The sequence below is a fragment of the Mycolicibacillus koreensis genome (assembly GCF_002104795.1).
Lineage (GTDB): Bacteria > Actinomycetota > Actinomycetes > Mycobacteriales > Mycobacteriaceae > Mycobacterium > Mycobacterium koreense.
In genome coordinates, this window is the sequence record NZ_NCXO01000004.1 from 55,985 (window position 1) to 110,693 (window position 54,709).

Here is a 54,709-nt window from a genome sequence, read left to right on the forward strand (position 1 = left end):
GGGCGCGGCGTTCGAGCAGTTCTTGGCTCAGGAGGCTCGCAAGTCACGCGGGCCCGAAGACCCGGCCTGAACGCCGCCGGACCCACCCGGACGGGAGCGACATGGCTATCGACGTCACCGTGGCGCGGGTGTTCACCGACGCCCGGGGCGATTACGGGAATCGGCTGGGCATCGTTGACGCGGCGGCCCTGCAGCCCGAGGATCGACCGCGGCTGGCCGCCCACTTGGGGTACAGCGAAACGATTTTCGTCGCGCTGCCCGAGCCCGGGGCCACCACCGCCCGCGCGCGCATCTACACCCCCGCCGCGGAGTTGCCGTTCGCCGGGCATCCGGCGATCGGGCTCAGCTGGTGGCTCCGCGAGATCGGGCGCCCGATCCGCACGCTCCAGCTTCCGGCCGGCGTGGTCCCGGTGTCCTACCACGGCGCGCGCACCACGGTCAGTGCCCGCGCCGAGTGGTCCCCGGAGTTCGCCATGCACCAGGTGGGCTCACCGGCTGAGGTGATGGCCGCCGAACCCAGCGACTTCCCCGACACCGTCGCCCACTACCTGTGGGCGTGGCACGACGAGGCCGCCGCGGTGGTGCGCGCGCGGATGTTCGCACCGCCGCTCGGCGTCCTCGAAGATGAGGCGACCGGATCGGCCGCGGTGCGGCTGACCGACACGCTGCAGCGCGACCTGTCGATCATCCAGGGCCGTGGCTCGCGCATCGAGACCGTGTGGGGCGCCGACGGATGGATCCACCTCAGCGGACTGGTCGTCGGCGAGGGCCCGATGAGCGTGGTCTGAACAGACCTCTAGCCGACCGACGTGGCCGCGTGCAGCGCCGGATCAGCGCTGCCGGTGCAGCACCGCCCGCAGGTGATTCTGCTCGGGCTGGCCCACGGCACCCATGCCCACCGTGTAGCTGAGCACGTCGCCGTCGATGCGCAGCGAGCGGTTCAACTCCCGGACCTCCTTGGCGCTGGGGCTCAACCCGATCGCGGTGGCCTGCAATGCCATGGTGATCACCGCGTCGGCCACGGCGTAGTCGCCGGCCTCGATCTCGGTGATCCCGGTGGGATGGGCCACGATCCATTCCACCGTGCCCGGACGGGGGACCCGAAGGTAGCCGACCTCGGCATGGAGCGGGCGATCGTCGACGACCGCTCGGGTGGTCTGCCGGTAGGTGAAAAACGGCTTCCCGACATGGCCGAACACGACGGTCTCGTGGTAGTCGAACGCCGTGATTGTCGGATACACCCCGCGTCCCTGACCGGACCAGGTCCCCAGCAGCGGCGCCAACTCGACCAGGTTCGGGTGCAGGTCGGGCTCGGGTGTGCTCACAGTGGGCGAGCCTAGTCGCTGCGCCGCTCAGGGCGTGTTGGCCACGCGCCGGTGCTCGCGCAGGGTCTCGATCTCGCGTTCGAAATCCTCCGCGGAGGTGAACGACCGGTACACCGAGGCGAACCGCAGGTAGGCGACCTCATCGAGGTCGCGCAGCGGCGCCAGGATCGCCAGCCCGACCTCGTTGCTGGGGATCTCGGCGGACCCACTGGCGCGCACCACGTCCTCGACCTTCTGGGCCAGCAGGTTCAGGGCGTCGTCGTCGACCGCCCGGCCCTGGCAGGCGCGGCGCACGCCGCTGACGACCTTCTCGCGGCTGAACGGTTCGGTCACCCCGCTGCGTTTGACCACCGCCAGCACCGCGGTCTCCACCGTGGTGAACCGTCGGCCGCACTCCGGGCAGGAGCGTCGGCGCCGGATGGCCTGGCCCTCGTCGGTCTCCCGGGAATCGACCACACGGGAGTCGGGGTGCCGGCAGAACGGACAGTGCATCACCGCTCCTTCGCCGCGCCGGGGGCCGGGGTTGTCGATCGCCCCCGAGAATACCTGCGCGAGCGTCGGCGGAACGAGCGTACCCGCCGCACGACCGCACTCACCACCGTCACCGCCACCCCCGCCGCGGGCTCGACGCAGGCTTGCCACCGCACGCACTGCTTAACCCACCGGGGCGATCAGGGTTTGACCGGCCTCGACCACGGTGGAGTCCAGGTCGTTGAGGTCCCGGATCGCGGCGACCACCGGACCGGCCGGCGACCCGGGCGCGACACGACGGGCCAACTGCGCCAACGTCTCCCCGGTCTGCACCCGCACCACCGCCAACTCGGTGGGCACCGACGTGGGAGCGCCCGCGGTGACCGCGGCGCCGAACTGGGCCACGATCCCCAGCCAGACGGTGATCAGCGCGGCCACCAGCGCCAACATGACCGTGGTCACCGGGGTCACGCCGCGGCGGCGGTGCGGGGCGCGCGAGACCAGCACGCCGGTGCCGCGGTAGCGCACCGGGCGCCCACCCGGGCGGGTCGGCTGCGGCGCGCGGCGCCGGGCCGTGCAGGTGCGCCGTTGGCCGGCGGGGCCGACCTGCACCGGCTGAGCCCGCCGCGCGGAGGGGGTCGGCAACTGGGGGTCGATGACGGTCATGGCGTGTCCTTCCGGTCGACAATTCGCTTGTGCGTTCGAATGTAACCGACTAACCAAGCGAAATTCGAACGTGTTATCGAACTGTTGTAGAACACATGAGCGATCCTCGACGGGCCGGATGCCGCGACACACGTCGAACACGTGTTTGATCTCGTCGGGGGGTGCGGCTACATTCGGGATATGAGCGACAGCAGCGGCACGCCCCCGGGCCGGCCGACCGGCGCCGATTCGGCGCTGACCGACCGGCAGCGCACCATCCTCACCGTCATCCGCGCCTCGGTCACCGAGCGCGGCTATCCACCCAGCATCCGCGAGATCGGCGATGCGGTCGGGCTGACCTCGACCTCATCGGTCGCCCACCAGTTGCGCACGCTGGAGCGCAAGGGCTATCTGCGCCGCGACCCCAACCGGCCGCGGGCGGTCGATGTGCGCGGCGTCGATGACGCCGACCTGCCGCGCGCCCGCACCGAGGTGGCCGGTTCGGACAGCCTGCCGGAACCGATGTTCGTCCCGGTGCTCGGCCGTATCGCCGCCGGCGGCCCGATCCTGGCCGAGGAGGCCGTCGAGGACGTGTTCCCGCTGCCCCGCGAACTGGTCGGCGACGGCGCCCTGTTCCTGTTGAAGGTGGTCGGCGAGTCGATGGTCGACGCGGCGATCTGCGATGGTGACTGGGTGGTGGTGCGCCAGCAGAGCGTGGCCGACAACGGTGACATCGTCGCGGCCATGATCGACGGCGAGGCCACGGTCAAAACGTTCAAGCACACCGCCGGGCAGGTCTGGTTGATGCCGCACAACCCGGCCTTCGATCCGATCCCGGGCAACGACGCCGCGATCCTCGGCAAGGTCGTGACGGTGATCCGCAAGATCTGAGCGGTCCGCCCCGCCCGCGCTCGGCCTTTACTCGGCCTTTACTCGGCCTTGAGGAACCCGTTGGCCTGGGCGATCGTCTCGGTGGCGAACCAGACCTCGGCCAACGTGTCGTGGTAGAGCGGGTTGTCCGGGGTGTAGTAGAGACCCGAGACCGTGTTGGCCTTGATCGGGAAACCCTCCGGCGCCTGGTAGGGGTCGCTCAGCGGCAGATGCACCGCCGGTTGCGCGGCGGGGTGATCGCGCGGGTCGTCGACACCGCCGTCCGGGTAGGGGCTGGGGATGTAGTCCTCCGATGGACGCCCCTGCTCGGCCGGGTCGACCGCGGAGTGCCGCCCGGTGCTCACCGCCGTGACCCCGGGCAGCGGGGTCGGCGCGGTGTCGACGTCGTCGGGGTTCTCCCCGTCGAGCATCTCCAGGTCCTCGTCGTCGCCGTGATGGATCCGGTGATCGAAGTCGGGGGCGAAGTAGTCGCCGGGATCGTGGCTGACCACCGGGGCGTGTTCCTCGGCCCCGGCACGGTGCGCCCAGGCGACCCGGGTGGGCAGCTCGGTGTCCTCCGGTTCGGTGGTCGACACCGGTTCGGTCAGGTCGAAGAACGATTCACCGAACGGTGGCGCCTCGTCGTCGTCGTCGCCGATCGGGTCGAACTGGTCGGCGTGGTCGGGTTCGGGCGCCCACGGTTCGTCGTCGAGAGCCACCGGGGCGGCTGCGGCGGCCCGGGCGCTGGGGCGCCGCGAGGCCGGCTGGGTGATCTCGTCGCGCTGATGGCGCCACCGCGCCAGCCAGGCGAGCAGCCCCGCCAACAGCAGCACCCCGATGCTCACCGGCAGCCACCACCAGTGCCAGCTGATGGCGTGGTCGGCGCCGCCGGAGGTCGGCGCGCTCGCCGCGCCCAGCCCGGGCACCTGCAGGCCCGCCAGCGAGGCGGCGAGGTTGCCCGGCTCGGTGGTGAAGCTGTTCTCCGCCTGATTCCAGGAGATGACGCCGTCGGCGAACTTCTGTTCGACCAGGTCCCCGTCGATGGTCTGGTCGCCGACCGGGGCGCCGAGGTCGCCGGCGGCGCCGCCGAGCTTGTCCCAGGCGGCCTTGATCGCGCCGCGCACCACGAACGCCCCGTGCTCGGAGCTCCAGAAGATCACCGGGTGGTCGGGGGCGCTGAACGCGCTGATCTGGCTGTCGGCGCCGAGGCCGCCCTCGGCGGGGTTGGCCGTAGGGAAACCGAGATCGCTGCCGGCCGGGCCGCCGAGCGACTCGTATTTCGCCAGGACGTCGCCCTCGACCGCGTTGGCCCCGGTGCCGGGGGTGTAGTAGATCTTGCCGCCGGCGAACGCCTGCACGGTGCCGTCGGGTCCGATCGGCTCGGGGTCGCCTGCCCGGGCACCGAGCGGGCCCGCCCCCGCCCCCAGCGCACGCCACGTGGCGTTGATCGCGTCGGTCGGGTTGACCTCGAAGGTCACGTCGGCGAGCTGGTCGGCCAGCTCCGGCGGCGCGGTGGTGTAGGCGTGGGTTTTGCGGTTCCACGACAGTTGCCCGGCCGCGAACGACTGGGTGATGACGTCGCCGTCGAACGATTCGTCCGACGACGGCGCCCCCAGCGCGCCCGCCGAGCTGCCCAGGGCGTCCCAGGCGGCGTTGATCGGACCGCGCACCACGAAGGCGCCGTGCTCGGGGGTGAAGTAGATCAGCGGGTTGTCGGTGGCCGAGAAGGAGATGAACTGGCTGTCGGGGACCGCGGCGCCGTCGGTCTGGTCCATGTCCGGAAAACCCAGGTCGGATCCGGCGGGACCGCCGAGCGACTCGTATTTGTCCAGGATCGGCCCGTACATCGGATGCGCCCCGGTCTCCGGGGTGAAGAAGATTTTGCCGCCGGTGAAGTCCCCAGCGAATCCGGCCCCGACCGGGTAGACGTCACCCTGGGGGCCGCCGAGCCGCGACTCGTTGCCGCCGGCAGCCTCCCACGCGGCAGTGATCGCGTCGTAGGCGTCGGTCTCCGGTGACGCTGCTGCGGTGGGGGTCAACAGCGCGGTCGCCACCGCGGTGCCGATCACCGCCGTGGCCAGGGTCGCACCATGGAGCCATCGGCTCATCCGACTTCGCTGCTTTCTCACCCAGCCTCCCCGGCCTGTCGTGTTCACTGCAATTACGGTCGCATCGGCCGTCGGTAGTTACGGTCGCACCGGTCATCATCGCGCTTCCCCGGCCGGAATTGCGAACCGATCGGCATGTTCGGGCGGAAATGGATACCAACCTGATGTCGAATCGATGCACGAAGGTCGCCGCCGCGGCCCTCAACCGAAGCGGCCCCGCGCCCCCGGTAACCTCACAGCCGGCCGATTCGACGACCGGGAGCACCTCATGGGCCTGAACAAGGTAGTGGCCAGCGCCGCCGGCGCGGTGGCCGACATCGCCGACGGCGCCAGCCTCGCCGTCGGCGGGTTCGGCCTGGCCGGCATCCCGTGGGTCCTCATCGACGCGGTGCGCAGCCAGGGGGCCGGCGGGTTGACCGTGGTGTCGAACAACTGCGGCGTCGACGGCGCCGGACTGGGCCTGCTGCTGGAGGCCCAGCGCATCAGCCGGGTCATCGCCTCCTATGTCGGCGAGAACAAGGAGTTCGCCCGCCAGTATCTGGCCGGGGAGCTGACGTTGGAGCTGACACCGCAGGGCACGCTCGCCGAGCGGCTGCGGGCCGGCGGGGCGGGAATCGGGGCGTTCTACACCCCGACCGGGGTGGGCACCCTGGTCGCCGAGGGCGGGTTGCCGTGGCGCTACGACGGCTCCGGCGGCATCGCACTGGCCTCCCCCGCCAAGGAGGTACGCACCTTCGGCGGGCGCGAGATGGTGCTCGAGGAGGGCATCGTCACCGACTACGCGCTGGTGCGCGCCGCGGTCGCCGACACCGCCGGAAACTGCCGGTTCCACGCCGCGGCCCGCAACTTCAATCCGCCGGCCGCCATGGCCGGGCGCATCACGGTGGTCGAGGCCGAACAGGTCGTCGACGCCGGCACCCTCGACCCCGATGCGGTGCACCTGCCGGGGGTGTTCGTGCAGCGGGTGGTGGCCCTGACCGCCGCGCAGGCCGCCGACAAACGGATCGAGCAACGCACCACCCGGCCGTATCCGGGAACCGATCAGGAGGCCCGGCCATGAGTTGGAGTCGCACCGAGATGGCCGCGCGCGCCGCCGCCGAACTGCACCCCGGCGACTACGTCAACCTCGGGATCGGCCTGCCCACCCTGGTGCCCGATCAGCTGCCGGCGGACTCGGGGGTCACCCTGCACGCGGAGAACGGCATCCTCGGGGTGGGTCCGTTCCCCTACCCCGACGAGGTCGATCCTGACCTGATCAACGCCGGCAAACAGACGGTGTCGGTGCTGGCGGGGGCGGCGTATTTCGATTCGGCGGCCAGCTTCGCCATGATCCGCGGCGGGCACCTGGATGTGGCCGTCCTGGGTGGCATGCAGGTCGCCGGCACCGGCGATCTGGCCAACTGGATGGTGCCCGGGGCCATGGTCAAGGGGATGGGTGGGGCGATGGACCTGGTCAACGGCACCGCCCGCATCATCGTGCTGATGGAGCACCGCACCAAGACCGGCGCCGCCCGCCTCGTCGAGGCGTGCGATCTGCCGCTGACCGGGCGTGGGGTGGTCAGCCGCGTCATCACCGATCTCGGCGTCTTCGACGTCACCGGCGCCGGGTTCGCGCTGCGGGAGTTGGCCCCCGACGTCGATCTGGCGACCGTGACCGCGGCCACCGCCGCACCGCTGGTCGATCGGCGCGGGTGAGCAGACCTGACCGCGGTCACCGAGTCGCCGCAGGTCACACCCCCAGGCTGCGGCCGATGATCTCCTTCATGACCTCGGTGGTGCCCCCGTAGATGGTCTGCACCCGCGCATCGAGGAACGCCCGGGCGATCGGGTATTCGCGCATGTAGCCGTAGCCGCCGTGCAGCTGCAGACACCGGTCGATCAGGTGCACCTGTTTCTCGGTGGCGTACCACTTGGCCATCGCGGCCTGCTCGACGGTGAGCGCCTCATCGAGGTGCAGCCGGATGAACTCGTCGACCATCATCCGCACCACGGTGGCCTCGGTGGCCAACTCGGCCAGCAGGAACCGGCTGTTCTGGAAGCTGCCGATCGGCTTGCCGAACGCCTTGCGCTCCTTGGTGTAGGCCAGGGTCTCCTCGAGCACCTTCTCCATCGCGGCGGCGGCCATGATCGCGATCGAGATGCGCTCCTGGGGCAGGTTCTGCATCAGGTAGATGAAGCCCATGCCCTCCTCGCCGAGCAGGTTCTCCGCCGGAACCTTGACGTCGGTGAACGACAGCTCCGCGGTGTCCTGGGCGTCCAGGCCGATCTTGTCGAGGTGGCGGCCCCGCTCGAAGCCCTCCATCCCGCGTTCCACCACGAGCAGGGAGAACCCCTGCGCGCCCTTGTCGGGATCGGTCTGGGCGACCACGATGACCAAATCGGAGTGGATGCCGTTGGTGATGAAGGTCTTCGAGCCGTTGAGGATGTAGTGGTCACCGTCTTTGACCGCGCGGGTCTTGATGCCCTGCAGGTCGCTGCCGGTGCCCGGCTCGGTCATCGCGATCGCGGTGATCAGCTCACCGGTGCAGAATTTCGGCAGCCAGCGCTGCTTTTGTTCCTCGGTGGCCAGGCGCAGCAGGTAGGGCGCCACCACGTCGTTGTGCAGCGAGAAGCCGATCCCGCTGTAGCGCCCCGCGGTGGTCTCCTCGGTGATGATCGTGTTGTAGCGGAAGTCCGGGTTACCGCCGCCGCCGTACTCCTCGGGCACCGCCATCCCCAGGAAGCCCTGCTTGCCGGCCTCCAGCCACACTCCCCGGTCGACGATCTTGGCCTTCTCCCACTCCTCGTGGAACGGGGCGACGTGGCGATCCAAAAAGCCGCGGTAGGACTCGCGGAACAGGTCGTGCTCGGCCTCGAACAGGGTGCGCTGGAATTTGACGGGGCTGGCCATCGGGACCTCCGGACGTGTGGGTAGACAGGACGCACCGACGAGGATAAACCAACCGGATGGTTGGGCGAACCGGCGGTCCGGGTCACCGCCCGGCGCGCGGGCTCAGGCGGTGCTGAAATCCTGCAGCGCGGCCGCCAGCGCCACCGGCACCCGCGCGGTGATCCGGGTGCCGACCGGCCCGTGTTCGGCGCTGTCGACCACCCCGTCGGTGTGCAGCCGCGCCACCAGATCGCCGCGCTCATACGGGATGGTCACGTCGACGGCGGTGAGGGCCGCCGGAAGCAGGGCGGTCAGTCGTTCCCGCAGCTCGGGCAGGCCCGCACCGGTATGTGCGGAGACGAACACCGCGTCGGGGATGGCGCGGCGCAACTGGGTGAGCAACACCGGGTCGGCGACGTCGATCTTGTTGACCACCAGCAATTCCGGCGGGCGACGGCCGTCGTGGTCGGCGATCACCTCACCGATCACCGCGCGCACCGCGTCGATCTGGGCCAGCGGGTTGGCGTCGGCGCCGTCGACGACGTGCAGCAGCAGATCGGCGTCGGTGACTTCTTCCAACGTGGACCGGAACGCCTCGACCAGTTGGGTGGGCAGGTGACGCACGAAGCCGACGGTGTCGGTGAGCACGAACGGGTGCTGGCCGGTCTCCGGATCGAGGACACCGCGGCGGGTGGTCGGATCCAAGGTGGCGAACAGCGCGTCCTCCACCAGCACCCCGGCCCCGGTGAGCGCGTTGAGCAGGCTGGATTTGCCCGCGTTGGTGTAGCCGACCAGCGCGATCGCCGGAATGGCGGCGTCGCGACGGCGGCGGCGTTTGGTGTCGCGGACCGTCTTCATCGCCCTGATGTCGCGGCGCAGTTTGGCCATCCGTTCCCGGATGCGGCGCCGGTCGGTCTCGATCTTGGTCTCCCCCGGCCCGCGCAGCCCCACGCCGCCGCCGCTGCCGCCGGCGCGCCCCCCGGCCTGCCGGGACATCGACTCACCCCAGCCACGCAGCCGGGGCAGCATGTACTCCATCTGCGCCAGCGTCACCTGGGCTTTGCCTTCCCGGCTGGTGGCGTGCTGGGCGAAGATGTCGAGGATCAGCGCGGTGCGGTCGATGACCTTGACCCGCACCGCCTTCTCCAGCGCGGTCAGCTGCGCCGGGGACAGTTCCCCGTCGCAGATGACGGTGTCGGCGCCGGTGGCCAGCACCACTTCCCGAAGCTCCACTGTCTTGCCGGATCCGATGTAGGTCGACGGGTCGGGTTTGTCGCGCCGCTGAATGAGCGCCTCGAGCACTTGGGATCCGGCGGTCTCGGCCAGCGCGGCGAGCTCGGCCATGCTGGCCTCCGCGGCGGCCGCGCCACCGTGGGTCCACACCCCGACCAGCACCACCCGTTCCAGGCGCAACTGGCGGTATTCGACCTCGGAGACGTCGGCGAGTTCGGTGGAGAGCCCGGCGACGCGGCGCAGGGCGGCCCGGTCGTCGAGGGCCATTTCGCCGGTGCTCGGCGTGGCGGGCGGGCTATGGGGATGATCGGGGCGATCAGGGCTATCGGGGCTAGTCATCGTCGCCTCCGATGATGCCGGTCGCGGCGCCGCGGCGCATCCGAATTATTGTCCGGCCCACCAATCCTGCGCGATCTCGCCGTGGGCGACCAGCACCGAGGGGCCGCGCAGATAGCTGGTGGTGTCGGTGACGGTGACCGCAACCTCCCCGCCGGGCACCCGCACCCGCAGCGCTCCGGTGTCCGCACCGAGGGCGGCCAGGGCCGCGACCGTCGCCGCGACGGTCCCGGTGCCGCAGGAGCGGGTCTCCCCCACCCCGCGCTCGTGGACCCGCATGTGCACCGCCCCGTCGGCCGGGGCGGTGAGGATCTCCACGTTGACCCCGTCGGGGAACTGGGCGGTGTCGTAGGCCACCGGCGCGGCGACGTCGAGGGCGGCCAATTCGGTGTCGCTGAGGTCGACGTCCACGCACGCCAGGTGCGGGTTGCCGACGTCGACGGCGATCCCGGTGAAGTCGTGGCCGCCGACGCTGGCCCAGCCGGTGCCGCCGCGACGGGCCGGGCCCATCTCCACGGTGACGTCGGCGGTCAGGTCGTCGGCGTGGTGCACCGTGACCGGGCGGGGCCCGGCCAGCGATGCCACGGTGAACTCCGTGCGCGTCTCCAGTCCCGCGGCACGCAGATAGTGGGCGAACACCCGCACCCCGTTGCCGCACATCTGCGCGGTGGATCCGTCGGCGTTGCGGTAGTCCATGTACCAGTCGTCGTCGGCGACGCCGTCGGGCAGCCGGTCGAGGACCCCGGCCGCGGTGGCCGCGCCGGCGGTGGTGACCCGCAGCACCCCGTCGGCGCCGAGTCCGCGGTGACGGTCGCAGAGCGCGGCCACCGCCGAGACCGACAGGTCCACCGCCGCGGGCAGGTCGGCCAGCACCACGAAGTCGTTCTCGGTGCCGTGTCCCTTGGCGAATCTCACCTGTTCAGGATACGGGTCGCCAGTATCGCAGCGCCGCGTCCACCGGTGGGTCCGCCGCCGCGTCCAGCCAGTGGATGCGGTGGTCGCGGCGAAACCACGACCGCTGCCGACGCACGTACCGGCGGGTGCCGGTGAACGTCTGTTCGCGGGCGGCGCTCAGCGTCGCCGGTCCGCCCCCGGCATCCAGCGCGGCGATCACCTGGGCGTAGCCCAGCGCCCGGGCCGCTGTCACCCCGTCACGCAGGCCTTCGCGCAGCAATCCGCGGACCTCATCGACCAGGCCGCGGTCGAACATCTGGTCGGTGCGCCGGGCCAGGCGCTCGTCGAGAATGTCGGTGGCGCAGTCCAATCCGATAATCACCGCGTCCCAGCGGGGCCGGCCGATGCGCGGGGCCGACGCGGCGAACGGCTGACCGGTCAGGGTCACCACCTCCAGGGCCCGCACGATGCGGCGGCCGTCGGTGGGCAGGATCGCCGCGGCCGCGGCCGGGTCCCGCTCGGCGAGTTCGGTGTGCAACGCGGCGGCCCCGGCGGCGGCCAGCCGCGCCTCGTAGCGGGCGCGCACCGCCGGGTCGGTGGCCGGGAACGCCCAGTCGTCGAGCAGGGCCTGGAGGTAGAGCATCGATCCGCCGACCAGGATCGGGTGTGCCCCACGCGCCCGGATCGCCTCGATGTCGGCGGCGGCGCCGCGCTGGTAGGCGGCGACGGTGGCCGTCTCGGTCACGTCGAGCACATCGAGTTGATGGTGGGGGACCCGCCGGCGCTCGGCCGGCGAGACCTTGGCGGTGCCGATGTCCATGCCGCGGTAGAGCTGCATCGCGTCGGCGTTGACGATCTCCACCCGGTCGACGCGCTCGGCGAGCGCGAGCGCCAGCGCGGATTTGCCGGTACCGGTGGGTCCGACGATCGCCAGCGGCCGGTGCTGCGGGGTGCTCACGGCACCCAGGTGCCCACGAAGTAGCCGACACCGTACGGTGCGGCGCAATACAGCTCGGTGGCGCCGCGGGGGCCGGGCTCGGTCAGGCCGGCCAGCGCCGCGAAGGCCGCCCGCCCACCGATCGCCGTCGGCAGTGCGCTCAGCGCCGCGGTGTCACCGCGGCGCAGAGCCTGCTCGAGGTCCTGCTGGGCACCGCGATCGGCGGGCCGGTGCCCACCGGGTGCGGCGGGGGTCAACGTGATGGCGCCGTCGGCGACGACCAGCGCCCCGACCGGCTCCGATGACCGGTCCACGGTGGCGCGCAGCCGACGTCCGGCGGCGTGGGCGCGCGCCGGGTGATCGGCGTAGACGTGCACCTCGGCGCGGATGTCCGGGTCGGCTGCCGCCCGCACCCACCCGGCGATCAACGCACACAGCGGCAGCGGCTGGGGATCGGCCCCGGTGTCGGTCCCGTTCGGGCCCAGGGCCACCGGGACGTCCCGGCCGAACCCGGCGAAGGTGCCGGTGGCGGAGGTGGCGATGACGGCGTCGGCGTCGCCGCAGCCGAGCACCACCCAGCGCGGCGGCAGTGCGGCCGCCGCGGCGTGCACCGCCGCCCGCAGCCCGGTGAGTTCGGCGTCCTCGGCGTCCTCGACGTCGGAGGCCCCGGCGAGCTCGGGGACCAGCACCGGGGCCGACGGGATGATCGCGACCGCCGTCAACACCGACACCACGCTAACCGGTGGACGGCAGCGGCTCCGACCAGGTGGTGTCCCTGCCCCCGGACCGGGCGGCCATGGTGGCGGCCTCCCCGCGGGCCAACGCCACCGTCGCCACGACCACCATCACGACCCCGATGGCGACCGCCACGTCCTCGGTGCCGCCCGCGTCGATGGTCTCGTTGAGCAGCAGCACCCCGAGCACGGTGGCGACCAGCGGTTTGGCCACCGTAATCGTCGGCATCGAGGCGGTGAGCGCCCCGGCGCGAAACGACGACTGCTGGAATATCATCCCGGCCAGCGTCGCCGCCAGCCAGGGCAGCAGCTCGGGGGCCCGCAGCACCGCCATCGCGCCGTCGGCGCGCAGGGTGTCGACGAGCACCTTGGTCAGCACCGCGAACACCGCCAGCGAGGTGCCGGCGACCACCGCGAGCAGCACCGCCGCGGCGGGGCGTCCGGAGAAGATCCGGGCGACCACCACGCAGGCCACCAGCGCCGAGACCAGCACGACACCGACGGTGATCCACATCGCACTCGGGGCGCGGTGGCTGCCTTCCTCGGGGTCGCCGACGATGACCACCACCGCCAGAGCGGCGGCGAGCACCGCGGCCCACCACCATTCGGCGCGGCTGACACCGTGACGGGTGAGTCGGGCGTAGATCGGCAACGCGAACAGCAAGGCCGTGACCTGCAGCCCGGTCACCAGCATCACCGAGCCGTACACCAGCGCGGCGGCCTGCAGCCCGTAGTTGGCGACCGCGGCCACCCCGCCGCCCCAGAACCGCACGTCACGCAGCGACATCCGGAACAGTTCCAGGTGCCCGACCCGTTCCTTGTCGGTGACCTCCTGCGCGGAGCGCTGCCGGATCACGTCCCCGATCGCCGAGGCCAGCGCCGCGCACAGCGCCAGCGCCACGGCGATGATCGCGTTCGTTGTCATTAGCTCGCAGGTCTCCTCAACGGACGTCCGGTCCGCGGTGAACGCACCCCCGGATCGGGGCGTGTCACGGCGGCCGACGTGACGCCGGCCACCACTCGGTCAGACTCTCGGGGGGCTACACTACCGGCCGGTACCGGGGAACCCCCGAACAACTCGGTCTCGATCGGGCCTCGGAACCCGCGACGGCCGGGGCGCCCAAGGTGGCGGCGGATCGACCGGCAAGCTGCTTGAATACTGGTGGGTGCCGCAGCGCCACCCAGCGCTGCCTCACCGCGTCCGGCCAGGGGCCGGTCACCAGATGTAAGCGACGGCGCCGCACTGCGCGGCAGGAACGCGGGGTGATCCCGCCGAGAGTAGGTGACGGTAGCCATGACTTCCCCGGAGAGCTCCCCCGACCGCGCCGGACACCCACCCACTCCCGCCCCCAGGCCGGGGCCGCGCCCCGGGCCGGGCCCGAAGCCGGCCGTCGCGCCGCCACCGACGGTCGTCGCCCCGGCCGGCAACGATCCCCGGCGGTTCGGCCGGGTCGACGACGACGGCACCGTCTGGCTGATCACCGCCGCCGGGGAACGCACCGTCGGATCGTGGCAGGCCGGTGACCCCGATGCCGCTTTCGCCCACTTCGGGCGCCGGTTCGATGATTTGAGCACCGAGGTCGCACTGCTGGAGGAGCGCCTGGCCGCCGGCAGCGGCGACGCCCGCAAGATCAAGGCGTCGGCGACGGCGCTGGCCGAGTCGCTGCCGACGGCCGCGGTGCTCGGTGACGTCGACGCCGTGGCGGCCCGGCTCGCCACGATCGTGGAGCACGCCGACTCCGCGGCCGCCGCCGACCGGGCGCGCCGCGACGAGCAGCGCGCGGCGGCGACCGCCCGCAAGACGGCGCTGGCCGTCGAGGCCGAGGATCTCGCCGCCAACGCCACCCACTGGAAGGCCGCCGGTGATCGGTTGCGCGCGATCCTCGAGGAGTGGCGCACCATCCGCGGGGTGGACCGCAAGACCGATGATGCGCTGTGGAAGCGGTACTCCGCGGCCCGCGAGACGTTCAACCGCCGCCGCGGCGCGCACTTCGCCGACCTGGACCGCGACCGGGCTGCCGCCAAGACGACCAAGCAGCAGCTGTGTGTGCGCGCCGAAGCGCTCAGCGGTTCCACCGACTGGGCGGCCACCAGCCGTGCGTTTCGCGATCTGCTCGCGCAGTGGAAGGCCGCCGGACGGGCACCCCGCGAGGTCGACGACGCGTTGTGGCAGCGGTTCAAGGCCGCCCAGGACGTGTTCTTCTCCGCCCGCAACGCCGCGAGCGCCGAGCGGGATGCCGAACTGCAGGCCAACGCCGCCGCCAAGGAGGAGTTGCTGGCCCAGGCCGAGAAACTCGACGTCGGCAACCTCAAGGCGGCGCGCGCGGCATTGCGTTCGATCACCGACAAGTGGGACGCGCTGGGCAAGGCGCCGCGCGACCAGGGCCCCGAGCTGGAGCGGCGGCTGCGTGCGGTGGAGAAGAGGGTCCGCGACGCCGCCGACGCCGACCGGGTCGACCCGGAGGCGCAGGCCCGTGCCGACCAGTTCCGGGTGCGCGCCGAGCAGTTCGAACGCCAGGCGCGCAAGGCCGAGGAGGCCGGGCGCAGCGCGGAAGCCGCGGAGGCCGCCGCCAACGCCGCGCAGTGGCGGCAGTGGGCCGATGCGGCCGCGGCGGCGCTGCACCGCAAGCCCTGAACCGGGCGATCCCGCGGCTGATACCCGCCGCCTGTCGCTAGCCGGGCTGGCCCGGCTGGTTGCCCGCCTCGCCGGGCGCGTCGGGTCCGTCGGGCGCGGGGGGCTCGTCGAGCAGTTTCTTGGCCTGCTGGTCGGCGACGGCACGGCGGCGGTCCTGCTCGGCGGCCAACTGCACCACGGTGCGCGACCACACCACCCGCGCCCAGTGGAACGTCAACGCGATCAGCACGAACCAGGCGACGAGCAGTCCCACCGCCGGGCCGGGCTGGCCGGCCCCGGCGGTCTGGCGGGTCCAGACCGCCAGCAGGCCCAGCACGCTGGCGGTGGCCGAACCGGCCAGCGCCACCCACGCCACCGCCCAACGGCGGGTCGTCAACGCCAGCATCGAGAAGCCGACACCGAACACCAGCGCCAGCCAGCCGAACACCCGCATCGGCAGGGTGACGTCGGCGGCGTCGGCGGTCTCCGAACCGAACAACACGTCCCAGCCGCGCACATCACCGGTGTGCGGCAGGATGAACGACCCCAGCAGCACGAAAACCAGGACCGCGACCACCACGCCGCGCCCACCGGGTTCGATCTCGCCGGCGATGCGGCGTTCGACCCGTTCCAGGTCGTTGCGGTAAGCGTCGAACGCCGCGGTGTCGTCGGGCGGCTCGGGGATGTCGGCGCTCATCGGGCGCACCCGCTGGTGGCCGGGGCCGGCGTCGGCGCGCCGACGGCGGGCATTCCCAATCCCACCCCGCGGGGCCGGCGCCCGGCCTCGTGGGCGTCACCGGCGCGGGTGCGCCGGTGGGTCAGCACCGCCGCATCGGCGATCAGGTGGTGCGGGGCGGCGCCGGTGACGGTGGTGGTCACGATGTCGCCGGGGCGCACCGGGTGGTCGCCGGGGGCGAAGTGCACCAGCCGCCCGTCGCGGGCGCGCCCGCTCATCCGCGCGGTCTGGGCGTCTTTGCGGCCCTCCCCGGTGGCGACCAGCACCTCCACCGTGCGGCCCACCTGGTCGCGGTTTTCCTCCAGCGAGATCTGCTCCTGCAGCGCGATCAACCGGTCGTAGCGCTGCTGGACCACCGCCTTGGGCACTTGGGCGTCGAGGTCGGCGGCCGGGGTGCCGGGACGGGGCGAGTATTGGAAGGTGAACGCCGAGGAGAACCGGGCCCGGCGCACCACCTCGAGGGTGTCGGCGAAGTCCTCCTCGGTCTCCCCCGGGAAACCGACGATGAGATCGGTGGTGATCGCCGCGTGCGGCATCGCCGCGCGCACCCGGTCGAGGATCGCCAGGAACTTCTCGGCGCGGTAGGAGCGGCGCATGGCGCGCAGGATCCGATCCGATCCCGACTGCAGCGGCATGTGCAGGTTCGGGCAGACCGCAGGGGTCTGGGCCATCGCCTCGATCACGTCGTCGGTGAACTCCGCCGGGTGCGGGGAGGTGAACCGGACCCGCTCCAATCCCTCGACCTGCCCGCAGGCCCGCAGCAGCTCGGCGAACGCGCCCCGATTGCGCGGCAGCGCCGGATCGGCGAACGACACCCCGTAGGCGTTGACGTTCTGGCCCAGCAGGGTGACCTCGACGACACCGTCGGCGGCCAGGGCACGGACTTCGGCGAGGATGTCGGCGGGGCTGCGGTCGACCTCCCGTCCGCGCAGCGACGGCACGATGCAAAAGGTGCAGCTGTTGTTGCAGCCCACCGAGATCGAAACCCAGGCGGCATAGGCGGATTCCCGTGCGGCCGGCAGCGTGGAGGGAAACTCTTTCAGCGCCTCGAGGATCTCGACCTGGGCGGTTTGATTGTGGCGGGCCCGTTGCAGCAGCACCGGCAGCGACCCGATGTTGTGGGTGCCGAACACCACGTCGACCCAGGGCGCCTTGTCCAGCACCGCGGATTTGTCCTTCTGCGCCAGGCACCCGCCGACCGCGATCTGCATGTCGGGGTCACGCTGTTTGCGCGGCGCCAGATGACTGAGGTTGCCGTAGAGCTTGTTGTCGGCGTTCTCGCGCACCGCACAGGTGTTGAACACCACGACGTCGGCGTCGGCGCCGTCGGGCGCCCGCACATATCCGGCGGCCTCCAGCAATCCGGCCAACCGCTCCGAATCGTGCACGTTCATCTGGCAGCCGTAGGTGCGGATCTGGTAGCTGCGGGCGGCGTCCCCGGCCGCCGTGTCGAGCACCTGTGTCGAAGTCACGCGCCCATGGTACGGCGGCGGCCCATGACGGCCCCGGCCGCATTTGTGCCGCAGACCGCCCCGCCCCGGTAACCGTTTACACCCGACGGCGGTCCTGCTCGGCGGCCACCGCCGTGCTGACCACGTCGTAGGCCATCGTCGGGGGGTATCCGCGGCGGGTCAGCATCGCCACCAGCCGACGGGCGATCTTCAGGTGGTCCCCGTCGAGTTTCTCCCGGCGCAACCGGGCAGCGACCAGCTGTTCGGCCCGGTTGCGCTCGGTGTCGGGGTCCAGGTCGGCCAGCGCCGCGTCGATCACGGTCTCGTCGACGCCTTTGGTGCGCAGTTCGGCGACCAGGGCGCGCCGGCCCTTGCCGGCGTTGCGGTGCCGGGATTGCACCCACTGTTCGGCGAAGTCGGCGTCGTCGACCAGTCCCACCTCGGTGAGCCGGTCGAGGACCCGGGCGCTCAGGTCGTCGGGGTAGCCGCGGCGGGTGAGTTTGTCGGCCAACTCGGCGCGGGTGCGGGCCCGCACGGTCAGCAGGCGCAGGCAGTAGGCCCGCGCCTGCTCGGCACGCTCAGAAGTCGACGGGGGCGGGCAGGACGTCATCGACCGATCCCTCGGTCACCTCGTCGGTGAGCACCGCACCGATGCCGAGCTTCTCTTTGATCTTCTTCTCGATCTCGTTGGCCACGTCGACGTTGTCCAACAGGAAGTTGCGGGCGTTCTCCTTGCCCTGACCGAGCTGCTCCCCGTCGTAGGTGTACCAGGAGCCCGACTTCCGGATGAAGCCCTGGTCGACGCCCATGTCGATCAGCGATCCCTCACGGCTGATGCCCTTGCCGTAGAGGATGTCGAATTCGGCCTGTTTGAACGGCGGGGAGACCTTGTTCTTGACGATCTTGGCGCGGGTGCGGTTGCCGACCGCGTCGGTGCCGTCCTTGAGCGTCTCGATCCGCCGGACATCCAGGCGCACCGAGGCATAGAACTTCAACGCCTTGCCGCCCGTGGTGGTCTCCGGCGAGCCGAACATCACCCCGATCTTCTCCCGCAGCTGGTTGATGAAGATCGCGGTGGTGCCGGAGTTGTTCAACGCCCCGGTCATCTTGCGCAGCGCCTGGCTCATCAGCCGGGCCTGCAGCCCGACATGGCTGTCGCCCATCTCGCCCTCGATCTCGGCGCGCGGCACCAGCGCCGCCACCGAGTCGATGACCAGGATGTCCAGCGCGCCCGAGCGGATCAGGGTGTCGGCGATCTCCAACGCCTGCTCCCCGGTGTCGGGTTGGGAGACCAGCAGCGAATCGGTGTCCACACCGAGTTTGCGGGCGTATTCGGGATCCAGCGCGTGCTCGGCGTCGATGAACGCCGCGATACCGCCCGCGGCCTGGGCGTTGGCCACCGCGTGCAGCGCCACCGTCGTCTTCCCGGAGGACTCCGGGCCGTAGATCTCGATGATGCGCCCCCGGGGCAGCCCACCGATGCCCAGCGCCACGTCCAGGGCGATCGACCCGGTCGGGATGACCGCGATCGGCTGACGCACCTCGTCGCCCAGCCGCATCACCGAGCCTTTGCCGTGACTCTTCTCGATCTGGGCCATCGCCAGTTCGAGCGCCTTCTCGCGGTCAAGAGCCTGTGCCATGAGGATCTCCGTTTCTGTTCCGGTGTTCGGTTGACCGGTTATCGGTCAGGTGGCCGTGACGCTAGCGACCCGGTCCGACAAGAGGGTCTGACCAGCAGCTGTGCCTCGAACACGACACAGCGTAAACGAACGGGTGTTCGATTGCAGGGGGGACACGCCGAGCGGCTCGGCACACTCTTCGGGTTTGCGGGCCCGGCATGCGGTCCCCGGGGGTGGCTGCGCGCGTCGCGCCGGCGGCGGTGCGCCCCGAGTGCTGACGCCTCGCTACCCTGGACCAGTGCCGAATCCACCGAATCGCTCACCCGCTCAACACGGTTCTCGTCGAGGTCGGGCACGGCCGGACCGCCTTTTCGGCACCGCGACAGCGAAGCTCCGGCGATGACCCCGCCCGCCGCCGACGACCACGGCTCGACACCCCGGGTGGTCCTCGACGTGGAGGGCTCGGGTGTCCAGCCGCCGGTCTCTCCCCGCGTGCGCCGGGCGTTCTGGCTTTTGGAGCGCCTCGCACCCGCGATCGGGTCCCGGTGGGCCACCGAACTGTGGTGCACCCCGCCGGTCATCGAATCCAGCCTGCGTATGCCACCCGGTGTCGCGCCCGGGCGCCCGGTGGAGGCGTTTTGGAACGGGCACCGGATCGCGGGCGAGGAGTGGGGCGAGGGGCCGCCGGTCTATCTCGTGCACGGGTGGGGCGGGCGCCGTCCCCACCTGGGGATGTTCATCAAACCGCTCACCGAGTCCGGGCATCGTGTCATCGCGTTCGACCTACCCAGCCACAACGAGTCCGATCCGGGGGCCCTTGCCGCCGGTCGCACCACCGTCATCGAGTGCGCCGACGCGGTCACCGCCATGATCCGGGCACACGGACCGGCGCGCGCGGTCGTCGCCCACTCCCTGGGGGCCAACGCGACCGCCATCGCCGCGACGCAGGGCACGCCGGTCGGGCGTGTGGTGTTCTTGGCGCCGATGGGCGAATTCCCGATCTATCTGGATCTGTTCGCCGCGCGCCACGGCTTCGGCCGGCGGATCCGCACCGGCCTGCATCGGCGTCTCGAACGCCGTATCGGCATGCCGTTGGAGGAGACCAACATGGTCCGGGTCGCCGCGCGGGCCGGCCACCCGCCTCTGCTGCTCATCCATGACCCCGATGACCCCGACACCCCCTACGTCACCAGCGAAAAGGTCGTCGCCTCCTGGCCGGGGGCACGGTTGATGACGACGTCAGGACTCGGCCGTCTGGCGCATTTCCGGATCCTGCGCAATCGCCCCGCGATTCGCGCGGGCGTGGAGTTCATCGGTCCCGCATCCACCTGATCACGCCGCACCGCTGTTGCTTTGGGATGTCTCGGGCGCAGAGGGATCCGGCGCTCACCACTGGTCGCGGGGCACATCGAAATCGGCGCACAAGCCGCGCCACACCGCCCGCGGCTCCACCCCGTCCTCGATGGCCTGCGCGGCGGTCCGCCCGTCGAATCCGCTGACCACGTGGTCGACCAGCACCGACGAGCCGTAGGCCGCTCCGAACCGCTCGGCCACCAGCTCATGAAACTCCGTCAGCCGCACGCCCCCACGCTACTCAGTGCCCGGATAGGACCTGGTGGCAGACCGCTACCGGGTCGTGCACTCCCGCGGCACCGGCGGCGGCATCGGCGGCGGCCGCCCGGTAGCGCGGCTGCAGGAGCACGGTGGTCACCGCCGCCGCCAGCGCCGCACCGGTCAGTGGGCGCACCAACTCCCCGCTGCCCTGCCGGACCACCCGGTTGGCGATCTCCCACTGGTCACCGCCACCGGGCACCAGCACCAGCGGAACCCCGGCCAACAGCGTCTTGGCGACCATCCCGTGGCCCCCACCGCAGACCACCACGTCGGCCTGCTGCAGCAGCCGGTCCTGGCGGCCCAGTCCGACCACGGCCCACGGTGGCACGGCGGTTTCCGGGCCGGTCAGTCGCGAGACCGCCACCCGCGACCCGGCCGGCAGCGCCTCCCCCGGTGTCAGCTCCTGAAGGGCCAGTTCGGTCAGCCCGGCGGCCCCGGTGGTCGCCGTCGACGGGGCCACCACCACCACCGGGCCCGGCCCCGGCGGCACCGCCAGCTCCGCGGTGGTCGGTTCGAAATGCAGCGGACCGACCAGCACCGCCTCCTGCGGCCAGTCCGGCCGCGGGACCTCCAGGGCGGGCAGGGTCGCGATCAGCCGCCGTCGCGGCCCGGGGTCGGCCCCGGGCAGCCCGATCCCCCGGCGCGCCTCCGCGCGCTGACGCAGCCCCTGCCGCCACGAGCGTGCGCTCAGGGCGCGCAACAGCGCGTCACGGGCCCGACCGCGTAACCCCACGCCCGGCGCCAGGCCGCTGCCGATCGGCGGCAGCCCCCGCGACGGCCGGTACAGCGGGTGCGGGGCGAGTTCGACCCAGGGCAATCCCAGCAGGTCGGCAGCCATGCCCCCGGCAGCGGTGATGACGTCGCTGACCACCAGGTCGGGGGCCAGTGACCGGATCTGCGGCGCGTTGAGCGTCGCCATACGCGCGGCCCGATGATGGATCTTGGCGCCGGCGTCGAGGTCGTCGTCGGCGGCGGTCACGTCCAGCCCGAGCAGTTCCTCGGCAGGCACCCCGGCGTCACGGGCGGTCTGCAACCATGCCCGCCCAGTCAGCAGCGTAGCCCAATCCCCGGCGGCGATGAGGCGCTGACACAACGCGATCGCCGGGAAGCAATGGCCGGGATCGGGTCCGGCGACCACCACGACACGCACCGGCTTACCTTGTCACGGTCGCCGGTGGTCACCGCAACCGGGAGCAGCCGTCGGCGGCGACGGTTTAGGCTGACGGTCATGACCGATTCGCCCTCGACTCCGGTACCCGTCGACAACGTCGCCCGCGTCGACAGCATGTTGACCGCGCTGCAGAACCAGGACTTCGACCTGATCGCTGAGATCCTCGACGAGAACGTCGTCTACCAGAACGTCGGATTGCCGACGATTCGTGGACGGCGCGCCGCGGTGTCACTACTGCGGCGGATGCAGGGCCGTGCCGCGTTCGAGGTGAAAACGCACCGCGCCGCGGCCGACGGGGCGACCGTGCTCAACGAGCGCACCGACGTGTTGATCATCGGGCCACTGCGGCTGCAGTTCTGGGTTTGCGGGGTCTTCGAAGTGCATGACGGTCGAATCACCTTGTGGCGCGACTACTTCGACATGGCCGACATGGTCAAGGCGACCGTGCGGGCGCTGGTCGGCGCGGTGGTCCCGGCACTTCGCCCCACGCTGTAACGCAAGCGCCCGACCGTCATCCGCGGTGCAGCGCCGCGAGTTCATCGAAGGCGTACGCCCAGCTGCGGAGCCGATCGGTCGCCCCGGTCAACTCCGCCTGGTAATGCTGGCGGTTCATCGGTGAGTCACCGGTAGAAACCAATTGGGCCGCCGCGGTGACCATTTCGTTGTACTGACGAACACCGCCACCGAGTTGCGCGGTGAACGCGTTGATCGTCGGGGTCAGATAGTCACGCGAATGCGGGGAGTCTTTCATCGCCTTCTCCATCGACACCACCTCGCTGGCGGTGGCCGCCATGGTGGTGGCGGTGGCGTTGGCCGCATCCTTTAATTGCCGTATCTCGCTGTCGGGCAGCAATTGTCCACGCTCCAGTACGCCCAGCAGGGAGAACAACCCCCGCTCGGAGGCGCCCAGCGCCGCCATCGCGGGACGCGCGGCCGAACCCGGTGGCGGCAGCCGCCGTGCCGCGGTGGGGCGCGCCGCCGGCAGCGGCAGCGACCGCAGCCACCGGTAGCGCAGCAGCAACAACGTCGCCGGGACCGCCGCACCGGCGGCGATCGCACTGGTGATGATCAGCACCCACACCGGTGTCGCCCACGAGGCGATCACCGCGGTCACCAAGGCCCAGAACAGGCAGGTGGCTGCCGAGATCACACCCCAGCGCAGTGCTCGGCGCCGGCGGCGCAGGTGACGCGCCCGGGGTTCGGTGGCGGTACCCAGTTTGTGGGCCAGCAGATCAGCGACCTCGACCACCGCCGCGACCGCGCGGCGCCCGATCGTGCCTGCGCCACCGGCCCCCCGCCGCTCCGCTGCCATGTCGTTGCCGCCCTACTGCCCCAACGGGTTCTCCGGTGTGCCCGACCGTTGCCCCCGTTCCGACGACGCCGCAGGCGCAGCGTTGGTGGAACGTTCTGCCGCGGAACCGCCGGAGGGCAACGCCTCCCCGCGCATCGAGGCGCGGATCTGTTCCAGCCGGGAGTGGCCCGCCATCTGCACGCCGGCCTGTTCGACCTCGGCCATCCGCCCCTGCACCGAGTTCTGGGCGAGTTCGGCGGCGCCGATCGCGTTGGCATAGCGCCGTTCGATCTTGTCGCGCACCTCGTCGAGGCTGGGCGTGTTTCCGGGGGCGGCCAGCTCGCTCATCGACCGCAGCGACGCGCTGACCTGTTCTTGCATCTTGGCCTGTTCGAGTTGGCTGAGCAGTTTGGTGCGTTCGGCGATCTTCTGCTGCAGCATCATCGCGTTCTGTTCGACCGCTTTCTTCGCCTGCCCCGCCGCCTGCAGTGCCTGGTCGTGAAGCACTTTGAGATCCTCCACGCTCTGCTCGGCGGTGACCAGCTGTGCGGCGAAGGCCTCGGCGGCGTTGTTGTATTCGGTGGCCTTGCCGGCGTCGCCGGCGGCGGTGGCCTGGTCGGCCAGCGTCACCGCCTGGCGCACGTTGACCTGCAGCTTCTCGATGTCGGCCAGTTGACGGTTGAGGCGCATCTCCAGTTGCCGCTGGTTACCGATCACCTGCGCGGCCTGTTGGGTCAACGCCTGGTGGGCACGCTGGGCCTCTTCGATGGCCTGCTGGATCTGGACTTTGGGGTCGGCGTGCTCATCGATCTTCGCGTTGAACAGCGCCGTCAAGTACTTCCACGCCTTGACGAACGGGTTGGCCATCTCGTCGCTCCGCCTTCTGTTGCCGCTTCGCCGGTCGCCTGTCGGACCGAACCGGTGTGGTGCCCAACTTATCGCCTACCCGGCGCCCGCCGCGGTGATTAGCCCGCCGGAGCCGCCGGTCCGGCGCCTCAGACGGCGCTCAGCGCCGCCGACGGTGGGATGACCACCTTGAGGTCGGGGTGGATCGCGGGCACCTGGGTCGCGGGCACCTGGGTCGCACGCACCTGGTCGCCGGCGGCGCTGAGCACCGTCGCCAGCGGCAACTCCAGTGCCGAGCAGATCGCGTTGAGCAGTTCACTGGAGGCTTCCTTGCGGCCACGTTCCACTTCGGAGAGATATCCCAGGCTCACCCGGGCGGAGTCGGAGACTTCCCGCAGGGTGCGGCCCTGCGCCGTCCGGGTGCGGCGCAGTACGTCACCGATCACCTCGCGCAGCAAAACCGTCTCGCGCAGCAAAACCGTCATGGTGGGACTCCTTAACATCCTGTCGGCCGCGGACTCACCCTAAGCAACGACACCGGCGCGGGGATGGTTCCCGCACTCCGGTCGGGTGCCGCCGGGGCAGGTCAGACCGGATCCAAGACGGGATCTCAGGCGGGATTCAGGACGGGTCCGACCGGGCGCTCACGTCCCGGGCCGCCGAGATCAGGTAGTCGACCCCGGTGAGCACGGTCAGCACGATCGCGGCGATCATCACCGCCCAGGCCAGCGACAGCCAGGGACCCGCCAGCGGCAAGATGAACAATCCGATCGCGACGGCCTGGACCAGTGCCTTGAGTTTGCCGCCCCGACTGGCCGGGATGACACCGCGGTACAGCACCGCCAACCGCAGCACGGTGATGCCGATCTCGCGGGTCAGGATCACTGCCGGCACCCACCACGGCAGGTCCCCGAGCGTCCACAACCCGATCAGGGCGGCCCCGATCAGCGCCTTGTCGGCGATCGGGTCGGCCAACGTGCCGAACTCGGTGACCATGCCCAGGCTGCGTGCCAGCGCACCGTCGAGCCGGTCGGTGAGCACCGCGACCACGAAAATCGCGAACGCGGTGAGCCGCCAGGCCGGCTCGTGGCCGTCCCCGACGAACAGCGCGAGCAGAAAGACCGGGACCAGCACCAGCCGCAGCACCGTGAGCATGTTGGCGACGTTGGCCACCCGCACTTGCGGCACCGCCGAACCGGTTTGAGGTTGCCCCGACACGGGAGACACCCTATCGGTACGCGATCCGGCCAGCTCAAGCCGCTAGTCTGCGAGGGTGGACGCAGCAGTCGGCCGCTGTGCGGATGACCGTGACGCCGCCCCGGTGATCCGGCGGGCGCGCACCACCGACGTACCGGCCATCAAACGCCTGGTCGACACCTATGCCGGCAAGATTTTGCTGGAGAAGAACCTGGTGACGCTCTACGAGTCGGTCCAGGAGTTCTGGGTCGCCGAGCTCGCCGGCACCGTGATCGGGTGCGGCGCACTGCACGTGCTCTGGTCCGATCTGGGCGAGGTGCGCACCATCGCGGTCGATCCGGCGGCCACCGGGCGCGGTATCGGGCATGCGATCGTCGACCGACTGATCGCGGTGGCCCGCGAGCTGACGCTGCGCCGGCTGTTCGTGCTCACCTTCGAGACCGCGTTCTTCGCCGGGCACGGCTTCGCCGAGATCGACGGGACCCCGGTCACCGCCGACGTGTTCGCGGAGATGTGCCGCTCCTATGACCTCGGCGTCGCCGAGTTCCTCGACCTGAGTTACGTCAAACCGAACACGCTGGGCAACACCCGGATGTTGCTGATCTTGTGAGGGGGTCCCGCCGGCACAGCGGGCACCGTTAGGCTCGGGGCCGTGAAAAAGGTGGTATTGGTCGCGTTGGCGACGGCGCTGCTGTGGTCGGCCACGGCATGTGTGAACCGCCGCACCGACGCCGACTCGATTGACACACGGATCAAGCAGATGCCGGGCGTCTCGAGCACCGATTTGGACTACAAGGCCAGCTACGAAAGCGGGCAGGTCTTCCGGCTCACCGTCATGCTCGACCGGGAGGTGACCGAGACGCAGGCGACCGACGTCGGGCGCACCTTCATCGACCAGATGAACCGCAAGGGCATGGCCGGGCACAAGGTCGATTTCCGGGTCCGCTATCCGGCGTCCAAACGCCAGAAGAACGTCGAGTTGCCCCAGTATTCGCAGGCGCTGTTCGAGTTCGGCAAGACCACACCGCCGACCAACCCCAGCGTCGACGACGTCACCGACAGCATCAAGGTGTGGTTGACCACGGTGCGCGACACGGTCACCCAGTCGGTGTTCTTGAGCCAGCCGAACTGGGGCGGCAGCGCCGACAGCCGCAACATCGTGGTCACGTTGAAGCCCGACGCCACCTACGCCGCCGCCCGCACCCTGCAGGACGCCAATGCCGGGCTCTCCGACGCGACCTGGCAGCTGAGCATCGTCACCGGCGACCGTGACCGGCCCCGCACCTACGCGACCACCCCCAATCCGCCCACCGACGCGATCCGGGCGCTGTGGTCGCAGATCAACGATGTCGTCGACCCCAGCTACGAGGTCACCGGCGTCACCCGACCCATCCAGGACGACGACCAGGCTGAGACCAAGATCGAGATCGACATCGGGCCGGGGGCCAACCACGAGAACGAGGCCGACACCGCCCGGATCGCCCGGGACGTGGCCGCGCTGCTGCCGAAGTTCGGCCACCCCACCGCGTTGGTGGTGTGGGGTCCGGTCACCAGCATCGAGCTCGTGGTCGGCGGCTGCTACCACCACGACGCCGACCATGAGCGTCAGCCGCTGGAGCTGGAGCTGGCCAAGGAGTACGAGCGCTGCTGACCCGGGTCGGCCCGGTCAGCCGACGCCGTCGGCGATCGTGGTGGCCAGCCGGGTGGCGGCATCCTCGGCGAGGCCGACGCCGCAGGCCGACACATCGATCACCACGTTGGCCTGCACGGTCATCGCGTGCCGGCAGACCCGGTCGGGCTGCTCGGTGTCGGTGGTGCTGACCGTCAGCATGGTGGCATCGGCACCGGCCTCACCGGCCACCGCGGTGGTGCTGGTGCCGTCGGCCGCGGTCACCGTCACGGTCTTGCCGTCGCAGCGGCTCCACGCCTTCTGCTGGCGTTGCCGGAAATCCTGCGCGTCGTCGGCGGACCGGAACGCCGCCACCGACTGCACCACCTGGTGTGCCCACGGCGGGTCCTGTTCGTGGAGTTTGCGGCCGGCCATCCCGGTGAACGGATACCCCTTGTAGGTGCGGGCGGCGCCGACGGTCACCGCCGCCGTGCAGCGTTCCGGCACCACGTTGTCGCCGACGAACGGCCCTTCGACCTCGTCGGCGACGAGGTCCTGCGCCCCGACGACCGGGGCGACGGCCGCGGCGTCCAGCAGCAGCCGGTCGAGGTCGCCGCTGGCCTCGACGAGGTTCTCCGGTTCCGGGGCGCGGGAGCGATCGGGCAGACCACGCCAGAAGGCGTAGCCGACCGCCCCGAGCACCGCGACGACCACCACAGCGGAGATGGCCAGGGCGCGGCGTTGGGCTCCGCGTCCGCCGCCGGCGGGCGCCCCCTGCGAGCGCGCCATCGCCGTCAGCCGCAGCCGCCAGCGCACATAGCCGGTCCACAGCAGCGCCATCACGGCCAGCACCGCCATGTCCAGCAACCACCACCGGGCCTCGTGGTGCCACAGGACGTCGTCGGTGAACGCCCGGCCGGCGGCGTTGCGCAGGTCCACGGTGGCGGCGGTGGCGGCGTACCCCCAGCGGGCCGGGACCAGCCAGGACACCTGGTCCAAGCCGACCCGGCCGGTCACCGGCACCAGACCGCCGGCGAACACCATCGACATCATGACCACGCCGACCAGCATCGGCAGCACCTGTTCGGTGGATCGCGCCAGCGACGACAGCGCCAGTCCGACGATCGCGGAGACGATCGCGGTGGCCGCCAGCGCCAGGTACAACTCGATGACCGCGCGCGTGGTGCCGTCACCGAGCAGCGCGCCGCCGTAATCGGGCGGCCGTTTCCCGATGACGACGATGGCGGTGACGATCGCGGTCTGGATCGCCGCGGCCACGCTGTACACCACGATCTTGGCGGCCAGATAGGCCGAGGCCGACAGTCCCACCGCTTGTTCGCGCTGGAAGATCGCCCGTTCGCCGATCAGGTCGCGGATCGTCAAGGCGGTGCCCAAAAACACCACGGCGATATTGAGCAGCACCAGGATCTGCATCGGTTCGCTGGGGGTGTTGACCGCGGCGCGGCCCAATCCGGCGCTGCCGGGCACCACCAGCGAGAGCACCCCCAGCACGAACGGCAGCAGCGCCAAGAAGACGAAATAGCCGCGGTCGGCGGCGATCAACCGCATCTGCCGGCGTCCCACCGTGAGGAGCTGGCGGGTCAGGCTGGTGCTCGGTGGCGAACCCAGCGGATTCTGCTCCAGGGCCGGGCGGGCGGGGGCGACCGCCGCCGGGTGCTGAGCCAGGTAGCTCTGGTGGGCTCCGTCGGGGTCGGTGCTGATCTGGGAGAAGATGTCGGCCCAGTCGGTGGTGCCCATCTCCGCCTCGATGCGCTCGGGCGGCCCCGCGAACGCCGTCTTGCCGCCGGGGGCCAGCAGGAGCACCTGGTCGCACATGGTCAGATACGTCAGGGAGTGGGTGACCACCAGCACCACCCGACCGGCGTCGGCGAGTTGGCGCAGCATGGTCATCACCTGACGGTCCAGCGCCGGGTCGAGCCCGGACGTCGGCTCGTCGAGGATCAGCAGGGACGGACCGGTCAGCAACTCCATCGCCACCGACACCCGTTTACGCTGCCCGCCGGAGAGCTTGTCGATCCGTTTGGCCTTGTGGGCGGTGAGTTCGAGTTCGTCGAGGACCTTGTCCACGACGCGCTGGCGGTCCTGCGCGGAGGTGTCCGGCGGCAAGCGCAGCTCGGCGGCGTACCGCAACGCCTGGTCGACGGTGAGCTGGCGGTGCACCACGTCGTCTTGGGGCACCATCCCGATCCGGGAGCGCATCGAGGCGTATTCGGCGTGCACGTCGTGGCCGTCGAAGGCGACCAGGCCGGCGCTCGGCGCCACCGCGCCGCCGACGAGCTTGCTCAGTGTGGATTTGCCCGCACCCGAGGGGCCGATCACCGCGGTGAGACTGCCGGGACGCGCGGCGAAGGACACATCGCTGATCAGCGAAGAGCTGTCGATGGTGAGTCCGAGACCGAACACCTGCAGCCCGCTGAGTTGCGGGGCGAGCGGGCGCGGCACCAGCGTGCCGTCGGCGACCACCAGGTCGGTGTTGCCGATGGTGACGACGTCGTCGTCGTGGAGGACGGTGCGGTCCACCCGCTGGCCGTTGACGAATGTGCCGTTGCTGCTGCGGTTGTCGATGATCTCCAGGCCGGCCGCCGACGTCGTCACGGTGGCGTGCACCCGCGAGGCCAGGGCATCGTCGACGACGATCGTGTTGGTCTCGAGGCGCCCGACGGTGGTGGCCCCCTCCGGCGGTGCGGTCAACGGCGGGGGCATCAGACGGCGCACCGCACCGGTGAACCGTTCGGCGGTCCCCGGCGCCTCTGCCCGGTCCTGCGGACGCACCCTCGCGATCACGGTCTGCGGCGCCGCCGGCGCCGGACGGGCCGCCGCCGGCGGCGGGGCCGACATAGGCCCGGAGGGCGCCCCGGTGGGAACCGGCGGGGCCGGGCGCCGTCGGGGCGCGGCACTCGGCGCGGTCACCCGGAAGCGCAGTTTCGGGCCGTTGGCCGCACCCAGAGCGATGACCTGACCGTCGGCAACGGGCCCGCCCGGCACCCGGCGGCCGTCGACGAAGATCCCGTTGCGGCTTTGGTCGACGGCAACCCACCGGTTGTCCTCGACACGCGCCACCACGTGCACCCGTGACACCAGCGCCGCCACCCCGGGGGCGTCGAGGACGACGTCGCACTGTTCGCTGCGGCCGATCGTCACCTCGCGGCCGGGCAGAAACGTATACATCGCCTTGCCGAGCCACACCGTCAACGGCGGTACGGACGAATGGGCAACCATAGGCGGACCGACCCTTCCCCACCCGGTCGCGCACCGGGCGTCTGTATGAGCGCCATGCTCACCGCGTCGGCAAGGCCCCGCGGCGGCGGCTCTGAGGTTTCTGAAAAATCCCTAGGACGCCAACATGGAGGCCAACGCAGCGATACGCCGAGAACGATATCCCGGCCGCACCGGCATGCCGCCGAATTCCGCCAGCGAGCGCAGTTTGCGCAGGGCAAAATCGCGTCCCCGGCCGGACTCGGGGATCTCCACCCCGGCCCACAGCCCCTGAGCACCCGGGGTCTCCCACGCCTCCCGGGCACACAGCCACCGGGCCGGGCACGACCGGCACAGCGCCTTGGCGCCCTCGTCGGGGTGTGTGGTCCACCGTTCCGGATCGGCGGCGCACGGGGGCACAAAGCCGCGGGGCGGAACGGTGCCGGCGGCGATCGTTGATGTCACTTCATTCCTCCTCAGACGACCCCGGTGCGGACTGCACCAGCGATGGCACGACTCTAACCGTAGCGCTACGGTTATGCAACACAATCCGGCCATTTTGCTACGTTTTCTCGCGCGAATGCGTGGCACCGCTATGCTTCAACGCCGTGACCAGCGGAAACGGCTCGCCGATGTCACCGCACGAGTCCCGACCGCGCCACAATCGGCCGCATCCGGGCGGCCTCCGGTGCGGTATACATGTAGCAGCGACACGGAACGAAGCCGAGAAGTCATAGCGTCGAAGCGCCGTAGAGTCGAAGCGCCGAAGGAGAGTGTCAGCACCGATGAGTGAGCGGTCTTTCCCAGCCCCGACCCCAGCCCCGACACGGGCCTCGACCCTGGCGGTTCAGATCGGCGCCGAACGTCACCTGCTCGCCCCCGCCAACGGACCGGCGGTGATCGGCCGCGACCCCGACGCCGCGATCCACCTCAGCGACGACCGGATTTCACGCTCGCACGTGCGCGTGGAACCCCACGCCGACGGATGGCAGGCGATCGACACCAGCACCAACGGCATCTTCGTCGACGGCGTGCAGCGCAGCTCGGTGTTCATCACCGCCCCGGTCACCGTCCACCTCGGTGACGCCCGCGGAATCCCGGTGCGGTTCACCCCGGGCGCACCGATGGAGGCCACCGGAATCACAGCGACCGCGGGCGCCGCCGACCGCACGGAGGTCGTCTCGCGCACCGCGGAGATCTCCGCCGAATACGACCAGGTGGATCCCGCGATCGCGCGCGCCGGACGCGCGGTGGCCGCACGGCGCCGAGAACTCGACATCACCCAACGCAGCCTGGCCCGCGACAAGATCATCAACGCGGGCACGTTGATCTCGTTCGAAAAGGGTCGCAGCTGGCCGCGCCGGAGCACCCTGGCCAAGCTCGAGGAGATCTTGCAGTGGGCACCCGGGACCATCACCCAAATCCGCAGTGGCGCAGGGCCCGAGGAGGACCGCGAGGAGACCGAGGTCGTCACCAACAGCGTGCGGGCACCGTTGATGGCCGAGGCGGTGGAGCTGGCGATGCACACCATCAACTCCGCGGCCGCCGACCTGCCGGTCGCCTCGGACCGGGAATTCACCCCGAAGATCACCGCGATCCTCGCCGACCTGCGCAAGCTGGAGGCGGTGGCCGCCAATGCCGCCCGCAACGCCAAAGGCACCCCGTCGGTGGTGCTGGCGCTGAGCACCGTACGACGTCGCTACCACGAACTGATGTTGCACGCCGTGCAGGCGCCGACGGCCACCCTGGGACAGCGGCTGTATGCGGTGCGCGATCAGGCCGATCTCACGGTGGAAGAGACCGCCAACGCCGCCGATCTGTCGGCCCAGACCATCGTTGACGCCGAGGCCGACCGTGACCTTCCCGCCGATGCGGTGACCGCCCTGGAAAACCTGGTGGCCCAACTCTCGGTCAGTTAGCGAACCGCGCGAAGCACTGGTCGGCGCTGCCGACCACACCCGCGCGGAACGCGGTGATGCGGGTGAACCCGGCCGGAATGACCCCGCCGTTGACGTCGCTGGCGACGATGCCGTTGGTCAGCAGCCCGGCGACCGCCTCATCGATATCACCGGCGGTGATCGTGAGATCCTTGCCCGGAGCGGACATCTCGCGGTGTGCCACACCGGTCAGACACGCGGTGAGCATCGCCGATCGCGGTGACTGCAACGACAGGCCGCGTTGCCGTTGGACCGCGAGCATGTAGCGCGACATCACCACCGACAGCGCGGTGTCGTCGCCTTGAACCAGCACCCGCTGATCGGTGTCGGCGGGTTCGCCCATCCGCTGCAGTGTGGGCAGATCGACGGTGATGACATTGGTGGCCGGGCAATACGACGCCGGCGGCGTGGGCCGGGCATCGGCACAATCCGGCGCATCGAACGACAGGCTGGGCGGCTGGTCCAGCGGGAAGATCTCGGCGAGCACGCGCAGCAGCGTCTGCAGGGCGTCCTCGTCGATGCGGATCTGCCCGCTCTGCAGGTTTCCGGTGGAATCGGGCTGCAGCGCCATGGGCAGATCGCCGCGCCGTTCCCGGATCTCCTGCAGGTCGATGCGGCCGCATGCCCGTGGGCCGCTGTCGAATCCCATCTGAAAGGCCGCGATCCGATCCAAAGCGGTGCCGTGGCCGTACTTCTCCAGCAGGAGCCTCTCGGTGCGGGGGGTCAGCACCGGGTCACGCATCGCGATCAGCCCGGCCAGAAGATGACTGAGGCCGTCGCCGGTGCTCACGGTGAACCGCGAGGAACGGTCTTCGGCGACCCAGCGGATGTAGGCGCCGGAGAAACAGTCGGCTTGCTGCTCGAGAACGATCCCCGGGGTGTTCTTGTCGTTGAGGTCGGCCATGTGCTGGACGGCGTGGCCGTACTCGTGTGCCAACACCCCGGTGATCGCCATGTCCCCGAAGTACTTTTTTCCGGCGGGAACGAACTGACCGCGATCCCAGGCCATCAAGTTGTCCGGCGGACAGAACAGTGCGTTGGGTTCGCCGTAGGTTTTCATGCCGCAGATCTTCGGGCTGCGCCGGTCGGTGGAGTCGTAGGAGACGTAGGACTCGATCGGCACGAAATCACCGTCGAAATACTGCGTGTAGTGCTCCCGCCAATATTCCTCGATGTCGTTGTTCGACAGCATCGCCAACGTGTCGATCTCACCGCCGTCGGTGTTCTGCACCGTGCCAACCGGATCGGGGGCGTCGGCGCGCGGCCCGCTGGGTCCGTCGGTGACCGGCAATCCCCCGACATAGAACGGGTCGTTCATCATCGACACGGCTGTGCCCGGCAGATAGTTGGTGCACCCGGCCAGCATCAGCGTCACCCCGCCGGCGGCAAGAACCCCGCGGATCGCCCGCCGCGCCGCACCACCGTGCTCACTCATTGGTCGCCCTCTCATCGGGGTGCACTCACCCCGTAGGTGCCCTCGGCATCCTCGATGGTCACCACCACCGTGCGCACCGCGCCGTCGACGCTGACCTCACACGTGAAGCTCAAGCCGACCGTGATCGTGGGGCTCTTCCCACCGTTGCACGACGTCACGCTCGCTCCGGTCAGGCCATAGCCGGTGGAGCTGTCGGTGATGACACTCTGCGCACCGGCGATGACCTCGTTGATGTCCAGCCGGGTCTTCACGAAGTACCCGGGTTTCCAGAAGCCGAGCACCAGGATGGCGCCGGCCATCACCGCGCTGACGGCGATCACGCTGGCCAGCAGGGCCGTGACCCAGCGGGAATCCTTTGCCCGCCCGCCCCGCTCGGCGCGTTGCGGCGCCGGCGCCGCCGGGGACGGCCGCCGGTACGGGGCGGCGGGCGGAGGTGGCCGCCGGACCGGCGGAACGGCCGGTTGGGTCGGCTCGTCCGCCGGTCCGGGCCGACGGGGTCTACTCATCGGTCTTTCTCCATCTCGCGGTGGTGCGCACCTGTGCCCCGGTCACCCCGGCCCTTGTCACGACATACCGCTGGGGCCCAGGCAATTGACGCCTGCGCCCCAGCCGGTGGTCGAAACTAGTTACACTGCCAGCTGAGGATCCAGCCACCGGGGGCATGGTTCAGCGCTTCGTTCATGGCCAACTGCAGAGTCGGCCCGTAGCCCCCCGCCCTGGAGTTGCTGTTCTGCGCAACCGCACCGCATTCGGTGAAGCTGACCAGAACCTGGCAGTCGGTGTACCCGCAGTAGCTCAGTGCCATGTTGTTCGCCGAGTCCTTGGTCGGGTGATCCCAGGCCCGGCCACCGGATCCGGTGGAGGCTGAGTAGGCGATCGCGCCCCAGTAGCTGGCGGCGTTGGCAGCCGGTGCCACAGCGAGTGTCATCCCGACCACCGATGCCAAACTGGCCACGACGGCGGAAGCCTGCCGTCGAAAAGAGGCCTGTGCCATGGTTTTTCCTTTCTCGATCCGGTTCACCGGATAGGAGTCAATAGGGGTGGATTTGACGGTGGTTTCCATGGCGTTTTACACCGGTGGCTTCGTAACTTCGACCTTCTTGCCCCACTCGGACAAGACCATGGTCAGGACGGCACCATCGACGGGAACGACCTGCACCTTCACCGGGTAGTTCGTGCCGTCATCGGCGATCCAGACGGTGGTGGGCATCTCCACGGCGTCCTTGGGGGCCAGCCGAGAACCCGACAGCGCCATGATGTCGTCGGTCGACGACGTACCACTGACCTTGGTCGTCTCGGTGCCGTCGATCGTCTCGGTGCCCTCTTTCTTCGGGTCTTTCAGCTTGCTCAGCACGTTCGCCAGACCCTTGTCGGGGTCGAGAATGGTCGACACGTCGTAAATCGAGGCACCGTCACCGAAATCGGTGAATGCGCCGCCCGGGTCGCCGACGTCGGAGTAGAGATGGCCGTCGACGTAGACGAACTTGGCGTCGATGTCTTTTTGACCGACGATCAGCGTCGCATCACCGGTGGCCGCGGTTTGCGGGTCGTTGGAGATGTCGCCCTCGAGGGTTTTGACCGCCAGGTTCGGCACGGTGCCCTCGGTCGTGATCTTCATGTGCAGGCCGGTGACCTCGCTCAATGCCTGCGCGGAGTCCTCAACGAGCTGAGCGGCGTCACCGTTGGACCCGTTGTTCTGCCCCGTGTCGGTGGTTCCGGAGTCCGAAGAGGAGCAACCGGAGAGGGTCAGTGCTGCCGCGACGAATGCGGATGTTGCGACCACACCGGTTCGAAACCGGAGTTTCATAGACATCTCCTTTGTAGGTTCGCGGCAGCGCCGCAGGTTCGACTCCGCTGGAGCCGGAGAAAATCTTAACCGGACTCCGGGAGAACCGAACACAAAAATTTCCTAAATTCCGTGGGGTTCCGGTCGGACAGCACAACTGTAAACGACGCCGCCGAGCCCCGAACACACGAAAATATTCCGCGGTCGCACCACCGCGCGCACCGGCGACAACTCGGTGAACCGCCGTCACCGACGGCCAGAATCCCTGCCGCGCAGTGCGGTTGAACTCCCTGCGAGTGTGGTCAGTAGCCCTCGGCGTCGGGCTCGGTGTCCCCGGTGGCCCCGGGCTCGCCACCGCCGCGGATGGCCATCAGCGTTGCCGCCAACTCGTCGGGTTTGACCAGCACCTCACGGGCTTTGGAGCCCTCCGAGGGGCCCACGATGCTGCGGGTCTCCATCAGGTCCATCAACCGGCCGGCCTTGGCGAATCCGACCCGCAGCTTGCGCTGCAACATCGAGGTGGAGCCGAACTGGCTGGAGACGACCAACTCGACCGCTTGCAGGAACACATCCATGTCGTCGCCGATGTCGGGGTCGACGTCCTTGCGGTCCGCACCGGTCTTGGTGGCGGTCACGCCGTCGGTGTACTCCGGTTCGGCCTGTTCCTTGCAGGCGCTGACCACGGCATGGATCTCCTCATCGGTGATGAAGGCACCCTGCAGTCGCACCGGCTTGTTGGCCCCCATCGGCAAGAACAGACCGTCGCCCATCCCGATCAACCGCTCGGCGCCGGACTGGTCCAAGATGACGCGGCTGTCGGTCAGCGACGAGGTCGCGAACGCCAGTCGGGACGGCACGTTGGTCTTGATCAGGCCGGTGACCACGTCCACCGAGGGCCGCTGGGTGGCCAGCACCAGATGGATCCCGGCCGCACGCGCCTTCTGGGTGATCCGCACGATCGCGTCTTCGACGTCACGCGGCGCGGTCATCATCAGGTCGGCCAGCTCGTCGACGATCGCCACCACGTAGGGGTACGGCCGGTATTCACGCTGGCTGCCCAGCGGCGCGGTGATCTCCCCGGAACGCACCTTCGCGTTGAAGTCGTCGATGTGGCGCACCCGTGAGGCCTTCATGTCCTGATAGCGCTGCTCCATCTCCTCGACCAGCCAGGCCAACGCCGCCGCAGCCTTCTTCGGCTCGGTGATGATCGGGGTGATCAGGTGCGGGATGCCCTCATACGGGGTCAACTCGACCATCTTCGGGTCGATGAGGATCATCCGGACCTCGTCGGGGGTGGCCCGGGCCAGCAGCGACACCAGCATCGAGTTGACGAAGCTGGACTTCCCGGATCCGGTGGACCCGGCCACCAGCAGGTGCGGCATCTTGGCGAGGTTGGCCGAGATGAAATCGCCTTCGATGTCTTTGCCCAGCCCGATCACCAGCGGGTGGTGATCGCGGCGGGTCGACGGGGCGGTGAGCACGTCGGCCAGCCGCACCATCTCCCGATCGGTGTTGGGCACCTCGATACCCACCGCCGACTTGCCGGGAATCGGCGCCAGCATCCGCACGCTCTCGGTGGCCACCGCGTAGGCGATGTTCTTCTGCAGGGCGGTGATCTTCTCCACCTTCACACCGGGCCCGAGTTCCACCTCGTAGCGGGTGACGGTGGGCCCGCGGGTGCAGCCGGTGACCGCGGCATCGACCTTGAACTGCTGGAGCACCGACGAAATCGAGTCGGCCATCTTCTCGTTGGCCGCGGTGCGCCGCTTCGGCGGATCCCCGGCGGTGAGCAGGGCCAACGGCGGCAGCGCGTAGGCCCCTTCGACGACCCGATCCAGCGCCAGGGTGTCGCGCTCGGCGGGCGGGGTGGCCGCTTTCGCCGCGGACTTGCCGGAGCGTCGGCGCCGTGCCGGGCGCTCGGCCGGCTCCGCCTCATCGAGTGGGTAGTTCTCCTGCGGCGTTCCCGTCGGCGCGGCCACGTCCTCGGCCAGCTCCGCGTAGGCGGCGGGATCGTCGTAGTAGCCGTCGGAGAAGTCCTCCGCCGCCGGTTCGCCGGCCCAGCGGGTGGGGGCGCCATCATCACCGGCATCAACATCATCGCCGTCATCACCGTCATAGTCGTATTCGGCGTCGTCGAAGTAGTCGTCGCGGTGGGCGCCGCTGGCGAACATCGCCCGGATGGCCGCGGGGGCCTCCCGAAGGGTGGTGCCGCTGAGCAGCAGCACCCCGAAGAGCGCGGCAAGCACCAACAGCGGCGCGGCGATGAACGGCGTCAGCCCGTCCGAGAGCGGCCCGCCGATCGCGAAGCCGACGAAACCGCCGGCGTGCTGACGCCCGGCGGGGTCCTGCGGCGAACTCGACCACAGATGCGTGAGCCCCAGCGCCGGCAGCGCGACCAGCGCCGCGCCGAGCACCAGCCGCGGCCGCGCATCCGGGTCGGGCTCGCTGCGCATCACGATCACCCCGATCACCGCGGCGATCAGCGGCACCACGACGACCGCGGCACCGATGACGCTGCGCAGCGCACTGTCGACCCAGTCGCCGACCGGCCCGGCGGCGTCGAACCACGAGCTGGCCGCCACCACCACGGCACCGGCCAGCAGCGCCAGCGCGATGCCGTCGCGGCGATGGCCCGGGTCGATATCGCGGGCCCGCCCCACCGATCGCGCCGTGCCGCCCACCCCGCGGGCCAGCATCAGCCAGGAAGCGCGAGCGGCGCGACCGCAGGTCGCCGCCGCCCCGGCGGTCCGCGAGGGGCGGCGGGGCGGCGCCGGTCGGCGCTGCGGAGCCGGCTTGCGGGCGGGTCGCGCCCCGCTCCGCGATGGGGCCTTTGACCTGCTCGTTCGGTTTCCGGATCGGGCGGCGGTCTTGCTCGGCATGCCGACCAGCCTAGTCGCAAACACCTCATCAGCACCATAGGCCACACGGGTCACTGACATTCGGGCTGTCGGGAGACGCAGTTCACCGGTGTATAAGGTGACAGGCGTCACTACCGGTGACCGGCGGTGACGCCGGGGCTGCGGGTCCTGCCCGCCGAGCCGCACCCGCCGAGCCCGATCCGCCGTGAGGAGAACCCGCCGATGCCCGTCGTGGTCGTTGCCAGCATGACCGTCAAACCCGAGTCCGTCGCCAGCGTCGAGGAGATCGTGACCAAGACCGTCGCCGAGGTGCACACCGAACCGGGCTGCGAGTTGTATGCGCTGCATCGCAACGACACCACGTTCGTGTTCATCGAGCAGTGGGCCGACCCGGAGGCGTTGAAGGCGCACGGGTCCGCCCCCGCGGTCACCGCCATGTTCTCCGCACTCGGCGCACACCTCGACGGTGCACCGCAGATCACCACGCTGCAGCCGGTTCCGGCCGGCGACCCCGCGAAGGGCCAGTTGCGCGGCTGAGCACCGCGCCGACCGCCGATCAGCAAGGGAGGACTGTGACGCCGCGACCCGCAGCCCAGACCGCCGCCGGCCCGATGGTGCTGGCGGCGATCGAGCAGCATGAGCCACCCGAGCGCCGCCTCGTCGACGACGACCTGGCCGAGTTGTTGCTGCCTGCGCGGCTGCGCTGGTCGGTGCGCGCCATGCGCCCGGCCCTGCTGCGTCGCGCGCTGCGGGCGGCCACGGAGCGCTCGGCGCCGGGGATCTGGGCGACCGTGACCTGCCGCAAACGGTTCATCGACGACACCCTCGACGCCGCCCTCGACGAGGTCGACGCGGTGGTGATCCTCGGCGCGGGCCTCGACACCCGCGCCTACCGGGTGCTGCGGCGCCGGCGCATCCCGATCTTCGAGGTGGATCTGCCGGTCAACATCGCCCGCAAGGCGGCTGCGGTGCGCCGCGCCCTGGGCGAGCTGCCGCTGTCGGTGCGTCTGGTCGCCGTCGATCTGGAGAACGATGACCTGCTGACGGCGTTGGCCGAACACGGCTACAACACCGACTATCGGGTGTTCTTCCTCTGCGAAGGGGTCACCCAGTACCTCACGGATTCCGCGGTGGCCACCACGTTGGCGGGGCTGCGGGCCGCCGCGCCGGGCAGCCGGCTGGTCTTCACCTATGTGCGGCGCCGCTTCATCGACGGCACCGACGACTACGGCGCCGCCGCGCTGTATCGCCGGATGTGTCAGCGTCGGCGGGTGTGGCGGTTCGGGCTGGAGCCCGAGGACATCGAGGCGTTTTTGGCCGGCTACGGCTGGCGGCTGATCGAACAGCTCGGCGGCGAGGACATCGCCCGGCGCTACATCGCGCCGACCGGCCGCGCCGTGGGCGCCAGCGACCTGGAGTGGGCGGTCTCGGCGATCAAGCGGTGAGCCCTCAGATCTCCAGGATGGTCGGCACGATCATCGGTTGGCGCCGGTAGGTCTCGCCCACCCACCGTCCGACCGTGCGCCGCACCGCCTGCACGATCCGGGCCGGCTCGGTGATGTTCTGCGCGGCCAGCGATTCCAGCTCGGCGGCAACCTTGGCGGCCACCGGCTCGAGGGCCTTCGGGTTCTCCGAGAACCCGCGGGCCTGCAGGTGCGGCGGTGCGACCGGGCGGCCGGTGCCCCGGCGCACCACCACGGTCACCGCGATGAACCCCGACGACAGCACCAGCCGCTCCCCCAGCGTGGCGTCGCCGACGTCACCGTGGACCAGGCCGTCGATGAACATCTTCCCGACCGGAACCGCCCCGGCGATGCGGGCGTTGCCGGCGACCAAATCGACGCTGACACCGTTCTCGGCCAGCACGATCGACTCCTCGGGCACCCCGGTGCGCGCCGCCAGCGCCGCGTTGGCCCGCAGCATCCGCCAGGTGCCGTGCACCGGCATCACGTTGCGCGGGCGGATCCCGTTGTAGAGGAACAACAGCTCCCCGGCGTAGGCGTGCCCGGAGACGTGCACCCGCACCTGGGCATTGGTGACGACCCGCGCACCGATCTTGGCCAGCGCGTCCATCACCCCGTAGACGGCCTCCTCGTTGCCCGGGATCAGCGACGAGGACAGCACCACCAGGTCATCGGCGGTGAGCGTGATCGACCGGTGCTCGCCGCGCGACATCCGTGACAACGCGGCCATCGGCTCGCCCTGGGTGCCGGTGGTGACCAGCACCACCCGGTCGGGCGGCAGCGCCTCGGCGGCGCCGATGTCGACCAGGTCGGCATCGTCGACGTGCAGGAAGCCCAGCTCACGCGCGATGTTCATGTTGCGCACCATGGAGCGCCCGACGAAGGCGACACGACGGCCCAGCGCTACCGCCGCGTCGATGATCTGCTGGACCCGGTCGACGTTGGAGGCGAAACAGGCCACGATGACCCGGCCCTCGGCACCGCGGATCAGCCGGTGCAGGGTGGGGCCCACCTCGCTCTCGCTGGGGCTGACGCCGGGGATCTCGGCATTGGTCGAATCACACAGGAACAGATCCACCCCGGCCGCGCCCAGCCGCGACATGCCGGGCAGGTCGGTCGGCCGGCCGTCGGGCGGGAGCTGGTCGAGTTTGATGTCGCCGGTGTGCAGCAGCGTGCCCGCGCCGGTGTGCACCGCGATCGCCAGCGCATCGGGGATGGAGTGGTTGACCGCGAAGTACTCGCATTCGAAGACACCGTGGGTGCTGCGCTGCCCCTCGGCGACGACCTCGATGGCCGGTTTGATGCGGTGCTCCCGGCATTTGGCGCTGACCAGCGCCAACGTGAACCGCGAGCCGACCACCGGGAGGTCGGGACGCAGTTTGAGCAGAAAGGGGATCGCCCCGATGTGGTCCTCGTGGGCGTGGGTCAACACCAGCGCCTCGATGTCGTCGACGCGGTCCTCGATGTGGCGCAGGTCCGGCAGGATCAAATCCACGCCCGGCTCGTCGTGACCGGGGAACAGCACCCCGCAGTCGATGACCAGCAGCCGGCCCAGATGCTCGAGCACGGTCATGTTGCGCCCGATCTCCCCGATCCCGCCGAGCGCGGTGACCCTCAGCCCGCCCGGCTGCAGCGGACCGGGAGGTTTCAGTGCGGGCGTCATCGGCGGCTCACCGCAGCACCCCCGCGGCGCGCATGTCGGCTTCCAGCGCAGCCACCTCCTCGGGGGTGGCCGGGACCTGGGGCAGCCGGGGGTCCCCGACATCCATGCCGAGCAGACGCAGCCCCGCCTTGGACATGGTGACCCCGCCGAGGCGCACCTGGGAGGCGGCGAGTTGGCCGATGGCCACGCTGATCTTGCGGGCGGTGTCGATGTCACCGGCGTTGAACGCCGTGAGCATGTCGCGCAGATGGCCGGCGGCGAAATGCCCCCAGACGCTGATGAACCCGACCGCCCCGGTCGCCAGCCACGGCAGGTTCAGGGCATCGTCGCCGGAGTAGTAGACCAGGCCGGTTTCGGCCATCAGCTGCCCGGCCGCATGCAGGTCGGCCTTCGCGTCCTTGATTCCGACGATGTTCGGGTGGGCGGCCAGGGTGCGGATGGTGTCCGGGGCGATCGGCACGATCGAACGCGGCGGAATGTCGTAGAGCAGCACCGGCAGGTCGGAGGCATCGGCGACCGCGGTGAAATGTCCGACCAGCCCGGCCTGCGGGGGCCGCGAATAGTAGGGCGTGACGACCAGCAGCCCGTGGGCGCCCTCGGCGGCGCAGAACCGCGCCAGCTGCACGCTGTGCGAGGTGTCGTTGCTGCCCGCCCCGGCGATGATCCGGGCCCGGTCACCGACCGCTTCGAGCACCGCGCGCAGCAGCCGGATCTTCTCGAAGTCGTCGGTGGTCGGCGACTCGCCGGTGGTGCCCGAGAGCACCAGCCCGTCGCAGCCGGCGTCCACCAGGTGGGTCGCCAACCGTGCGGCGGTCTCGGTGTCCAGCGACCCGTCCGGGTGGAACGGGGTCACCATCGCCGTCAGCACGGTGCCCAGCTGGGTGCGGGCATCGAATCCGCTGGTATTCACGGCACAGAGATTACCCGCAGAGTGCACGCTGCCGTAGCCGCGCCCGCCGCCGATCTGCCGTGCGCGCCGATTGTGTGATCGGAGTCTCGGCTCCGGCCGCGGGGTGCTCAGGCCTCGGTGGCCAGCGGCGAGGTGGCCACTTCGCTGCCGTCGGCCAACGTGGTGATCTCGAAGTCGGCGAAGACCGTCGGCGCGGCCTCGGCGAGTAGGCGCAGGCAGGCCAGCGCCACCCGCCGGATCTCCAGGTCGGCGTTCTCACTGCCCCGCATGGCCACGAAATGCCGCCAGGCCCGGTAGTTTCCGCTGACCACCAGCCGGGTTTCGGTCGCGTTGGGCAACACCGCCCGGGCGGCCTGGCGGGCCTGTTTGCGCGCCCCGGCGGTCACCCCGACGCTGTCCTGCAACCGCGCCAGCAGCGCGGTGTAGGCGGCGTGGTCGGCGTCGGCGGCGGCGGTGAGCAGCTCCTGCAGGTGCGGATCGCTCTCCAGTTCCGGCGGCAGCACCACCCGCGCGGCGACGTCGGGCACGTAACGCTGGGACAGCTCGGAGAACGACAGGTGCCGGTGGCGGACCAGTTCGTGGGCACAGGACCGCGACACCCCGGTGATGTAGACGGTGGCGCTGGCGTGCTCGAACACTGCGAGATGACCGACATCGAGGAGATGACGCAGGTAGGCGGCGTTGGTCGCGGTGCGCGGGTTGGGTTTGGACCAACTTTCATAGCACGCCCGCCCGGCGAATTCGACCAGCGCCTCTCCCCCGTGGGCGTCGGTGCTCCACGGCACCGCCGGGGGCGCGGTGAACTCGGTCTGGGCGATCAGCTGCACCTGCAGCGAGGCGGTTTCGGCCACGGCGCCCTACCTTAGTCGCCGGTTGCGGGGCGCCGCCGACCCAGTTAATGTTAGTCACTAACTTGTTAGTCGATAACACTACGGGGGCGCCATGGACACCGAGGTTCTGGTGGCCGGGGCGGGGCCGACCGGGCTCACGCTGGCGTGCCGCCTGGCGGCCGCGGGGATCGGGGTGCGGGTCATCGACGCCGCCGGCGCCCCGGCCACGACGTCGCGGGCGTTGGCGCTGCAGCCGCGCGGAATCGAAGTGCTGGCCCGCACCGGGGTGCTGGCCGACCTGCGCGGCCGCGCCCAGCAGATCACCCGGCTCGCGATCGTCGTCGACGGCCGCGAACTCGCCACGCTGCGCCTCGAGCAGGCACTGAGACGCTGGCACGGCCCCGGGGTGCTGGTGGTCTCGCAGGCCGAGATCGAAGCCACCCTGCGCGCCCGGCTGACCGCCCTCGGGGTGCCCATCGAGTGGGACCGGCCCCTGACCGGGCTCAGCCAGGACCGCGACGCGGTGACCGCGCAGGTCGGTGAGCAGACGATCCGCTGCGGCTGGCTGATCGGCGCCGACGGTGGGCGCAGCACGGTGCGCAAGAGCGCCGAGGTCGACTTCCCCGGCATGCCGCTGATCGAGAACTTCCTGCTCGCCGACGTGCACGCCACGATCGACCGGCCCCGCGACGCGACCGTGGCGTGGCTGCGCGACGCCGACCTGCTGGCAGCGTTTCCGCTGCCCGGGGCGGACCTGTGGCGGTTGATGGCGCCCGCGCCCGCCCACGGGCCGACCCCGCAGTCCCCCGAGGAGGTCGTGGAGTATCTGGCGGCGCGGCTCGATGAGGAGGCCGGCGGCCGGGTCGGCGCCACCGAGTGGACGTCGGTGTTCCGCATCCAGCGCCGGCTCGCCGCGCGCTATCGCACCGGGCGGGTGCTGCTGGCCGGCGACGCCGCCCACATCCACAGCCCGCTGGGCGGGCAAGGACTCAACACCGGGATCGGGGATGCGGAGAACCTGGCCTGGAAACTGGCCCTGGTGGCCGGTGGACGCGCCGGGGCGGGGTTGCTGGACAGCTATGAGGCCGAGCGACGCCCGGTCGCCGAGGACGTGCTGGCCTCGACCAGTCAGGCGACCATGACCGCCCTCGGCAAGGGGTGGGCCGCACGCATCCTGCGCGACCGGGTGGCGGTGCCGCTGCTCAACCGCCGGTGGGTGCAGCGGTTCATCGCCGCCCAGGCCTCCCAGCTGCGGGTGAGCTACCGGCACGGCCCGCTCGGCGGGCGCGGCCGCCGGCTCGCCCGCGGCCCCCGGCCCGGCGACCGGGTTCCCAACACCACCCACCGCACCGCCGACGGCGGTGCGGTGCGACTGCATGATGCCCTCGCCGACGGCTGGGTGCTGGTCGGGGACGCCGCGCTGGCCGAGATCGCCCGCCACCGCCTCGGGGCGCTCACCCACCTCCCGGCCACCGAGACCGATTCGCTTTTGGTGCGCCCCGATGCGCACCTGGGCTGGCGGGGGCGCGATCCGCAGGCCCTGACCGACTGGCTGGATCGGGTGCTGGAGCCCGCCGACGCGGCGGACCGGCGGTGAGCGGCGACTGGCGGGCGGCCAAGCGGGCCGCCACCCGGCGCACCATCCAGCAGCACGCCCTGGCGCTGTTCGCCGCGCAGGGCTACGAGGCGACGACGGTCGAGGAGATCGCCGCGGCGGCCGGGGTCTCCCATATGACCTTCTTCCGGTATTTCCCGCAGAAGGAGGCGGTGGTGGAGTCCGACGACTACGACCCGCTGATGGCGCGTCTGCTGGCGGCCCGGCCGGCCGGCGAACCGCCGCTGGTGGCGTTGCACGCCGCGTTGCGCCAGACCTACCACCACGTGCTCGCCGTCGACCGCGACGCGATGGCCACGCGGGTGCAGCTGGTCATGAGCACGCCGGCGCTGCGCTCCCGGCTGTGGGTCGCCCAGGACTCCACCGTGGCGTTGTTCGCCGACGGCCTGGCAGCGCGGGCCGGGGTGGCCGAACCGGACCTGACGATGACGGCGCAGGCCGCGGCGGCGCTGGGCGCCTCCGGCGCCGCACTCACAGCGTGGGCCGCCGCACCGGAGCGCGACCTGGTGGCCCTGCTCGATGCGGCGTTCGCCGCGCTGCACGCCGGTTTCGGCGAACCGGGCGGACGCCCGCTGGGCGACGCCTGACCGGTGGGACTCAGTGCCTGCGCAGTGCCGTGCGCAGCGCGCCCACCAGGTCACCGCGTGAGCCCACCGCGACGTCGTCGAGCCCCAGCCAGGACGCCATGGCCCCCAGCTCACCGGCCAGCGCGGCGGCCACCCGGGAGCGGTCTCGTCCCGGTTCGCCGAACGCGCCGATCACCTGCAGCACCCCGCGCGCCCGGTCGGCTTTGAGGTCGACGCGGCCCACCAGTTCCCCGTCGAGCAGAAACGGCCACACGTAGTAGCCGTAGCGGCGCCGCGGTGCCGGCGTGTAGATCTCCAGGCGGTAGTGAAAGTCGAACAGCCGCGCCACCCGGGGGCGACAGAAGATCAGCGGATCGAACGGACACAGTAGCGCGGTGCCGACGTCGCGGCGCGGGACTCGTTGGCCGCCAGTGAGATACGCGGTGTCCGGCCAGCCCTCGACGGTGACGGGTTCCAGCGCACCGCCGGCGACCAGCGCCGCGATCGCCGGTTTGGTCTGCGCGGCCGACAGCCGGAAGTAGTCGCGCAGGTCGGCGGCGGTGGCCACCCCGAGCGCGCCCGCGGCACGGGCGACCAGCTCCCGGATCGCTGTCGGCTCGTCGACGTCGCAGGCCACGACGTCGGCGGGCAGCACGTTCTCGACCAGGTCGTAGTGCCGGGCGAACCCGACGCGGGTGGCGGTGGTCAGCCGCCCGGCGGAGAACAGCGCCTCGGCGACCCATTTGGTGGCACTGCGGTTGCCCCAGGAGCCGCCGGCGCGGGCACCGGCGCGCCCGCCGCCGGCGACGTCAGCGACGTGGGCCTCGATCTGCCCGGCGGTGGCCGGACCCAACTCGGTGACCGCGGCGAGTACCGCCTCGGCCAGGTCCGGGTTGGCGCGCACCACGTGGCGGCCCCACCGGCCGTGCGGGAAGCGGCGCATCCGCCAGCGCAGCAGCGGCCAGTCCTCGACGGCGATCAGGGCGGCCTCGTGCGCCCAGTACTCCACCAGCATCCGCGGCCCCGGCCCCCAGGCGGCGCGGTCGAGCAGCGCCCGGTCATACGGGCCGAGCCGGGAGAAGACCGGCGCGTAGTGGGCGCGCACCGCCACCGACACTGAATCCAGTTGCAGCAGCTGGATTCGCGCCAGGAGCCGACGCAGGTGGGCGCGGGTCACCGGAGCCCGTGGAGCAGGCCGGTCGAAGCCCTGGGCGCGCACGGCGATGCGGCGCGCCTGGGCCCGGGTCAGCGTGCTCACGCCCGCCGGTAGCTCACAAAGCGGTAGCGCAGACCGGTACGGCTGGTCTGCCAGTCGCCCACCTCGGCCTGCCAGGAGTCGTCGAGCACCGGGGCGAGCACATCGCCGGGGCGGGCGGTGACGGCGGCGTCGACCTCGGTCACCTCGCAGCGGGTCGCCCGCGGCAGGGCCAGCGCATAGATCTCGCCTCCCCCGATCACCCAGCTGTCCGGTTCGGCGATCACCGACTCGAGGTCGCTGACCACTTGGGCTCCGGCGGCGGTGTAGCCGGGGTTGCGGGTGACGACGATGTTGCGCCGCTTGGGCAGCGGGCGCACCGCCTCCGGCAGCGACTCCCAGGTGCGCCGCCCCATCACCACGGTGCGCCCGGTGGTCAGCGCCTTGAAATGCGCCAGGTCCTCGGGCAGATGCCAGGGGATGGTCCCGTCGCGCCCGATCACCGCGGTGCGCGACTGCGCCCAGATCAGCCCGGTCATACCGCGACGGGGGCTTTGATCGCCGGGTGCGGGTCGTAGTCGACGACGGTGACGTCGTCGAAGGTGTAGTCGAAGATCGAGTCCCGCGGCGCCAGGTGCAGCCGCGGGTAGGGCCGGGCCGGCCGGGAGAGCTGTTCGCGGACCTGCTCGACGTGGTTGTTGTAGATGTGGCAGTCCCCGCCGGTCCACACGAACTCCCCGACGGCCAGATCGGCCTGCGCCGCCATCATGTGGGTCAGCAGCGCGTAGCTGGCGATGTTGAACGGCACACCCAAGAACAGGTCGGCGCTGCGCTGGTAGAGCTGGCAGCTGAGCCTGCCGTCGGCGACATAGAACTGGAACAGGGCGTGGCACGGCGCGAGCGCCATCTTGTCCAACTCGGCGACGTTCCACGCCGAGACGATGATGCGCCGGGAGTCCGGGTCGGTGCGCAGCAGGTGCACCGCCCGTTCGATCTGGTCGATGTGCTCGCCGGTCGGCGTGGGCCAGGAACGCCACTGCGCCCCGTAGATCGGGCCCAGATCGCCGCTCTGCGAGGCCCATTCGTCCCAGATGCTCACGCCGTGGTCGCGTAGCCAACCGACGTTGGTGTCGCCGCGCAGGAACCACAGCAGTTCATAGATCACCGACTTGGTGTGCACTTTTTTTGTGGTGATCAGGGGGAATCCGGCCGCCAGGTCGTAGCGCAGCTGGTGACCGAACAGGCTGCGGGTTCCGGTACCGGTGCGGTCGGCTTTGGCGGTTCCCTGCTCAAGAACCAGGGCCAGGAGATCCTCGTACGGGGTAGCGATCGGCACACGCTCAGCTTACGGGGCGGTACAACGGTAACCATGCCGATCCTCACCGACACCCTCACCACCGCCGACGGCTCCTGCCGGCTCACCCTGGCGGTCCCCGACGGCCCCGGGCCGTGGCCGGGCGTGGTGATGTATCCCGACGCGGGCGGAGCACGCGAGACGTTCACGCAGATGGCCGCGCACCTGGCCGGGTTCGGGTACGTGGTGCTGGTCCCCGACGTGTACTACCGCCGGGACTGGGCGCCGTTCGACATGGCGACCGCGTTCACCGATCCGACCGAACGGGCCCGGATATTCGGGTTGATGCGCTCGGTGACCCCGCAGCGCATGGCCGCCGATGCCGCGGCGTTCTTCGACTACCTCGCCGGGCGCCCGGAGGTCGCCGGGCAGCCCTTCGGGGTGTGCGGCTATTGCATGGGTGGGCGCACCGCCCTGGTGGTGGCCGGTCGGCTCGGCGAGTGGGTCGCCGCGGCGGCCTCGTTCCACGGCGGCGGGCTGGCCACCGACGCCGCCGACAGTCCGCACCGGGCGGCACCCGACATCCGCGCGGCGGTGTATGTCGCCGGCGCGCAGGGCGACGCCAGCTTCACCGCGGCGCAGGCCCGCCAGTTGGAGGAGGCGCTCAGCGCCGCCGGGGTGGAGCACACCGTCGAGATCTATCCGGCTGCCCACGGTTTCGCCGTCCCCGACAACCCGCCGTATGACCCGCAGGCCGCCGAGCGGCACTGGGCGGCGCTGCGCGAGTTCTTCGCCGCCCGGCTCGGCGGCTAGCTGGCCGCGGGGTGGCGGCGGTCGAGTGCGGCCCGCACCGACCGCACCACCCCGCGCGCCGCGTACACCGCGGTGATCCCCGCCAGCACGAGCAGCGCCACGAACAGCGCCAGCCAGTTGGGTCGGGAATGGTCGACGTGCCACCAGATGACCGCGAACAACACCACGCAGACGAACAGCACGACGTCGCGCCAGTTGCCGCGATACGACAGCGCCCAGCCGCGCAGCGCCCGACGCTGCTCGGCGGCGGCAATCAGCGCATCGATGCGGTCGTCGACGGTGCGCTGCAGTGCGGCCCGACGCGCGGCCTGCTCGGCGGGCAGCCGCTCCAGCAGGTCGAGGTCGGCGTTGATCCCGGCGCGGATGTCGGGTCCGCGCAGGTTGCCGACTGCGGCACCCAGCAGCGCCCCACCCACCAAGGGCGCCGAACCCAACGCGATCTCAGCCAGACCGGGCATCGCTGCGCTCCTTCACCGGAGTTGATCCGCCGGCGGCACCGTCGGCCCGCTCACCGTAACCCCCGGCCGGCGGGCCGAGGGCCTCCAGCGGCGCCGCTCATCCCATCAGGTGGGCCGCCAGGGTGCCACCCAGTTCCCAGCACGCCTCGAGATGCTCCTTGCCGGGTTTTCCCGAGACCGTCACATAGTCGGCGGCCTTGGTCCAACCCAGTCCGGTGGTGATCGAGTCGACAGCCCGCTCCGCACCCTCGGTGCCCTCGTTGCCGTGCAGGTACAGCCCGAACGGCCGGCCCCGGGTGGCGTCGAGGATCTGGTAGTAGGTGGTGTCGAAGGCGTGCTTGAGGGCCCCGGAGATGTAGCCCAGGTTGGCCGGACTGCCGAGCAGGTAGCCGTCGGCGGCCAGCATGTCGGACTCCGACACGCTCAACGCCGGGCGGCGCACCACCTCCACGCCCTCGATCTGCGGGTCGGTGGCCCCGGCGAGCACCGCCTCGAACATCGCCTGGCAGAACGGCGACGGGGTGTGGTGGATGATCAGCAGTGTCGCGCTCATCGGCCCTCCTGCATCGCGACGGCTTTTTTCATCACTGCCCGCGCCCGACCGCGGTCACCGGCGTAGTCGTAGGCGCGGGCCAGCCGGTACCAGCGCCGCCAGTCGCCGGGATCGGCCTCGACCTCGGCGCGCACCCGGTGGAACAAGGTGTCCGCGGCGTCGCGGTCCACCCGCCCGGAGGGGCGCTTGGGCAACGCGCTGACGTCGAGTTCCATCCCGTCGGCGGCGGCCAGGCGCGCCAGCCGCTGATGGGCGAAGCCGGCACGCAGCGTCGCCACCAGCGCCCAGGCACCGACGACCGGCATGATCAGCACCGCCAGGCCCAGCCCCACCGCCGCGGGCCGCCCGGTGCCGATCAGCAGCAGTGCCGAACGCCCGAGCAGGATGAAATACCCGATCAACGCCACGCACATGGCTGCGATCAGCACCTGCAGCCGCAGGGCGCGCGCGCCGTCAGCCTTGGGGTCAGCCTTGGGGTCGGCCGGGTCGGTGTTCATTGCAGATCGAGCAACGGCTCGATGCCCAGCGTCAGCCCCGGCCGCGCAGCGATCCCGCGCACTCCCAGCAGAACCCCGGGCACAAACGAGGTGCGGTCGTAGCTGTCGTGGCGGATGCTCAGGGTCTCCCCCGTCGTGCCGAACAGCACCTCCTGGTGGGCGACCATGCCGGTCATCCGCACCGCGTGCACCGGCACCCCGTTGACGTCGGCGCCGCGCGCCCCGGGCAGTGCGGTGCTGGTGGCGTCCGGGTTGGCCGGCATCCCGGCACGTGCCTCGGCGATGACCTCGGCGGTGCGGGTGGCCGTGCCCGAGGGGGCGTCGGCCTTGTGCGGGTGGTGGTATTCGATGACCTCCACCGATTCGAAATGCCGGGCCGCTTGCCGGGCGAAGTGCATGCACAGCACCGCGCCGATCGCGAAGTTCGGCGCGATGAGCACCCCGGTATTCGGGGAGTCGGCCAGCCATCCGCGGACCTGATCGACGCGCCGCTCGGTGAATCCGGTGGTGCCCACCACGGCGTGAATGTTGTTGTCGATGAGAAACTTCAGGTTGTCCATCACCACGTCGGGGTGGGTGAAGTCGATGACCACCTCGGTGCCGGTCTCGACGAGCCGGCTCATCGGGTCATCGGCGTCGATCTCGGCGGACAGCGTCAGGTCGTCGGCCTCCCGCACCGCGGTGACCATGGTGGTTCCGACCTTGCCCCGGGCGCCCAGCACTGCGACTCGCATAGTCAAAGCCTAGTCGGGCGCCGCGGCGCGCCGGGCGGGTGCATGCGAATGAGCCTCCGCGCCCGGCGCCCGATCAACGGTCGATGACGATGCGCCCCCCGCGGGAGCGCGACACACAGACCAGCATGTCGTGCTCGCCTTCGGCGGTACGTCCGCACCGGTCGACCGCGCCGTCGAGCACCCCGACCCGGCAGGTGCCGCAGAAGCCCTGCTGACAGGAGTACGGCGTGGTCGGGTCGGTCTCGAGCATCACCGCCAACGCCGACCGGTCGGCGGGTACCTGCAGGATCCTCCCCGATCGGGCCAACTCGAGCTCGAAGGGGACGCCGTCGATGATCGGCGGCGGGCTGAACCGTTCGTAGTGCAGCGGTGCGTCGGCGTGCTCGCCGCGAGCGACCCGCACCGCCTCGAGCATGCCGCCGGGCCCGCAGACGTAGACCGCGGTGTCACCGTCGGCGTCGGCGAGCAGTTCGGCGACCGTGGCGATGCGACCGCGTTCGTCGTCGGCCCACACGGTGACCCGCTGCGGATCGACGGCCATCACCTCGTCGAGCAGCGGCATGTACTCGCGGCTGCGCCCGACGTAGACCGCACGCCAGTTCAGTGCGCGCGCCTGCGCCTCACGAATCATCGGCAGAATGGGGGTGACTCCGATGCCCCCGATGACGAAGAGCACCGCCGATTCCCCACTGCCGAGATGAAAAGCGTTGCGGGGCCCTTCAAAGTGCAGCGTGTCGCCTTCGCGGTAGGCCTCGTGCATCTCGATCGACCCGCCGTTGCCGTCGGCGATGCGGCGCACCGCGATGCGGTAGTCCAGGCGCCGGCCAGGCTCACCGCAGAGGGAATACTGCCGTCGCCGCCCCGACGGCAACACGACGTCGATGTGCCCGCCCGGCGTCCACGCCGGCAGCAGTCCCCCGTCCGGGTCGGCCAACGTCAACGCCACCACGTCGGGGGCGAGCGTCTGGCGTTTGGTGATCACGGCGGTGCGGGTGCGCGGCACCGGGGTGATTCTCGCCGGGTTCCACCGTGACGCGGCGGTCACTCCCGCGAACAGCACCCCGATCCCCCACAGCGCGGTGTAGAGCCGGTCCCGTTGCCGGCGGCCGTACAGGTCGCCGGGTCGGGTTCCCCAAAGCTTTTGCGACACAGAGTCTTCCCTTACTCGATCTGGTCAGGTCTGACGGATGTCCATCCGTGCGAGCAGCCGGATCGCGCCCGGGCTGATCCGGCGCATCGCGTAGGCCAGCCGCGATTCCGGGGCGATCGGCAGGACTGCCGGCCCGGTGCGCACCGCGTTGACGATCGCCGTGGCGGTCGCCTCCGGGGTGTAGTTGCGCCGCCGGTAGGCGGCGTCGGCCCTGTCGCGGGCCTGCTGCTCGGCCTCGGCGGACATGCCCGCGTAGACGGTGCTCTTGGCGATGTTGGTGTTGACGAACCCCGGGCAGACCGCGGTCACGGTGATGCCGTCGTCGGCCAGGTCGGCGCGCAACGATTCGCTGAATGCCAGGACCGCCGCCTTGGTGGTGCTGTAGGCGACCATCGCCTTCGACGGCAGATAGGCCGAGGCGCTGGAGACGTTGATGATGGTGCCGCCTTCTCCACGGTTGACCATCTGTTCGGCGAACACCCGACTGCCGGTGAGCACCGCGCGCAGGTTGACCGCCAAGATCGCATCCCAGTTCTGCGGGGATGTCTCCAAAAAGCGTCCCGCCATACCGATTCCGGCGTTGTTGATCAGAATGTCGACCACACCGTGTTCGCTGGCGACCTGTTCGGCCAACGCGGCGATGGCGGCGTCGTCGGTGACGTCGACCCGGTAGGCCGCGGCCTCGGATCCGGCGGCGCGCACCTCCTCGGCGGTCGCCTCGGCGGCGTCGGCGTCGCGGTCGACGACGACGACGGTGCGCGCGCCCTGGCGGGCCAGCTCCACCGCGGTGGCCCGCCCGATCCCCGCGCCGGCCCCGGTGACCAACGCCAGCTTGCCCGCCGGGTCACGACGCCCGGTTCGCACCTGCGTCGGCCCGCTCGGGGTGGTGCCGGCCTGCGCCCGGTCCACCCATTCGGCGGTCAGCCGGGCGATCACGTCGGGGCGGGCGGTGACGACCCAGTGACCGCCCTCGATGGGCACCACGCGGCCTCCGTCGGGCACCGCGCCGGTGTACCGCTGCAGGGCGGGGGTGACGAAGATGTCCTTGCGCGGCACCAGAACCTGGACCGGCACCGTGGTCTCCGGCAGCGCCGCGGCCGGGTTCAGCAGCGGCGCAGGCATGTTCGCCCGGTACAGGTTCAGGCCGTTGAGGTAGTCCTTCTGGGTGCGCAGCGCCGGGAGCTGCCGGGCGCGGGTGCTGCTGCGCCCGATCCGGTCCATCGCGGCGATGACGCGCTGCCCCAGCCCGGACCGGAACAGCGCCTCGGGCACCCGCGGGGTCAAGAACAGCCCGATGTAGCCGGAGGCCAGCCCCTGGGTGATCACGTCGGCGAGGGATCGCGGGCTGCGCCCCGAGCGCAGGAACCGGCCCGCGTAGTCCAGGTGCGGTCCGGAGATCGACGTGTAGGACGCGATCGCGGGGCTCAGCGCCGCGTCGGTGACCGCCGCCCAGCCCTGGATCGAGCCCCAGTCGTGGCCCAGCAGGTGCACCCGCTCGACACCGAGGTCGGCGATGACCGCGCCGATGTCGGCCAGCAACTGCGGGAACCGGTAGGCCGACCGTTCGGCGGGCACCGTCGACGCGCCGGCGCCGCGCACGTCGAAGGCGACGATGTTGTAGCGGTCCGGGTAGGAGCCGATCAGCTCGGCGGCCACCCCGTCCCAGATGTGGTGGTTGTCGGGGTAGCCGTGGATCGCCAGGAGCGTCGGGCGCCCCGGGTCGACGGCGGTGTAGCGGTGAACGGCCAGTGTCACCCCGTCGTCGGCTGTAACCCGCGTGGTTTCGGTCGGCGGCGCGGTGGGTGCGGCGTCGGTCATCGGCGCTCCTTAATGGGCGGCCCGGGCCGCCGGGGAGACGGCCAGGTAGTTGACGGCCTGCTCCACCCCGCCGAGCTGGGAGGGGTGGAAGCCGGGGCGATAGTAGGCGCCAATCACGCGCAGGAACCGCCACGGGGCTGGCACCAGGCCGCGGCGCGCGGAGGCGAACCAGTCCCGCCAGCGTGGCGCGGTGCCGGCGGGCAGCTCGGGGTCCACCGAGTACATGAACCGCAGCCCGCGCACCCACAGCAGCAGCATCAGCGGGGTGACCAGCAGCTGGGTGCGCACCTGGCGCAGATAGCCGGCCTGCAGATGTTTCATCACGTCGAAGGCGACCGCCTTGTGTTCGACTTCCTCCGCGCCGTGCCAGCGCAGCATGTCCAGCATCACCGGATCGGTGCCGATCGCGTCGTGCGCGGGGGTCTGGAGGATCCACTCGCCCAGGATCGCGGTGTAGTGCTCGACCGCGGCGACCAGCGCGACGCGCTCCACCAGCCAGGCCCGCTGCCGTCGCACGCTCCAGCGGGGCCGGTCACCGAGCAGTTTCTCGAACAGCCAGCGGATCTGGTCGGTGAACGGTGACAGGTCGATGCCGCGGGCGGCGAAGTGGTCGACGACCCCGGCGTGCGCCTGCGAATGGATGGCCTCCTGCCCGATGAATCCCTGGACGTCGCGGCGCAGCTGCTCGTCGCGGATCAGCGGCAGCGCCTGCTTGAACACCTCGACGAAGAACTCCTCCCCGGCCGGCAGCAACAGGTGCAGCACATTGCAGAAGTGGGTGGCGAACGGTTCGCCGGGCACGTAGTGCACCGGCAGCTGCGCCCAGTCGAAGCGGACGTCGCGGGCCTGCAGCACGATGTGTTCGTGGTCCGACGCCGTGTCGCGCTCGGCGATGTGGGTCTGCCGGTGCGTCTCGGGGTCGCGCGGGTTCGCGGTGAGCATCCCAACCTCCAGGTTTACAAATTCCTATGATTTGTCGTGATTGTGGACAAATCGAATAATTGAGTATAGGTCGGGGGCTCGGATTCGGGAACCCCGGAGCGCATCATCGCCGTTCGGCGCGCTGTTTGAGCCGGCCCAGGGTCAGCCGGATGTGTTCGGTGTTGGCGGCGGCGCGGTCGGAGACTCCGGTGACCAGTCCGGTGATTCCGCGGATCCAGGGGGGCCGGCGGTCCCAGGTGCTCTCGGTGACCTCACAGCCGTCGTCGGTCGGGGTGATCTCGTAGGCCCAGCGGGCCACCGGCACGATCGCGGTGCGCACGTCGAAGGCGAACCGGCGTCCCGGCTCGGCCTCGGCGACGGTGCAGGTGGTGCTCCACCGCCGCCGACCGTGGCGGTTGTCGCCGGT

Annotated in this window: 57 protein-coding genes and 1 pseudogene (2 of these 58 cut by a window edge); 16 read left to right on the forward strand and 42 right to left on the reverse strand. The window is 70.8% G+C overall.

Features of this window, described 5'->3' with window-relative positions; translation table 11 throughout:
- Both B8W67_RS02895 and B8W67_RS02900 read left to right on the forward strand, forming a co-directional pair.
- On the forward strand, positions 1-70 hold the 3' end of the coding sequence (locus B8W67_RS02895; RefSeq protein WP_069392568.1) for a proteasome assembly chaperone family protein. The gene continues 905 nt to the left of window position 1, outside the view; only the last 70 of its 975 coding nucleotides appear in the window; its start codon lies beyond the left edge, outside the window; the stop codon is at positions 68-70.
- Between the two features lie 31 nt (positions 71-101).
- Positions 102-788: a PhzF family protein gene (locus tag B8W67_RS02900; RefSeq protein WP_085302205.1), complete on the forward strand. Its 687-nt coding sequence runs from the start codon at positions 102-104 to the stop codon at positions 786-788.
- A gap of 42 nt (positions 789-830) precedes the next feature.
- On the opposite strand, the gene B8W67_RS02905 is transcribed toward B8W67_RS02900, so the two are convergent.
- The 3 genes from B8W67_RS02905 to B8W67_RS02915 all read right to left on the reverse strand — a co-directional run bounded on the left by B8W67_RS02905 (position 831) and on the right by B8W67_RS02915 (position 2,462).
- Positions 831-1,325 carry a peroxynitrite isomerase gene (locus tag B8W67_RS02905; protein ID WP_069392570.1) on the reverse strand — a complete coding sequence of 165 codons (495 nt, stop codon included), beginning with the start codon at positions 1,323-1,325 and terminating at the stop codon, positions 831-833.
- Positions 1,326-1,352: 27 nt separating this feature from the next.
- Positions 1,353-1,817, reverse strand: a complete 465-nt coding sequence (gene nrdR, locus B8W67_RS02910; RefSeq protein ID WP_069392571.1) for a transcriptional regulator NrdR — start codon at positions 1,815-1,817, stop codon at positions 1,353-1,355.
- A gap of 162 nt (positions 1,818-1,979) precedes the next feature.
- The gene (locus B8W67_RS02915; RefSeq protein ID WP_069392572.1) at positions 1,980-2,462 is read right to left on the reverse strand and encodes a LysM peptidoglycan-binding domain-containing protein; all 483 of its coding nucleotides are present in this window, start codon (positions 2,460-2,462) and stop codon (positions 1,980-1,982) included.
- 180 nt (positions 2,463-2,642) lie between these two features.
- Between B8W67_RS02915 and lexA the strand changes: the two genes are divergently transcribed.
- On the forward strand, positions 2,643-3,332 hold the full coding sequence (lexA, locus tag B8W67_RS02920) for a transcriptional repressor LexA (RefSeq protein ID WP_069392573.1): 690 nt from the start codon (positions 2,643-2,645) through the stop codon (positions 3,330-3,332).
- Between the two features lie 38 nt (positions 3,333-3,370).
- Here lexA and B8W67_RS02925 read toward each other — a convergent pair whose 3' ends face one another.
- The gene (locus tag B8W67_RS02925; protein WP_069392574.1) at positions 3,371-5,419 is read right to left on the reverse strand and encodes an LGFP repeat-containing protein; all 2,049 of its coding nucleotides are present in this window, start codon (positions 5,417-5,419) and stop codon (positions 3,371-3,373) included.
- Between the two features lie 268 nt (positions 5,420-5,687).
- Between B8W67_RS02925 and B8W67_RS02930 the strand changes: the two genes are divergently transcribed.
- Positions 5,688-6,479 (forward strand): CoA transferase subunit A, encoded by a 792-nt coding sequence (locus B8W67_RS02930; protein WP_069392575.1) that lies wholly within the window; start codon positions 5,688-5,690, stop codon positions 6,477-6,479.
- Positions 6,476-7,114, forward strand: coding sequence for a 3-oxoacid CoA-transferase subunit B (locus B8W67_RS02935; protein WP_069392576.1), 639 nt, complete (start codon positions 6,476-6,478; stop codon positions 7,112-7,114). The genes B8W67_RS02930 and B8W67_RS02935 overlap by 4 nt, the downstream gene beginning before the upstream one ends.
- Positions 7,115-7,148: 34 nt before the next feature.
- Here the strand turns inward: B8W67_RS02935 and B8W67_RS02940 are convergent, their stop codons facing one another.
- From B8W67_RS02940 to B8W67_RS02965, 6 genes are all read right to left on the reverse strand, one after another.
- Positions 7,149-8,309 carry an acyl-CoA dehydrogenase family protein gene (locus B8W67_RS02940; protein WP_069392577.1) on the reverse strand — a complete coding sequence of 387 codons (1,161 nt, stop codon included), beginning with the start codon at positions 8,307-8,309 and terminating at the stop codon, positions 7,149-7,151.
- A gap of 102 nt (positions 8,310-8,411) precedes the next feature.
- Positions 8,412-9,860 carry a GTPase HflX gene (gene hflX, locus B8W67_RS02945; protein ID WP_069392578.1) on the reverse strand — a complete coding sequence of 483 codons (1,449 nt, stop codon included), beginning with the start codon at positions 9,858-9,860 and terminating at the stop codon, positions 8,412-8,414.
- Between the two features lie 45 nt (positions 9,861-9,905).
- Entirely contained in the window at positions 9,906-10,772 is an 867-nt protein-coding gene (gene dapF, locus B8W67_RS02950; RefSeq protein WP_069392579.1) for a diaminopimelate epimerase, read from the reverse strand.
- A gap of 4 nt (positions 10,773-10,776) precedes the next feature.
- Positions 10,777-11,709: a tRNA (adenosine(37)-N6)-dimethylallyltransferase MiaA gene (miaA, locus tag B8W67_RS02955; RefSeq protein WP_234806644.1), complete on the reverse strand. Its 933-nt coding sequence runs from the start codon at positions 11,707-11,709 to the stop codon at positions 10,777-10,779.
- Positions 11,706-12,413, reverse strand: coding sequence for a class III extradiol ring-cleavage dioxygenase family protein (locus B8W67_RS02960; protein ID WP_069392644.1), 708 nt, complete (start codon positions 12,411-12,413; stop codon positions 11,706-11,708). Before B8W67_RS02960 ends, miaA begins: the two co-directional genes overlap by 4 nt.
- A 10-nt stretch (positions 12,414-12,423) precedes the next feature.
- Positions 12,424-13,347, reverse strand: coding sequence for a DMT family transporter (locus tag B8W67_RS02965; protein WP_069392580.1), 924 nt, complete (start codon positions 13,345-13,347; stop codon positions 12,424-12,426).
- Between the two features lie 369 nt (positions 13,348-13,716).
- Here B8W67_RS02965 and B8W67_RS02970 point away from each other — a divergent pair, with 369 nt between their 5' ends.
- Complete coding sequence (locus B8W67_RS02970; RefSeq protein ID WP_069392581.1) at positions 13,717-15,057, forward strand: DUF349 domain-containing protein; 1,341 nt, start codon at positions 13,717-13,719, stop codon at positions 15,055-15,057.
- Positions 15,058-15,094: 37 nt separating this feature from the next.
- Here the strand turns inward: B8W67_RS02970 and B8W67_RS02975 are convergent, their stop codons facing one another.
- From B8W67_RS02975 to recA, 4 genes are all read right to left on the reverse strand, one after another.
- Positions 15,095-15,733, reverse strand: a complete 639-nt coding sequence (locus tag B8W67_RS02975) for an Rv2732c family membrane protein (protein ID WP_069392645.1) — start codon at positions 15,731-15,733, stop codon at positions 15,095-15,097.
- Entirely contained in the window at positions 15,730-17,244 is a 1,515-nt protein-coding gene (gene miaB / locus B8W67_RS02980; RefSeq protein ID WP_069392582.1) for a tRNA (N6-isopentenyl adenosine(37)-C2)-methylthiotransferase MiaB, read from the reverse strand. Before miaB ends, B8W67_RS02975 begins: the two co-directional genes overlap by 4 nt.
- 76 nt (positions 17,245-17,320) lie before the next feature.
- Positions 17,321-17,833 carry a recombination regulator RecX gene (gene recX, locus B8W67_RS02985; protein WP_069392583.1) on the reverse strand — a complete coding sequence of 171 codons (513 nt, stop codon included), beginning with the start codon at positions 17,831-17,833 and terminating at the stop codon, positions 17,321-17,323.
- Complete coding sequence (gene recA / locus B8W67_RS02990) at positions 17,802-18,863, reverse strand: recombinase RecA (protein WP_069392584.1); 1,062 nt, start codon at positions 18,861-18,863, stop codon at positions 17,802-17,804. Before recA ends, recX begins: the two co-directional genes overlap by 32 nt.
- A 378-nt stretch (positions 18,864-19,241) precedes the next feature.
- Between recA and B8W67_RS02995 the strand changes: the two genes are divergently transcribed.
- The gene (locus B8W67_RS02995) at positions 19,242-20,174 is read left to right on the forward strand and encodes an alpha/beta fold hydrolase (protein WP_069392585.1); all 933 of its coding nucleotides are present in this window, start codon (positions 19,242-19,244) and stop codon (positions 20,172-20,174) included.
- 54 nt (positions 20,175-20,228) lie between these two features.
- Here B8W67_RS02995 and B8W67_RS03000 read toward each other — a convergent pair whose 3' ends face one another.
- Entirely contained in the window at positions 20,229-20,423 is a 195-nt protein-coding gene (locus tag B8W67_RS03000; RefSeq protein WP_069392586.1) for a DUF3046 domain-containing protein, read from the reverse strand.
- A 13-nt stretch (positions 20,424-20,436) separates the two neighbouring features.
- On the reverse strand, positions 20,437-21,606 hold the full coding sequence (locus tag B8W67_RS03005) for a glycosyltransferase (RefSeq protein ID WP_085302207.1): 1,170 nt from the start codon (positions 21,604-21,606) through the stop codon (positions 20,437-20,439).
- Between the two features lie 78 nt (positions 21,607-21,684).
- On the opposite strand from B8W67_RS03005, the gene B8W67_RS03010 reads away from it, so the two are divergent.
- Positions 21,685-22,122 (forward strand): limonene-1,2-epoxide hydrolase family protein, encoded by a 438-nt coding sequence (locus B8W67_RS03010; RefSeq protein ID WP_085302209.1) that lies wholly within the window; start codon positions 21,685-21,687, stop codon positions 22,120-22,122.
- Between the two features lie 16 nt (positions 22,123-22,138).
- Here the strand turns inward: B8W67_RS03010 and pspM are convergent, their stop codons facing one another.
- The 4 genes from pspM to pgsA form a co-directional block, all read right to left on the reverse strand.
- Positions 22,139-22,939, reverse strand: coding sequence for a phage shock envelope stress response protein PspM (gene pspM, locus B8W67_RS03015; protein WP_069392589.1), 801 nt, complete (start codon positions 22,937-22,939; stop codon positions 22,139-22,141).
- A 12-nt stretch (positions 22,940-22,951) separates the two neighbouring features.
- Complete coding sequence (pspA, locus tag B8W67_RS03020; RefSeq protein WP_069392590.1) at positions 22,952-23,785, reverse strand: phage shock protein PspA; 834 nt, start codon at positions 23,783-23,785, stop codon at positions 22,952-22,954.
- A gap of 128 nt (positions 23,786-23,913) precedes the next feature.
- Positions 23,914-24,249, reverse strand: coding sequence for a helix-turn-helix domain-containing protein (locus tag B8W67_RS03025; RefSeq protein WP_085302211.1), 336 nt, complete (start codon positions 24,247-24,249; stop codon positions 23,914-23,916).
- Between the two features lie 136 nt (positions 24,250-24,385).
- Positions 24,386-24,982, reverse strand: a complete 597-nt coding sequence (gene pgsA, locus B8W67_RS03030) for a CDP-diacylglycerol--glycerol-3-phosphate 3-phosphatidyltransferase (RefSeq protein WP_069392592.1) — start codon at positions 24,980-24,982, stop codon at positions 24,386-24,388.
- A 55-nt stretch (positions 24,983-25,037) separates the two neighbouring features.
- Between pgsA and B8W67_RS03035 the strand changes: the two genes are divergently transcribed.
- Together B8W67_RS03035 and B8W67_RS03040 are read left to right on the forward strand one after the other, a co-directional pair.
- Complete coding sequence (locus B8W67_RS03035; protein ID WP_174254733.1) at positions 25,038-25,571, forward strand: amino-acid N-acetyltransferase; 534 nt, start codon at positions 25,038-25,040, stop codon at positions 25,569-25,571.
- A 42-nt stretch (positions 25,572-25,613) separates the two neighbouring features.
- The gene (locus tag B8W67_RS03040) at positions 25,614-26,612 is read left to right on the forward strand and encodes a hypothetical protein (RefSeq protein WP_085302213.1); all 999 of its coding nucleotides are present in this window, start codon (positions 25,614-25,616) and stop codon (positions 26,610-26,612) included.
- A 15-nt stretch (positions 26,613-26,627) separates the two neighbouring features.
- On the opposite strand, the gene B8W67_RS21645 is transcribed toward B8W67_RS03040, so the two are convergent.
- The 3 genes and pseudogenes from B8W67_RS21645 to B8W67_RS03050 all read right to left on the reverse strand — a co-directional run bounded on the left by B8W67_RS21645 (position 26,628) and on the right by B8W67_RS03050 (position 30,251).
- The gene (locus B8W67_RS21645) at positions 26,628-27,359 is read right to left on the reverse strand and encodes a sensor domain-containing protein (protein WP_420845602.1); all 732 of its coding nucleotides are present in this window, start codon (positions 27,357-27,359) and stop codon (positions 26,628-26,630) included.
- A gap of 6 nt (positions 27,360-27,365) precedes the next feature.
- A pseudogene (locus tag B8W67_RS03045) lies at positions 27,366-29,810 on the reverse strand (ATP-binding cassette domain-containing protein); the annotation flags it as partial.
- Positions 29,811-29,921: 111 nt separating this feature from the next.
- Positions 29,922-30,251 (reverse strand): WhiB family transcriptional regulator, encoded by a 330-nt coding sequence (locus tag B8W67_RS03050; protein ID WP_372507417.1) that lies wholly within the window; start codon positions 30,249-30,251, stop codon positions 29,922-29,924.
- Positions 30,252-30,571: 320 nt separating this feature from the next.
- Between B8W67_RS03050 and B8W67_RS03055 the strand changes: the two genes are divergently transcribed.
- Positions 30,572-31,705, forward strand: coding sequence for an FHA domain-containing protein (locus tag B8W67_RS03055; protein ID WP_085302219.1), 1,134 nt, complete (start codon positions 30,572-30,574; stop codon positions 31,703-31,705).
- Here B8W67_RS03055 and B8W67_RS03060 read toward each other — a convergent pair.
- The 5 genes from B8W67_RS03060 to B8W67_RS03080 all read right to left on the reverse strand — a co-directional run bounded on the left by B8W67_RS03060 (position 31,698) and on the right by B8W67_RS03080 (position 37,823).
- The gene (locus B8W67_RS03060) at positions 31,698-33,158 is read right to left on the reverse strand and encodes a neutral zinc metallopeptidase (RefSeq protein WP_084228873.1); all 1,461 of its coding nucleotides are present in this window, start codon (positions 33,156-33,158) and stop codon (positions 31,698-31,700) included. The two genes, B8W67_RS03055 and B8W67_RS03060, sit on opposite strands and share 8 nt — an antisense overlap.
- An 11-nt stretch (positions 33,159-33,169) precedes the next feature.
- A complete protein-coding gene (locus B8W67_RS03065; protein WP_085302221.1) occupies positions 33,170-33,664 on the reverse strand; it encodes a DUF4333 domain-containing protein in 495 nt (164 codons plus the stop codon).
- A gap of 116 nt (positions 33,665-33,780) precedes the next feature.
- The gene (locus B8W67_RS03070; RefSeq protein ID WP_234793921.1) at positions 33,781-34,221 is read right to left on the reverse strand and encodes a DUF4189 domain-containing protein; all 441 of its coding nucleotides are present in this window, start codon (positions 34,219-34,221) and stop codon (positions 33,781-33,783) included.
- Between the two features lie 6 nt (positions 34,222-34,227).
- The gene (locus B8W67_RS03075) at positions 34,228-34,965 is read right to left on the reverse strand and encodes an LppX_LprAFG lipoprotein (RefSeq protein WP_069392597.1); all 738 of its coding nucleotides are present in this window, start codon (positions 34,963-34,965) and stop codon (positions 34,228-34,230) included.
- A 281-nt stretch (positions 34,966-35,246) separates the two neighbouring features.
- Positions 35,247-37,823, reverse strand: coding sequence for an FtsK/SpoIIIE family DNA translocase (locus tag B8W67_RS03080; RefSeq protein WP_372507416.1), 2,577 nt, complete (start codon positions 37,821-37,823; stop codon positions 35,247-35,249).
- Positions 37,824-38,024: 201 nt separating this feature from the next.
- Between B8W67_RS03080 and B8W67_RS03085 the strand changes: the two genes are divergently transcribed.
- On the forward strand, positions 38,025-38,339 hold the full coding sequence (locus B8W67_RS03085) for a putative quinol monooxygenase (RefSeq protein ID WP_085302268.1): 315 nt from the start codon (positions 38,025-38,027) through the stop codon (positions 38,337-38,339).
- Between the two features lie 35 nt (positions 38,340-38,374).
- Entirely contained in the window at positions 38,375-39,247 is an 873-nt protein-coding gene (locus tag B8W67_RS03090; protein ID WP_084228877.1) for an SAM-dependent methyltransferase, read from the forward strand.
- 4 nt (positions 39,248-39,251) lie between these two features.
- Here the strand turns inward: B8W67_RS03090 and B8W67_RS03095 are convergent, their stop codons facing one another.
- From B8W67_RS03095 to thyX, 3 genes are all read right to left on the reverse strand, one after another.
- The gene (locus B8W67_RS03095; RefSeq protein ID WP_069392599.1) at positions 39,252-40,928 is read right to left on the reverse strand and encodes a ribonuclease J; all 1,677 of its coding nucleotides are present in this window, start codon (positions 40,926-40,928) and stop codon (positions 39,252-39,254) included.
- A 7-nt stretch (positions 40,929-40,935) separates the two neighbouring features.
- Positions 40,936-41,784: a 4-hydroxy-tetrahydrodipicolinate synthase gene (gene dapA, locus B8W67_RS03100; protein ID WP_275080217.1), complete on the reverse strand. Its 849-nt coding sequence runs from the start codon at positions 41,782-41,784 to the stop codon at positions 40,936-40,938.
- A gap of 161 nt (positions 41,785-41,945) precedes the next feature.
- Positions 41,946-42,689, reverse strand: a complete 744-nt coding sequence (gene thyX / locus B8W67_RS03105) for an FAD-dependent thymidylate synthase (protein ID WP_085302225.1) — start codon at positions 42,687-42,689, stop codon at positions 41,946-41,948.
- A 91-nt stretch (positions 42,690-42,780) separates the two neighbouring features.
- Here thyX and B8W67_RS03110 point away from each other — a divergent pair, with 91 nt between their 5' ends.
- Positions 42,781-44,265 (forward strand): FAD-dependent monooxygenase, encoded by a 1,485-nt coding sequence (locus B8W67_RS03110; protein WP_085302227.1) that lies wholly within the window; start codon positions 42,781-42,783, stop codon positions 44,263-44,265.
- Positions 44,262-44,870 carry an acyl-CoA-like ligand-binding transcription factor gene (locus B8W67_RS03115; RefSeq protein WP_069392603.1) on the forward strand — a complete coding sequence of 203 codons (609 nt, stop codon included), beginning with the start codon at positions 44,262-44,264 and terminating at the stop codon, positions 44,868-44,870. Before B8W67_RS03110 ends, B8W67_RS03115 begins: the two co-directional genes overlap by 4 nt.
- 10 nt (positions 44,871-44,880) lie before the next feature.
- Here B8W67_RS03115 and B8W67_RS03120 read toward each other — a convergent pair whose 3' ends face one another.
- Genes B8W67_RS03120 through B8W67_RS03130 form a run of 3 tightly spaced genes read right to left on the reverse strand, consistent with a single transcriptional unit; the run spans position 44,881 to position 47,380 of the window.
- Entirely contained in the window at positions 44,881-46,107 is a 1,227-nt protein-coding gene (locus B8W67_RS03120; protein ID WP_069392604.1) for a winged helix-turn-helix domain-containing protein, read from the reverse strand.
- Positions 46,104-46,583 carry a dihydrofolate reductase gene (locus tag B8W67_RS03125; RefSeq protein ID WP_069392605.1) on the reverse strand — a complete coding sequence of 160 codons (480 nt, stop codon included), beginning with the start codon at positions 46,581-46,583 and terminating at the stop codon, positions 46,104-46,106. Before B8W67_RS03125 ends, B8W67_RS03120 begins: the two co-directional genes overlap by 4 nt.
- Positions 46,580-47,380 (reverse strand): thymidylate synthase, encoded by an 801-nt coding sequence (locus B8W67_RS03130; protein WP_069392606.1) that lies wholly within the window; start codon positions 47,378-47,380, stop codon positions 46,580-46,582. The genes B8W67_RS03125 and B8W67_RS03130 overlap by 4 nt, the downstream gene beginning before the upstream one ends.
- Positions 47,381-47,413: 33 nt before the next feature.
- On the opposite strand from B8W67_RS03130, the gene B8W67_RS03135 reads away from it, so the two are divergent.
- Positions 47,414-48,151, forward strand: coding sequence for a dienelactone hydrolase family protein (locus tag B8W67_RS03135; RefSeq protein WP_069392607.1), 738 nt, complete (start codon positions 47,414-47,416; stop codon positions 48,149-48,151).
- Here B8W67_RS03135 and B8W67_RS03140 read toward each other — a convergent pair.
- The 8 genes from B8W67_RS03140 to B8W67_RS03175 all read right to left on the reverse strand — a co-directional run.
- Positions 48,148-48,609, reverse strand: a complete 462-nt coding sequence (locus B8W67_RS03140) for a hypothetical protein (protein ID WP_085302229.1) — start codon at positions 48,607-48,609, stop codon at positions 48,148-48,150. The two genes, B8W67_RS03135 and B8W67_RS03140, sit on opposite strands and share 4 nt — an antisense overlap.
- Before the next feature lie 97 nt (positions 48,610-48,706).
- On the reverse strand, positions 48,707-49,162 hold the full coding sequence (locus B8W67_RS03145) for a flavodoxin family protein (RefSeq protein ID WP_069392609.1): 456 nt from the start codon (positions 49,160-49,162) through the stop codon (positions 48,707-48,709).
- Positions 49,159-49,659 (reverse strand): hypothetical protein, encoded by a 501-nt coding sequence (locus B8W67_RS03150; protein ID WP_069392610.1) that lies wholly within the window; start codon positions 49,657-49,659, stop codon positions 49,159-49,161. Before B8W67_RS03150 ends, B8W67_RS03145 begins: the two co-directional genes overlap by 4 nt.
- The gene (gene dapB, locus B8W67_RS03155) at positions 49,656-50,393 is read right to left on the reverse strand and encodes a 4-hydroxy-tetrahydrodipicolinate reductase (RefSeq protein ID WP_069392611.1); all 738 of its coding nucleotides are present in this window, start codon (positions 50,391-50,393) and stop codon (positions 49,656-49,658) included. Before dapB ends, B8W67_RS03150 begins: the two co-directional genes overlap by 4 nt.
- Positions 50,394-50,466: 73 nt before the next feature.
- Complete coding sequence (locus tag B8W67_RS03160) at positions 50,467-51,543, reverse strand: PDR/VanB family oxidoreductase (protein ID WP_069392612.1); 1,077 nt, start codon at positions 51,541-51,543, stop codon at positions 50,467-50,469.
- Positions 51,544-51,567: 24 nt separating this feature from the next.
- Positions 51,568-53,361: an SDR family oxidoreductase gene (locus tag B8W67_RS03165; protein ID WP_069392613.1), complete on the reverse strand. Its 1,794-nt coding sequence runs from the start codon at positions 53,359-53,361 to the stop codon at positions 51,568-51,570.
- Positions 53,362-53,370: 9 nt separating this feature from the next.
- The gene (locus B8W67_RS03170) at positions 53,371-54,303 is read right to left on the reverse strand and encodes a metal-dependent hydrolase (RefSeq protein WP_069392614.1); all 933 of its coding nucleotides are present in this window, start codon (positions 54,301-54,303) and stop codon (positions 53,371-53,373) included.
- 103 nt (positions 54,304-54,406) lie between these two features.
- Positions 54,407-54,709, reverse strand: partial view of an SRPBCC family protein gene (locus tag B8W67_RS03175; RefSeq protein WP_085302230.1) — the 3' portion only. It continues 168 nt past the right edge of the window; 303 of the gene's 471 nt are visible here — the last part of the coding sequence; its start codon lies off the right edge, out of view; it ends in the stop codon at positions 54,407-54,409.

What these genes read in the sequence shown, in the direction of transcription:
- B8W67_RS03065 (WP_085302221.1), bottom strand. Translation starts at nt 33,664, where the DNA reads ATGAGTAGACCCCGTCGGCCCGGACCGGCGGACGAGCCGACCCAACCG.
- recX (WP_069392583.1), bottom strand. Translation starts at nt 17,833, where the DNA reads ATGACGTCCTGCCCGCCCCCGTCGACTTCTGAGCGTGCCGAGCAGGCG.
- B8W67_RS03170 (WP_069392614.1), bottom strand. Translation starts at nt 54,303, where the DNA reads ATGCTCACCGCGAACCCGCGCGACCCCGAGACGCACCGGCAGACCCAC.
- B8W67_RS03110 (WP_085302227.1), top strand. Translation starts at nt 42,781, where the DNA reads ATGGACACCGAGGTTCTGGTGGCCGGGGCGGGGCCGACCGGGCTCACG.
- B8W67_RS03165 (WP_069392613.1), bottom strand. Translation starts at nt 53,361, where the DNA reads ATGACCGACGCCGCACCCACCGCGCCGCCGACCGAAACCACGCGGGTT.
- dapB (WP_069392611.1), bottom strand. Translation starts at nt 50,393, where the DNA reads ATGCGAGTCGCAGTGCTGGGCGCCCGGGGCAAGGTCGGAACCACCATG.
- B8W67_RS03095 (WP_069392599.1), bottom strand. Translation starts at nt 40,928, where the DNA reads ATGACGCCCGCACTGAAACCTCCCGGTCCGCTGCAGCCGGGCGGGCTG.
- B8W67_RS02965 (WP_069392580.1), bottom strand. Translation starts at nt 13,347, where the DNA reads ATGACAACGAACGCGATCATCGCCGTGGCGCTGGCGCTGTGCGCGGCG.
- B8W67_RS03085 (WP_085302268.1), top strand. Translation starts at nt 38,025, where the DNA reads ATGCCCGTCGTGGTCGTTGCCAGCATGACCGTCAAACCCGAGTCCGTC.
- B8W67_RS03080 (WP_372507416.1), bottom strand. Translation starts at nt 37,823, where the DNA reads ATGCCGAGCAAGACCGCCGCCCGATCCGGAAACCGAACGAGCAGGTCA.
- B8W67_RS03125 (WP_069392605.1), bottom strand. Translation starts at nt 46,583, where the DNA reads ATGACCGGGCTGATCTGGGCGCAGTCGCGCACCGCGGTGATCGGGCGC.
- B8W67_RS02930 (WP_069392575.1), top strand. Translation starts at nt 5,688, where the DNA reads ATGGGCCTGAACAAGGTAGTGGCCAGCGCCGCCGGCGCGGTGGCCGAC.
- B8W67_RS02925 (WP_069392574.1), bottom strand. Translation starts at nt 5,419, where the DNA reads ATGAGCCGATGGCTCCATGGTGCGACCCTGGCCACGGCGGTGATCGGC.
- B8W67_RS03075 (WP_069392597.1), bottom strand. Translation starts at nt 34,965, where the DNA reads ATGAAACTCCGGTTTCGAACCGGTGTGGTCGCAACATCCGCATTCGTC.
- B8W67_RS03010 (WP_085302209.1), top strand. Translation starts at nt 21,685, where the DNA reads ATGACCGATTCGCCCTCGACTCCGGTACCCGTCGACAACGTCGCCCGC.
- B8W67_RS03135 (WP_069392607.1), top strand. Translation starts at nt 47,414, where the DNA reads ATGCCGATCCTCACCGACACCCTCACCACCGCCGACGGCTCCTGCCGG.
- B8W67_RS02915 (WP_069392572.1), bottom strand. Translation starts at nt 2,462, where the DNA reads ATGACCGTCATCGACCCCCAGTTGCCGACCCCCTCCGCGCGGCGGGCT.
- B8W67_RS03060 (WP_084228873.1), bottom strand. Translation starts at nt 33,158, where the DNA reads ATGAGTGAGCACGGTGGTGCGGCGCGGCGGGCGATCCGCGGGGTTCTT.
- B8W67_RS02970 (WP_069392581.1), top strand. Translation starts at nt 13,717, where the DNA reads ATGACTTCCCCGGAGAGCTCCCCCGACCGCGCCGGACACCCACCCACT.
- nrdR (WP_069392571.1), bottom strand. Translation starts at nt 1,817, where the DNA reads ATGCACTGTCCGTTCTGCCGGCACCCCGACTCCCGTGTGGTCGATTCC.
- pspA (WP_069392590.1), bottom strand. Translation starts at nt 23,785, where the DNA reads ATGGCCAACCCGTTCGTCAAGGCGTGGAAGTACTTGACGGCGCTGTTC.
- B8W67_RS03025 (WP_085302211.1), bottom strand. Translation starts at nt 24,249, where the DNA reads ATGACGGTTTTGCTGCGCGAGACGGTTTTGCTGCGCGAGGTGATCGGT.
- B8W67_RS03070 (WP_234793921.1), bottom strand. Translation starts at nt 34,221, where the DNA reads ATGGAAACCACCGTCAAATCCACCCCTATTGACTCCTATCCGGTGAAC.
- recA (WP_069392584.1), bottom strand. Translation starts at nt 18,863, where the DNA reads ATGGCACAGGCTCTTGACCGCGAGAAGGCGCTCGAACTGGCGATGGCC.
- B8W67_RS02975 (WP_069392645.1), bottom strand. Translation starts at nt 15,733, where the DNA reads ATGAGCGCCGACATCCCCGAGCCGCCCGACGACACCGCGGCGTTCGAC.
- B8W67_RS03150 (WP_069392610.1), bottom strand. Translation starts at nt 49,659, where the DNA reads ATGAACACCGACCCGGCCGACCCCAAGGCTGACCCCAAGGCTGACGGC.
- dapA (WP_275080217.1), bottom strand. Translation starts at nt 41,784, where the DNA reads ATGGTGACCCCGTTCCACCCGGACGGGTCGCTGGACACCGAGACCGCC.
- B8W67_RS03145 (WP_069392609.1), bottom strand. Translation starts at nt 49,162, where the DNA reads ATGAGCGCGACACTGCTGATCATCCACCACACCCCGTCGCCGTTCTGC.
- B8W67_RS21645 (WP_420845602.1), bottom strand. Translation starts at nt 27,359, where the DNA reads ATGGCGCGCTCGCAGGGGGCGCCCGCCGGCGGCGGACGCGGAGCCCAA.
- B8W67_RS02995 (WP_069392585.1), top strand. Translation starts at nt 19,242, where the DNA reads ATGACCCCGCCCGCCGCCGACGACCACGGCTCGACACCCCGGGTGGTC.
- B8W67_RS03055 (WP_085302219.1), top strand. Translation starts at nt 30,572, where the DNA reads ATGAGTGAGCGGTCTTTCCCAGCCCCGACCCCAGCCCCGACACGGGCC.
- B8W67_RS02940 (WP_069392577.1), bottom strand. Translation starts at nt 8,309, where the DNA reads ATGGCCAGCCCCGTCAAATTCCAGCGCACCCTGTTCGAGGCCGAGCAC.
- B8W67_RS02935 (WP_069392576.1), top strand. Translation starts at nt 6,476, where the DNA reads ATGAGTTGGAGTCGCACCGAGATGGCCGCGCGCGCCGCCGCCGAACTG.
- lexA (WP_069392573.1), top strand. Translation starts at nt 2,643, where the DNA reads ATGAGCGACAGCAGCGGCACGCCCCCGGGCCGGCCGACCGGCGCCGAT.
- hflX (WP_069392578.1), bottom strand. Translation starts at nt 9,860, where the DNA reads ATGACTAGCCCCGATAGCCCTGATCGCCCCGATCATCCCCATAGCCCG.
- B8W67_RS03140 (WP_085302229.1), bottom strand. Translation starts at nt 48,609, where the DNA reads ATGCCCGGTCTGGCTGAGATCGCGTTGGGTTCGGCGCCCTTGGTGGGT.
- pspM (WP_069392589.1), bottom strand. Translation starts at nt 22,939, where the DNA reads ATGGCAGCGGAGCGGCGGGGGGCCGGTGGCGCAGGCACGATCGGGCGC.
- B8W67_RS02900 (WP_085302205.1), top strand. Translation starts at nt 102, where the DNA reads ATGGCTATCGACGTCACCGTGGCGCGGGTGTTCACCGACGCCCGGGGC.